61 protein-coding genes (2 of these 61 cut by a window edge) are annotated in these 54,117 nt (G+C 58.6%); 28 read left to right on the top strand and 33 right to left on the bottom strand.

The features are described from left to right. Both H035_RS0113250 and H035_RS0113245 read left to right on the top strand, forming a co-directional pair. Positions 1 to 1,108, top strand: the 3' portion of a protein-coding gene (locus H035_RS0113250) for a class II fumarate hydratase (protein WP_022949452.1). Its footprint begins 305 nt before the window's first position; 1,108 of the gene's 1,413 nt are visible here — the last part of the coding sequence; its start codon lies beyond the left edge, outside the window; its stop codon occupies positions 1,106 to 1,108. Continuing rightward, positions 1,105 to 1,911, top strand: coding sequence for an MOSC domain-containing protein (locus H035_RS0113245; RefSeq protein WP_022949451.1), 807 nt, complete (start codon positions 1,105 to 1,107; stop codon positions 1,909 to 1,911). Before H035_RS0113250 ends, H035_RS0113245 begins: the two co-directional genes overlap by 4 nt. A 13-nt stretch (positions 1,912 to 1,924) precedes the next feature. Here the strand turns inward: H035_RS0113245 and H035_RS0113240 are convergent, their stop codons facing one another. From H035_RS0113240 to H035_RS0113160, 16 genes are all read right to left on the bottom strand, one after another. After that, the gene (locus H035_RS0113240) at positions 1,925 to 3,238 is read right to left on the bottom strand and encodes a hypothetical protein (protein WP_022949450.1); all 1,314 of its coding nucleotides are present in this window, start codon (positions 3,236 to 3,238) and stop codon (positions 1,925 to 1,927) included. Positions 3,239 to 3,256: 18 nt separating this feature from the next. Next, the gene (locus H035_RS20890) at positions 3,257 to 3,844 is read right to left on the bottom strand and encodes an acyloxyacyl hydrolase (protein ID WP_022949449.1); all 588 of its coding nucleotides are present in this window, start codon (positions 3,842 to 3,844) and stop codon (positions 3,257 to 3,259) included. A 67-nt stretch (positions 3,845 to 3,911) separates the two neighbouring features. Further along, entirely contained in the window at positions 3,912 to 4,880 is a 969-nt protein-coding gene (gene flgL / locus H035_RS0113230) for a flagellar hook-associated protein FlgL (protein ID WP_022949448.1), read from the bottom strand. Positions 4,881 to 4,885: 5 nt separating this feature from the next. Further along, on the bottom strand, positions 4,886 to 6,526 hold the full coding sequence (flgK, locus tag H035_RS0113225; protein WP_022949447.1) for a flagellar hook-associated protein FlgK: 1,641 nt from the start codon (positions 6,524 to 6,526) through the stop codon (positions 4,886 to 4,888). An 18-nt stretch (positions 6,527 to 6,544) separates the two neighbouring features. Further along, complete coding sequence (flgJ, locus tag H035_RS0113220) at positions 6,545 to 7,570, bottom strand: flagellar assembly peptidoglycan hydrolase FlgJ (RefSeq protein ID WP_022949446.1); 1,026 nt, start codon at positions 7,568 to 7,570, stop codon at positions 6,545 to 6,547. A 4-nt stretch (positions 7,571 to 7,574) separates the two neighbouring features. Then, positions 7,575 to 8,678: a flagellar basal body P-ring protein FlgI gene (locus tag H035_RS0113215; RefSeq protein ID WP_022949445.1), complete on the bottom strand. Its 1,104-nt coding sequence runs from the start codon at positions 8,676 to 8,678 to the stop codon at positions 7,575 to 7,577. 22 nt (positions 8,679 to 8,700) lie between these two features. Further along, positions 8,701 to 9,378, bottom strand: a complete 678-nt coding sequence (flgH, locus tag H035_RS0113210) for a flagellar basal body L-ring protein FlgH (protein ID WP_022949444.1) — start codon at positions 9,376 to 9,378, stop codon at positions 8,701 to 8,703. Further along, complete coding sequence (flgG, locus tag H035_RS0113205; protein ID WP_022949443.1) at positions 9,378 to 10,166, bottom strand: flagellar basal-body rod protein FlgG; 789 nt, start codon at positions 10,164 to 10,166, stop codon at positions 9,378 to 9,380. The genes flgH and flgG overlap by 1 nt, the downstream gene beginning before the upstream one ends. A gap of 17 nt (positions 10,167 to 10,183) precedes the next feature. After that, positions 10,184 to 10,924: a flagellar basal-body rod protein FlgF gene (flgF, locus tag H035_RS0113200; RefSeq protein WP_022949442.1), complete on the bottom strand. Its 741-nt coding sequence runs from the start codon at positions 10,922 to 10,924 to the stop codon at positions 10,184 to 10,186. A gap of 12 nt (positions 10,925 to 10,936) precedes the next feature. Beyond that, positions 10,937 to 12,157 carry a flagellar hook protein FlgE gene (gene flgE, locus H035_RS0113195; RefSeq protein WP_022949441.1) on the bottom strand — a complete coding sequence of 407 codons (1,221 nt, stop codon included), beginning with the start codon at positions 12,155 to 12,157 and terminating at the stop codon, positions 10,937 to 10,939. Positions 12,158 to 12,170: 13 nt separating this feature from the next. Then, positions 12,171 to 12,833: a flagellar hook assembly protein FlgD gene (locus H035_RS0113190; protein WP_022949440.1), complete on the bottom strand. Its 663-nt coding sequence runs from the start codon at positions 12,831 to 12,833 to the stop codon at positions 12,171 to 12,173. A gap of 5 nt (positions 12,834 to 12,838) precedes the next feature. Next, the gene (gene flgC / locus H035_RS0113185; protein ID WP_022949439.1) at positions 12,839 to 13,258 is read right to left on the bottom strand and encodes a flagellar basal body rod protein FlgC; all 420 of its coding nucleotides are present in this window, start codon (positions 13,256 to 13,258) and stop codon (positions 12,839 to 12,841) included. Between the two features lie 3 nt (positions 13,259 to 13,261). Continuing rightward, complete coding sequence (gene flgB, locus H035_RS0113180) at positions 13,262 to 13,654, bottom strand: flagellar basal body rod protein FlgB (RefSeq protein ID WP_022949438.1); 393 nt, start codon at positions 13,652 to 13,654, stop codon at positions 13,262 to 13,264. A 403-nt stretch (positions 13,655 to 14,057) separates the two neighbouring features. Beyond that, positions 14,058 to 14,999, bottom strand: coding sequence for an IS110 family RNA-guided transposase (locus H035_RS0113170; protein ID WP_026596457.1), 942 nt, complete (start codon positions 14,997 to 14,999; stop codon positions 14,058 to 14,060). 253 nt (positions 15,000 to 15,252) lie between these two features. Beyond that, complete coding sequence (locus H035_RS19705) at positions 15,253 to 16,107, bottom strand: CheR family methyltransferase (RefSeq protein ID WP_022949437.1); 855 nt, start codon at positions 16,105 to 16,107, stop codon at positions 15,253 to 15,255. A 7-nt stretch (positions 16,108 to 16,114) separates the two neighbouring features. Continuing rightward, positions 16,115 to 17,050, bottom strand: coding sequence for a chemotaxis protein CheV (locus tag H035_RS0113160; protein WP_022949436.1), 936 nt, complete (start codon positions 17,048 to 17,050; stop codon positions 16,115 to 16,117). 372 nt (positions 17,051 to 17,422) lie between these two features. Here H035_RS0113160 and flgA point away from each other — a divergent pair, with 372 nt between their 5' ends. The 3 genes from flgA to H035_RS0113145 all read left to right on the top strand — a co-directional run bounded on the left by flgA (position 17,423) and on the right by H035_RS0113145 (position 18,959). After that, entirely contained in the window at positions 17,423 to 18,124 is a 702-nt protein-coding gene (flgA, locus tag H035_RS19700; RefSeq protein WP_084684918.1) for a flagellar basal body P-ring formation chaperone FlgA, read from the top strand. Between the two features lie 66 nt (positions 18,125 to 18,190). Then, positions 18,191 to 18,502, top strand: a complete 312-nt coding sequence (gene flgM / locus H035_RS19695) for a flagellar biosynthesis anti-sigma factor FlgM (protein WP_022949434.1) — start codon at positions 18,191 to 18,193, stop codon at positions 18,500 to 18,502. Further along, the gene (locus H035_RS0113145; RefSeq protein ID WP_022949433.1) at positions 18,495 to 18,959 is read left to right on the top strand and encodes a flagella synthesis protein FlgN; all 465 of its coding nucleotides are present in this window, start codon (positions 18,495 to 18,497) and stop codon (positions 18,957 to 18,959) included. The genes flgM and H035_RS0113145 overlap by 8 nt, the downstream gene beginning before the upstream one ends. Here H035_RS0113145 and pqqE read toward each other — a convergent pair. The 6 genes from pqqE to H035_RS0113120 form a co-directional block, all read right to left on the bottom strand. Then, positions 18,952 to 20,082 (bottom strand): pyrroloquinoline quinone biosynthesis protein PqqE, encoded by a 1,131-nt coding sequence (gene pqqE / locus H035_RS0113140; protein ID WP_022949432.1) that lies wholly within the window; start codon positions 20,080 to 20,082, stop codon positions 18,952 to 18,954. The genes H035_RS0113145 and pqqE overlap by 8 nt on opposite strands. Beyond that, positions 20,051 to 20,326: a pyrroloquinoline quinone biosynthesis peptide chaperone PqqD gene (pqqD, locus tag H035_RS0113135; protein WP_022949431.1), complete on the bottom strand. Its 276-nt coding sequence runs from the start codon at positions 20,324 to 20,326 to the stop codon at positions 20,051 to 20,053. Before pqqD ends, pqqE begins: the two co-directional genes overlap by 32 nt. Beyond that, positions 20,323 to 21,051, bottom strand: coding sequence for a pyrroloquinoline-quinone synthase PqqC (gene pqqC / locus H035_RS0113130; protein ID WP_022949430.1), 729 nt, complete (start codon positions 21,049 to 21,051; stop codon positions 20,323 to 20,325). Before pqqC ends, pqqD begins: the two co-directional genes overlap by 4 nt. Continuing rightward, positions 21,048 to 21,962 (bottom strand): pyrroloquinoline quinone biosynthesis protein PqqB, encoded by a 915-nt coding sequence (gene pqqB / locus H035_RS0113125; protein ID WP_026596610.1) that lies wholly within the window; start codon positions 21,960 to 21,962, stop codon positions 21,048 to 21,050. The genes pqqC and pqqB overlap by 4 nt, the downstream gene beginning before the upstream one ends. Before the next feature lie 85 nt (positions 21,963 to 22,047). Further along, positions 22,048 to 22,122: a pyrroloquinoline quinone precursor peptide PqqA gene (gene pqqA / locus H035_RS21440; RefSeq protein ID WP_084684962.1), complete on the bottom strand. Its 75-nt coding sequence runs from the start codon at positions 22,120 to 22,122 to the stop codon at positions 22,048 to 22,050. A gap of 126 nt (positions 22,123 to 22,248) precedes the next feature. Then, positions 22,249 to 22,992 carry a HesA/MoeB/ThiF family protein gene (locus H035_RS0113120; protein ID WP_022949428.1) on the bottom strand — a complete coding sequence of 248 codons (744 nt, stop codon included), beginning with the start codon at positions 22,990 to 22,992 and terminating at the stop codon, positions 22,249 to 22,251. Positions 22,993 to 23,133: 141 nt separating this feature from the next. Between H035_RS0113120 and groES the strand changes: the two genes are divergently transcribed. From groES to H035_RS0113105, 3 genes are all read left to right on the top strand, one after another. Next, complete coding sequence (groES, locus tag H035_RS0113115; RefSeq protein ID WP_022949427.1) at positions 23,134 to 23,424, top strand: co-chaperone GroES; 291 nt, start codon at positions 23,134 to 23,136, stop codon at positions 23,422 to 23,424. A gap of 52 nt (positions 23,425 to 23,476) precedes the next feature. Continuing rightward, the gene (groL, locus tag H035_RS0113110) at positions 23,477 to 25,126 is read left to right on the top strand and encodes a chaperonin GroEL (protein WP_022949426.1); all 1,650 of its coding nucleotides are present in this window, start codon (positions 23,477 to 23,479) and stop codon (positions 25,124 to 25,126) included. Between the two features lie 78 nt (positions 25,127 to 25,204). Beyond that, positions 25,205 to 25,480 (top strand): acylphosphatase, encoded by a 276-nt coding sequence (locus H035_RS0113105; RefSeq protein ID WP_022949425.1) that lies wholly within the window; start codon positions 25,205 to 25,207, stop codon positions 25,478 to 25,480. Positions 25,481 to 25,509: 29 nt separating this feature from the next. On the opposite strand, the gene H035_RS0113100 is transcribed toward H035_RS0113105, so the two are convergent. Continuing rightward, positions 25,510 to 25,824 (bottom strand): TRL-like family protein, encoded by a 315-nt coding sequence (locus H035_RS0113100; RefSeq protein ID WP_022949424.1) that lies wholly within the window; start codon positions 25,822 to 25,824, stop codon positions 25,510 to 25,512. 74 nt (positions 25,825 to 25,898) lie between these two features. Beyond that, positions 25,899 to 26,933 carry a phosphoribosylformylglycinamidine cyclo-ligase gene (gene purM, locus H035_RS0113095; RefSeq protein ID WP_022949423.1) on the bottom strand — a complete coding sequence of 345 codons (1,035 nt, stop codon included), beginning with the start codon at positions 26,931 to 26,933 and terminating at the stop codon, positions 25,899 to 25,901. A gap of 93 nt (positions 26,934 to 27,026) precedes the next feature. On the opposite strand from purM, the gene H035_RS0113090 reads away from it, so the two are divergent. Then, positions 27,027 to 27,599: a CDP-alcohol phosphatidyltransferase family protein gene (locus H035_RS0113090; RefSeq protein WP_022949422.1), complete on the top strand. Its 573-nt coding sequence runs from the start codon at positions 27,027 to 27,029 to the stop codon at positions 27,597 to 27,599. A 100-nt stretch (positions 27,600 to 27,699) separates the two neighbouring features. On the opposite strand, the gene H035_RS0113085 is transcribed toward H035_RS0113090, so the two are convergent. Then, on the bottom strand, positions 27,700 to 29,052 hold the full coding sequence (locus H035_RS0113085) for an IS701 family transposase (protein WP_026596441.1): 1,353 nt from the start codon (positions 29,050 to 29,052) through the stop codon (positions 27,700 to 27,702). Between the two features lie 506 nt (positions 29,053 to 29,558). Here H035_RS0113085 and bufA2 point away from each other — a divergent pair. The 4 genes from bufA2 (at position 29,559) to H035_RS0113065 (ending at position 33,009) form a co-directional block, all read left to right on the top strand. Next, entirely contained in the window at positions 29,559 to 29,975 is a 417-nt protein-coding gene (gene bufA2, locus H035_RS19690) for a BufA2 family periplasmic bufferin-type metallophore (protein WP_152486026.1), read from the top strand. Between the two features lie 4 nt (positions 29,976 to 29,979). Beyond that, positions 29,980 to 30,816: an MNIO family bufferin maturase gene (gene bufB, locus H035_RS0113075; protein ID WP_022949420.1), complete on the top strand. Its 837-nt coding sequence runs from the start codon at positions 29,980 to 29,982 to the stop codon at positions 30,814 to 30,816. Then, positions 30,813 to 31,583, top strand: a complete 771-nt coding sequence (locus H035_RS19685) for an HvfC/BufC N-terminal domain-containing protein (protein WP_022949419.1) — start codon at positions 30,813 to 30,815, stop codon at positions 31,581 to 31,583. Before bufB ends, H035_RS19685 begins: the two co-directional genes overlap by 4 nt. Positions 31,584 to 31,650: 67 nt before the next feature. Next, positions 31,651 to 33,009 carry a Na+/H+ antiporter NhaC family protein gene (locus H035_RS0113065; RefSeq protein ID WP_022949418.1) on the top strand — a complete coding sequence of 453 codons (1,359 nt, stop codon included), beginning with the start codon at positions 31,651 to 31,653 and terminating at the stop codon, positions 33,007 to 33,009. A 242-nt stretch (positions 33,010 to 33,251) separates the two neighbouring features. On the opposite strand, the gene H035_RS0113060 is transcribed toward H035_RS0113065, so the two are convergent. Continuing rightward, the gene (locus tag H035_RS0113060) at positions 33,252 to 34,289 is read right to left on the bottom strand and encodes an NADP(H)-dependent aldo-keto reductase (RefSeq protein WP_022949417.1); all 1,038 of its coding nucleotides are present in this window, start codon (positions 34,287 to 34,289) and stop codon (positions 33,252 to 33,254) included. A gap of 93 nt (positions 34,290 to 34,382) precedes the next feature. Between H035_RS0113060 and H035_RS0113055 the strand changes: the two genes are divergently transcribed. From H035_RS0113055 to H035_RS0113030, 6 genes are all read left to right on the top strand, one after another. Continuing rightward, positions 34,383 to 35,423 carry an AI-2E family transporter gene (locus H035_RS0113055; protein ID WP_022949416.1) on the top strand — a complete coding sequence of 347 codons (1,041 nt, stop codon included), beginning with the start codon at positions 34,383 to 34,385 and terminating at the stop codon, positions 35,421 to 35,423. 25 nt (positions 35,424 to 35,448) lie between these two features. After that, entirely contained in the window at positions 35,449 to 35,925 is a 477-nt protein-coding gene (locus H035_RS0113050) for an NfeD family protein (RefSeq protein ID WP_022949415.1), read from the top strand. A gap of 23 nt (positions 35,926 to 35,948) precedes the next feature. Continuing rightward, complete coding sequence (locus tag H035_RS0113045; protein WP_022949414.1) at positions 35,949 to 36,872, top strand: SPFH domain-containing protein; 924 nt, start codon at positions 35,949 to 35,951, stop codon at positions 36,870 to 36,872. Beyond that, positions 36,872 to 37,813, top strand: a complete 942-nt coding sequence (locus H035_RS0113040; RefSeq protein ID WP_022949413.1) for an SPFH domain-containing protein — start codon at positions 36,872 to 36,874, stop codon at positions 37,811 to 37,813. The genes H035_RS0113045 and H035_RS0113040 overlap by 1 nt, the downstream gene beginning before the upstream one ends. A 101-nt stretch (positions 37,814 to 37,914) precedes the next feature. Then, positions 37,915 to 39,192, top strand: coding sequence for an NfeD family protein (locus tag H035_RS19680; protein ID WP_022949412.1), 1,278 nt, complete (start codon positions 37,915 to 37,917; stop codon positions 39,190 to 39,192). A 43-nt stretch (positions 39,193 to 39,235) separates the two neighbouring features. Further along, entirely contained in the window at positions 39,236 to 40,840 is a 1,605-nt protein-coding gene (locus H035_RS0113030) for an ATP-binding protein (protein ID WP_235044584.1), read from the top strand. Between the two features lie 243 nt (positions 40,841 to 41,083). Here the strand turns inward: H035_RS0113030 and H035_RS0113025 are convergent, their stop codons facing one another. The 3 genes from H035_RS0113025 to H035_RS19675 all read right to left on the bottom strand — a co-directional run bounded on the left by H035_RS0113025 (position 41,084) and on the right by H035_RS19675 (position 44,277). Then, positions 41,084 to 41,653 carry a Uma2 family endonuclease gene (locus tag H035_RS0113025; RefSeq protein ID WP_022949410.1) on the bottom strand — a complete coding sequence of 190 codons (570 nt, stop codon included), beginning with the start codon at positions 41,651 to 41,653 and terminating at the stop codon, positions 41,084 to 41,086. A gap of 99 nt (positions 41,654 to 41,752) precedes the next feature. Then, positions 41,753 to 42,676 carry a hydroxylamine oxidation protein HaoB gene (locus tag H035_RS0113020; protein WP_022949409.1) on the bottom strand — a complete coding sequence of 308 codons (924 nt, stop codon included), beginning with the start codon at positions 42,674 to 42,676 and terminating at the stop codon, positions 41,753 to 41,755. After that, the gene (locus tag H035_RS19675; protein WP_022949408.1) at positions 42,676 to 44,277 is read right to left on the bottom strand and encodes a multiheme c-type cytochrome; all 1,602 of its coding nucleotides are present in this window, start codon (positions 44,275 to 44,277) and stop codon (positions 42,676 to 42,678) included. The genes H035_RS0113020 and H035_RS19675 overlap by 1 nt, the downstream gene beginning before the upstream one ends. A 142-nt stretch (positions 44,278 to 44,419) precedes the next feature. Here H035_RS19675 and H035_RS0113010 point away from each other — a divergent pair, with 142 nt between their 5' ends. The 3 genes from H035_RS0113010 (at position 44,420) to H035_RS19670 (ending at position 45,824) form a co-directional block, all read left to right on the top strand. Further along, positions 44,420 to 44,896, top strand: coding sequence for a cytochrome P460 family protein (locus H035_RS0113010; RefSeq protein ID WP_022949407.1), 477 nt, complete (start codon positions 44,420 to 44,422; stop codon positions 44,894 to 44,896). Positions 44,897 to 44,907: 11 nt separating this feature from the next. Continuing rightward, complete coding sequence (locus H035_RS0113005) at positions 44,908 to 45,477, top strand: c-type heme family protein (protein WP_022949406.1); 570 nt, start codon at positions 44,908 to 44,910, stop codon at positions 45,475 to 45,477. A gap of 71 nt (positions 45,478 to 45,548) precedes the next feature. Beyond that, positions 45,549 to 45,824: a hypothetical protein gene (locus H035_RS19670; protein WP_022949405.1), complete on the top strand. Its 276-nt coding sequence runs from the start codon at positions 45,549 to 45,551 to the stop codon at positions 45,822 to 45,824. Between the two features lie 184 nt (positions 45,825 to 46,008). Here the strand turns inward: H035_RS19670 and H035_RS0112995 are convergent, their stop codons facing one another. Beyond that, a complete protein-coding gene (locus H035_RS0112995) occupies positions 46,009 to 47,646 on the bottom strand; it encodes an alpha-D-glucose phosphate-specific phosphoglucomutase (RefSeq protein WP_022949404.1) in 1,638 nt (545 codons plus the stop codon). A gap of 80 nt (positions 47,647 to 47,726) precedes the next feature. On the opposite strand from H035_RS0112995, the gene H035_RS0112990 reads away from it, so the two are divergent. Together H035_RS0112990 and H035_RS0112985 are read left to right on the top strand one after the other, a co-directional pair. Next, a complete protein-coding gene (locus tag H035_RS0112990) occupies positions 47,727 to 48,287 on the top strand; it encodes a L,D-transpeptidase family protein (RefSeq protein ID WP_022949403.1) in 561 nt (186 codons plus the stop codon). Between the two features lie 84 nt (positions 48,288 to 48,371). Next, entirely contained in the window at positions 48,372 to 48,656 is a 285-nt protein-coding gene (locus H035_RS0112985; RefSeq protein ID WP_022949402.1) for an Lpp/OprI family alanine-zipper lipoprotein, read from the top strand. 64 nt (positions 48,657 to 48,720) lie between these two features. Here the strand turns inward: H035_RS0112985 and H035_RS0112980 are convergent, their stop codons facing one another. Further along, entirely contained in the window at positions 48,721 to 49,668 is a 948-nt protein-coding gene (locus H035_RS0112980; protein ID WP_040575029.1) for a L,D-transpeptidase family protein, read from the bottom strand. Positions 49,669 to 49,738: 70 nt separating this feature from the next. Between H035_RS0112980 and H035_RS0112975 the strand changes: the two genes are divergently transcribed. The 3 genes from H035_RS0112975 (at position 49,739) to H035_RS0112965 (ending at position 52,239) form a co-directional block, all read left to right on the top strand. Continuing rightward, positions 49,739 to 50,458, top strand: coding sequence for a BON domain-containing protein (locus H035_RS0112975; RefSeq protein ID WP_022949400.1), 720 nt, complete (start codon positions 49,739 to 49,741; stop codon positions 50,456 to 50,458). Then, a complete protein-coding gene (gene sfsA, locus H035_RS0112970) occupies positions 50,458 to 51,162 on the top strand; it encodes a DNA/RNA nuclease SfsA (RefSeq protein ID WP_022949399.1) in 705 nt (234 codons plus the stop codon). The genes H035_RS0112975 and sfsA overlap by 1 nt, the downstream gene beginning before the upstream one ends. A 102-nt stretch (positions 51,163 to 51,264) precedes the next feature. After that, complete coding sequence (locus H035_RS0112965) at positions 51,265 to 52,239, top strand: diguanylate cyclase (RefSeq protein WP_022949398.1); 975 nt, start codon at positions 51,265 to 51,267, stop codon at positions 52,237 to 52,239. On the opposite strand, the gene H035_RS0112960 is transcribed toward H035_RS0112965, so the two are convergent. Both H035_RS0112960 and H035_RS0112955 read right to left on the bottom strand, forming a co-directional pair. Beyond that, on the bottom strand, positions 52,223 to 52,576 hold the full coding sequence (locus H035_RS0112960; RefSeq protein ID WP_022949397.1) for a HopJ type III effector protein: 354 nt from the start codon (positions 52,574 to 52,576) through the stop codon (positions 52,223 to 52,225). The genes H035_RS0112965 and H035_RS0112960 overlap by 17 nt on opposite strands. 3 nt (positions 52,577 to 52,579) lie before the next feature. Then, on the bottom strand, positions 52,580 to 53,146 hold the full coding sequence (locus tag H035_RS0112955; RefSeq protein WP_022949396.1) for an isochorismatase family protein: 567 nt from the start codon (positions 53,144 to 53,146) through the stop codon (positions 52,580 to 52,582). A 133-nt stretch (positions 53,147 to 53,279) separates the two neighbouring features. On the opposite strand from H035_RS0112955, the gene H035_RS19665 reads away from it, so the two are divergent. Continuing rightward, on the top strand, positions 53,280 to 54,117 hold the 5' portion of the coding sequence (locus tag H035_RS19665; RefSeq protein ID WP_200861549.1) for an IS701 family transposase. 479 nt of this gene lie beyond the right edge of the window; 838 of the gene's 1,317 nt are visible here — the first part of the coding sequence; the start codon lies at positions 53,280 to 53,282; its stop codon lies beyond the right edge, outside the window.

Here is a 54,117-nt window from a genome sequence, read left to right as displayed (position 1 = left end):
GTTTCAAACCGGCTCCGGCACCAGCACCAATATGAACGTGAACGAGGTGATCGCCGCCTTGGCGGAACAAGCCGGCGGCAAGGACGTCAGTCCCAACGATCACGTCAACATGAGCCAGAGCAGCAACGACACCATTCCCACCGCGGTGCACGTGAGCGCGGCGCTGGCAATCCATAACCAACTGAAATCCTCCCTGAGCCATTTGGCCGAAGTGATCGAGCAGCGCGCCCGAGAGCTGGCCGGAGCGGTGAAGACCGGCCGCACGCACTTGATGGATGCCATGCCGGTCCGGGTGGATCAGGAACTTTCCGGCTGGGCGGCGCAGATCCGCTTTGGTCTGGAGCGAATCGAGGCCACTCTGCCGCGCCTGTATCGAATCGCCCAAGGGGGAACGGCGGTGGGTACCGGCATCAACGCCCATCCGGAATTCTCCCGCCGCTTCGCCGATCGCCTCGGCGAGGTGACCCAGCTGCCGTTCAAGCCCAACGATTCCTTTTTCGAATCCTTGAGCTGCCAGGACACGGCGGTGGAGCTGTCGGGTCAACTGAAAACCCTTGCCTGCGGTTTGATGAAGATCGCCAACGATTTGCGCTGGATGAATTCGGGCCCCCTGGCGGGGCTGGGAGAGATCGAACTGCCGGCGCTGCAGCCGGGCAGCTCGATTATGCCGGGCAAGGTCAATCCGGTGATACCCGAGGCGGTGTGCATGGTGGCGGCGCAGGTGATCGGCAACGACGCCGCCATTACCGTGGCCGGCCAGTCCGGCAATTTCCAGCTCAACGTCATGCTGCCGGTGGTCGCCTACAACCTGCTCCAGAGCATCGAAATTTTGGCCAACGCCGCGCGCGTATTGGCGGACAAGGCGGTGGCCGGTTTTCAGATTAAATCCGACAATCTGGAAGCGCCGCTGGCGAAAAATCCCATCCTGGTGACCGCGCTGAATCCCGTGGTGGGCTATCTGAAGGCCGCCGAGATCGCCAAGCGCGCTTACCGGGAGGGGCGGCCGATCATCGAGGTGGCGGCGGAAGAAACCGATCTGCCGAGAGACGAGTTGGCGCGTTTGCTCGATCCCGGGCATTTGACCGAGGGCGGGATCGGCCAGTCGTGACCGGTCCGGTGTTGAGCGCCATTTATCTGTATCCGGTCAAGTCCTTGGGCGGGATTCAGGTGCGCGCCCGGGATCTGGACCGTTTCGGGCTGCATTGCGATCGGCGTTGGATGGTGGTGACGCCCGAGGGACGTTTTATGACCCAAAGGGAATTTCCGCAGATGGCGGTGGTGCAATCCGAACTTCTGTCCGGCGATCGTTTGAAGTTGCACCATCCGGACTGCGGCGAGTTCCCGGTGCCTGCCGTGGACTTTGAGCCAAACCGGATGGACGTCGCGGTTTGGAACGATCGGGTCGATGCGGTGCCGGTGGGAAAAGAAGCCGATCAATGGCTGAGTGAGGCCATCGGCGTTTCCTGCCGGCTGGTCTGGTTCCCCGACGACGCTTTGCGCCCGGTGGATTCCGCCTATGCCGGGGAAGGACGATACACCGCCTTCTCCGACGGTTTTCCGCTGCTTCTCATCGGGCAAAGTTCCTTGGACGATCTCAATCGCCGTCTGCCCGAGCCCTTGCCCATGCGCCGCTTCCGCCCCAATCTGGTGGTAACCGGGGCGCCGCCTTATGCCGAGGATGGTTGGCGACAGATCGCCGTCGGCGGGATTTTCATGCGCGTGGCCAAACCCTGTTCCCGCTGCGGCATTACCACCGTAGATCCGGCAACGGGCAGAATTGCCGGGAAAGAACCCTTAGCCACACTGGCCACCTATCGCAAACGTAACCATAAAGTCTACTTCGGGCAAAACGTCATTCCCGAAGAGAGGGGAACGTTGCGAGTCGGATCGCCGGTTAATTTGCTTGATTAAAGCAAATGCGATTTCAGTTGCGGCCTCTATAAGCCGGCAGGCGTTCGATGCGCGTGTCGATTTCCTTCACCATGGTCCGGTAGGCGGGACTTTCCAAACTCTGGAAACGTTGTGTGAAAGCCTCTTTTGTGAATCCTTCCGGCAAGCCTGTGATGTCGGGAAAAAACCGGTTTTCATCCGCATGACCGGCGAGCAGTTTCTGCATCCGCTGCGCTCCGCCCGCCGGATCGGTGGCCGCTTGGGCAAACCGAATGCCTGCTCGGTCGGCCGCCAAATCGGCAAAGCTGTAACCGCTTCCTCCCGAAGAGGTATCCAATAATTCCTTAAGCTCGCCGACCGCCATCGCCATGCCCCGGTCGGTAATGATCTTGATGGCAGCCGATAGAATAAAGTGCAGCATGAGATCACGGCGCTTGGCTAGCTGAACCCCCCGCCTCCGGGGCCGGTGGAATAAGAGCTTCCCCGTCCGCACGGGACCGAGAATCCGCTCCAGGCGCGTGTCGCCGAAATAAAGGGCAAGGGCCAAAATCGCCGCCTGATTCTCCGCAGCCGCTTCTTCGCCGGTTTGGGCGCGTTTTTGGGCAAGCTGAAACAATGGACTTATGTATCTTGCCAGCGAAGCGGGGCGTTGGAGCGATTCCCGCTGCCGGATTTCCGCCAAGCGGGCGTAATGGGCCCGGATCGTTTCGGGATCTCCCAGCGGGGAAAAGCGGGTATGGATTTGATCCAAGCGCGTCGATAATTGGGCCAATCCGCTTCGCACTCGGGGCATGGACGCAATCGCCACGATTACTTTGTTTCGGGTCAGGTAGACGGCCTCGATGGTATTGATCAGCGTACTCCCCTGGCGATCCCCGAGGAGGAGATCCGTTCCATGGCGGAGTATCCACAGGGTCATCTTTCCGGGAAGTTTCAATCGGCCCAGGGTCAGGGGCATCAGCTGCACCCCCTCATGAGAGGGCATCAGGCCGGCGCGGAGGTTGAGATATCGACCGACGGGGTTGGCCGGCAAGACCAGGGTCAAGGCGATATCCAGTTTAAGAGGCGTGACGACGACCCGTCCCGACAGCGGAGGGATGCCCCGGGCGAGCCATGCCATCAGGCTATGTAATTCTTGTTCGTCGATACGTATCCGCGCCGCCCCGGGGGCCGCTAAAGCACGCTTCAGGCGGCGCGCCAAAGCCTGAATATGATCGGCATCGGCGACTGCGGGCGCGGGCTTTCGGTCCACAAGCGCTTGCCGCTCCAGGATGAGAAAGGGCAGGCTCAGCAAAAAGAGCAGGAGGGCTAGAACTATCAGCCCGAAAAAATGCCTTAGCCGCCGCATTACCAACCCTGATGGTCTTCAGTTCCATGTGTAGGAGAAGCCCAGCAAAAATACATTGGCGTCGATGCCGCTGTTGGGTTGCTCCCTGCCGGCATTGGACATGTGATGGTAACGCCAACCTGCATTCAAGTTGAGTCGCCTCGAGATGGCATAATTCAGACCGGCGCCGAATTGCGGGTAAAAAATTAGGCCGTCGGCTTGGTCGCGCAGGTCGAAATCCAAATAGCCCACCCCGAAGCCAATCTCCAAATAAGGGGACAGGCGCGGCCAGGGCCTGAAATTATGCCTGAGAAGGATCGCGCCGCCGGCCGAATCTCCCGTCTGCGGTTCCAGAGAGGAAAAATATTCGGCTTCGAACAAAAGATCCAGGTTGCCCCCGTACCACCGCCCCGTTCCCACCATGCCGGAGATGTCGAAACCGAGGTGGGGAAAGACGGCGATGTATTCCACCTGGCGGGTATCGCCATGGCCGGAAAAGCCTTTACCCCAGCCCGCCTGAAAACCGAGATAGCTTGCTCCGGGCTGCCAATAGGGCGGCTCGGCTACCGCGATGACAGGCGAGATGAGCGCCAGGCAAAACAGGAATGTCGTCAGACGCATGCGCATGCTTGTTACCCCCAAGCTCAGACCCATGGTGAAAGCAAAATAGAATCGCCCTGCTTGAGGGAACAGACTAACCCAAGAAATTGAAAAGCGATAGCCCCTGAACTCTGACGAACGCCTGTTGCGCCGCCTGAAGCGCCGTTTGCTGAAGATTGAAACGGCTGATGGCCCCGGCATAGTCGAGATCCTGTATCTCGGATAAATTGCCTTGCATTTCCACGACGAAGTGTTCGTTGACTCGCTGTTGCTCGTCGACGGCGTTCAGTCTGGCCCCCACGCCGGCGCGAACCGTGTTGATCCGCTCCAGGGCGTTGTCCAGATTGCTCAGGGTGTCGTTGATAATGTCCTCGGCGGCTGGAATCCCGGTGGACGGATCGTTGTCGTTATCGGGGGGATTGTCTTCCAGGGCGAGGGCGAAGTGGTGAACGATATTGAATAAGTTGGTGTCGGCGAACCCTCCCTCGACGGGAATATTTTCGAATACGGCGGCGCCGGAATCGCCGTCGGCGATACGGCGGGTGGGGCCGATCTGAATCTGGCGCTGGTTGGCGTCTCCCTGATAGACGAAAAAGTCCGGTGCCGGGTCGGGTGTGTCCGAATAGGGTTGGGTATGGGAGCGGGTGCCGGCAAACAGGTATTCGCCGTTGGCGTTCTTGGTGTTGGCCAGTCCCACCATCTCATCCAGAAGTTGCCGGGCTTCATGGGCGATCGCCTGCTCGTCCTCGGGCTTCAAAGTGGCTTGATTGTTCGCCTGAACCGCCAACTCCCGGACCCGGTGAAGCATATTGCCCAGCGAGGAGAGGGTGGACTCTTCCAGCGACAAGCGGTTGGTGGCGGCGTCAATATTGTCCTGATATTGTTCGTGTTTCCGGATTTCCTCCTGCAGATTCAGACCGCGGGCGGCGGCGATGGGATCGTCGGCGGGCGTCAGATGGGTTTTTCCGGTGGCCAGCTGCAATTGGGTCTTGTTGAGCTTGCTCTGTTGGTCGAGGATGGCGTTGACGCCCAACTGCTGCATCAGGGAGGTGGAAAGGCGCATGATAATTAGCTCCTGACGGCGTTGATCAAGGTATCGAAGGTCTGGCTGGCGACGCTGACCACTTCCGCGGCGGCTTGATAAGCCTGCTGAAACCTGACCAAATTGGCCGCTTCCTCGTCCAGATTGACTCCCGAGACCTCCGCGCGGGCCTGGGTGGCTTGCTGTTTGAGCGCTTCCTGGGCGCCGCGGCTGATTTCGGCCGAGCGGGTCAGGGTACCCACTTCCGCCACCATCTGGCTGTAGGCATCCTGGAAGGTGGCGGTCCCTCCCAGCATACCCTTGGCGGAATCCAGCGCCGCCAATTGGAGCGCGTTGCCGTTGTTCCCCATCGCGCCGATCGCATCGGCGGCGGCCACCTGGCGGGGATCGCCGAGGGCAACCTCGAGTTTGCCCGCCGCATCGGCAGTGGGGCGAATCAGAAAAGTGGAAGGGCCGGTGGGAGCGCTGGGAACGTCGATCTGAATGCCGTCGACCGTCGCCGGGAAATCGGAAGCCGTGAAGTTGAACTGGGTTTGATCGCTGAGGCGGGTGAGGGTGAAATTACCGCTTTCGTAATGGAGTCGATAATCGCTGGCCCGGAGGTCGGAGGGGTCGGCGTAAGAGACGGCGACCGTGCCGGTTCCGGTGCTGTCCCGGGTGACCGGAATTTCGGGGCTCTGGAAGTTGAAGAATTTTGCTCCCGGGTTACTGTCCAGATCGTAGCCGCTCTCATGGAGTTGATTGAATTCCACCGCAAGACCGACGGCCAGGCGACCGAGCTTGTTTTGCGTGGGCGCCAGGACTTCCTCGCGAAAGCGCAGCAGACCGCCGACTTCCCCGCCCGAGAGGGCGCCGGTGACGGTGGTGGCGGCGTCGCCGGTGGTCAGAATGATTTCCTGGACCTTCGGGTCCAAGTTATTGGGTTTCAGGTCCAGCCGGCTGGCGCGGGCATCGTTGACCAGGCTTTGACCGTTGCCGATCATGACGCTGACGGCCCCGTTATCCTGAGCCACGGTGGTGACGTCGATTTTTTCCGCCAGTTGCTGGATTCTCAGCGCCCGTTGATCGAGCAGATCGTTGGGCGGCTTGCCCTGGGAGCGACCCGTTTCGAACACGATCTTCTCGTTGAGATCGGCGATCTCCTCGGCCAAGACGTTGATTTCACCGATATGGTTGCGCAGATCGTGCTGGGTTTGGCTGTCGAGCTGTTTAAACCGCGCATCCAGGGTGTTGAAACGGTCGGCGAGGGTTTCCGCCTCGCTGAGTAGGGTTTGGCGGGCCGGAATGGAAGTGGGATCGCTGGCCACATCGTGAGCGGCGTTGAAAAAATGCTCCATCGCCGAAGCGACGCCGATATCCGGGTCGGCGACGATGTTGTCGATTTGCGCGGTCAAGCGGTGATATTGGTCGATTTCGGCAAAGCCGCTGGTGGTGTTGCGGAGGCGGGTGGTGAGGAAGTCGTCATAGGCGCGTTTGATGGCGGTGGTTTCGACCCCGGTGCCGAGATATCCCGCCCCGGAAAAGCGTGGCTGACGGGTGGCCACTTCCACCCGCTGGCGGTTGTAGCCCTCGGTGTTGACGTTGGCGATGTTGTGACCGGTGGTGTCGAGGGCGCGCTGATTGACCCGGAGTGCGGAGGTGGCAATGTCTAGAAGGTTGCTGCCCATGTTTTATCCTCTTCCGCCTCACAGCGAGGCCGAATATTCGCGTTGATAGATGGATAGAATCTTGTCCGCATAATGGGGATCGGTCGCGTAACCGGCGCGTTGCAATGCGTTCAAGTAGTGCCGCGGATCGTCGGTGTGCTGTAACGCTTCGGCGTAGCGCGGGCGTCGGAGCAGATCCAGATAATCCTCGAAGCTTTGGCGGTAGTCGGGATAGGCGCGGAAGGCCGCCCGCTTTTTCACCGCCACGCCGTCCAAATATTCCAAGGTATCGACCTGAACTTTTTCTCCGGGCCAACGGCGGCCGGCCTTGATATTGAACAGGTTATGGCTGCTGCGGCCGTCGGAATGATGGATCACCTTTTGTCCCCAACCGGTTTCCAGGGCCGCCTGCGCCAGAAGCAGCTTGGGATCGAGCCCGATTTTATCCGCCACTTCCTTCGCTTCGGGGTAAAGGGTTCGGAGGAACTGTTGTGGCGATTCGAAGCGGTTGGGTGGCGTGCTTCTAATTTCCTTGCCTGCCTCAGATCGATTTTCCGAAAAAGCAGACAGAGGATTGGAGGAGTCGGGGATATCCCAGTCGGATGTGTTGACGCCCCCCCTCCCTGGCCCTCCCCCCGCTGGGGGGAGGGTTGAGTGGGGGGATCTCTCGAAGAGGCGTTCACGGCGTCCTTCTTCCACCCCCAAGACTTGTTCCGAGGAAATCGCCTCGGCACGGTAGTCTTCCAGCGATTGGGGACTTGCGCCGGGTGTCCGCCGATCGCCCAATTGCCGAACGATCATGTCGGCGATGCCGAGGTTGCCCCGGTCGGAGAGGTGCAAGGCGAGTTGTTGATCGTGCATGTCCCGATAAAACTGGCTGCGGTTGCTGTCGAAGATCGGGTCTCCGGGGCTGGCCTGGCGCATCTGCTTGAGCATCATCTGTACAAAGACCGCTTCGAATTGTTTGGCCACCTCCTTGAGCGCGGCGTTTTTGTCCTGCTTGGACTGCCGTTTCAAGTCGGCGAGCTGCGAGAAGTCGGTATAGATATCGGCGGAAGTGCGCATAACTTTAGATCACAATCATTTCTGCCTGCAGAGCGCCGGCGCTTTTGAGCGCCTCCAGGATGGCCACCAGGTCGGAAGGGGCGGCTCCCACCTGGTTGACCGCGCGAACCAGTTCGTTCAGGGAGACGCCGGGATCGAAGACGAACATATGTTTTCCCTCCTCTTCGATCTGGACATCCGATCGCGGAACCACTTGGGTGGTTCCGCCCCGGGAAAAGGGTTCCGGCTGGCTAACCTCGGGATTTTCCCGAATGGTAACCACCAGGTTCCCATGGGACACCGCGGCCGGCTGGACGCGGACGTGCCGGCTGATCACCACCGTTCCGGTGCGCGAGTTGACGATCACCTTGGCCGAAGCCTCGCCGGGTTCCACGGACAGATTTTCAATCATCGACAGGAAGCTCACTTTCTGGCCCGGGTCCTGGGGGGCGCTCACCCGAACCGAGGCGGAGTCCAAGGGGTTGGCGGTATTCGGTCCCAGTACTCGATTGATGGCGCCGGCGATGTGCTGGGCGGTGGTGAAATCGGGTTGGTGCAGGTTCAAGGTCAGATATTTGGCGTCGCCGAAGGGTGTGGGAACCGTTTGTTCCACCGTGGCCCCGGCCGGAATCCGCCCGGCGCTGGGGACGTTGACGGTAATCCGCGATCCGTCCCGTCCCGACGCGCTCAGGCCGCCCACCAGCAGGTCCCCTTGGGCGATGGCGTATACCTGGCCGTCCACGCCCTTGAGGGGCGTCATCAGCAGCGAGCCGCCGCGCAGGCTGTCGGCGTCGCCGAGGGAGGAGACCGTCACGTCGATGGTCTGGCCGGGTTTGGCGAAAGGGGGCAACACTGCGTGAACGGAAACCGCGGCGACGTTCTTGGTTCGCAAATTGATGCCGGGAGGTAGGTTGACCCCCAGTCGCGTCAGCATGTTGCGCAGACTTTGGCCGGTGAATTTGATATTGGTGGTGTTATCGCCGGTGCCGTTGAGACCCACCACCAAGCCGTAGCCGATCAGCTGGTTGTTCCGAACGCCGGCGATCGCGGCCAGATCCTTGATTCGCTCGGCTCGGGCGGCAAGGGTGAAACACAAGCACAACCAGGCCGCGATCCATATCCATCTCATGGGCTATACCTCTAGCTCGGTATCAGAAGGGGAAGAACAAGCTGTTGAAGAAGCGCGTCATCCAACCCACTTCCTTGACGTCCGCCATCGCTCCCTCGCCGGTGTACATGATGGTGGCGTCGGCCACCTTGGTGGAGGGCACGGCGTTGTCCACGTCGATGTCCACCGGGCGCACGACGCCGGCCAGACGGACGTATTCGTGGCCGTCGTTGATGGTCAGGCGCTTTTCCCCCTGGACCCGAAGGTTCCCGTTGGGAAGGACTTCCACCACGGTGACGGTCACGGTGCCGGTGAGTTGATTGCTTTGGCTGGATTGCCCTTCGCCGTTGTAGTTCTTATCCGTGGTGACCTCGCTTTCCCACTCCACCCCCATTATTTTGGATTGACCGAACAAAATGGGCGCGGAGGCGCCGATATTATTGCCTTTTTGGATTTGCAGCTCGCTGTCCTTGGAAGCGTCGGTTTCTTCCACCAAGCGAATGGTGAGGATATCGCCCACGCGGCGTGCGGTCAGGTTCTCGAACAGACGCATGTCCGAATGGGCCTGATAAATGCTGCCGGTGGGCTGGAGCGGCCGGGAAGCATAACGCGGCGGGGCCGGGGCGAAAGCCGGGTTATGCCGCGGCATGGATTCCGGCAGGGTGTTGCAGCCCGCCGATAGAACGGCGATTCCCAGGACGATGAGTCTGACCATGGTCATCACAAGTTGTTGGTGACGAACGCCAGCATTTGATCGGTGGTGGAGATGGCCTTGGAGGTCATTTCGTAGGCGCGCTGGGTTTCGATCATGTTGACCATCTCTTCCACCACGTTGACGTTGGAGGTTTCCAGGCTGTGTTGCACCAACGCGCCGCGTTCGTCCTCGCTCGGGTTGCCGATGGTGGGCGTACCGCTGGCCATGGATTCTCTGAACAGGTTTTCGCCCACCGGTTCGAGGCCGGTGGGATTGACGAAGCTGGCCAATTGCAGTTGCCCCAATTGCTGGGGCGCCGCGGTTCCGGGGAGCGAGGCGGAGACGATGCCGTCCCGGCCGATGGTGAGGCTGGTGGCGTTGGACGGCACGGTGATGGCCGGCTCGAGAAAATACCCGTTGGCGGTCACCAGTTGCCCCTCGGCGTTCATTTTGAACGATCCGTTGCGGGTGTAGGCGAGGTCGCCGTTGGGCATCAATACCTGAAAGAATCCCCGTCCCTCGATGGCGACATCCAGGGGGTTGCCGGTTTCGACGATATTGCCCTGGGTATGGAGTTTTTCCGTGGCGACCACCTTCACGCCCGTCCCCAGCTGAAGCCCGGAGGGTAGTTCGGTATTCTGGCTGGACTGGGCCCCCACCTGGCGCACGTTCTGGTAGAGAAGATCCTCGAACAGGGCGCGGCTTTTTTTGAAGCCGGTGGTGTTGACGTTGGCCAGGTTGTTGGAGGTTACCGCCATGCGGGTTTGTTGGGCGTCGAGGCCGGTTTTGGCCACCCAAAGGGCTCGATCGGTCATGTTTCAATCTCCTCTGGTTATCCCGTGCGTAACAATTGGGCGGTCGCGTCGGCGTCTTCTTCGACGGTCTTCATCATTTTGACCTGGAGTTCGAACCGGCGCGCCAACTCGATCATATCCACCAGCGCGTCGACGGAATTGACATTGCTGCCCTCCAGGGCGCCCTGGGTCAGCTTGACGCGAGCGACGGCGTCCGCGGTTCCTCCTTCTTTAAGACGGATCAGGCCGTCCTCCCCCTTCTCGAGTCGATCGAGGGGGGGATCGACCAGTTTGACCCGGTCGACCACCGCCAGCACGTCCGGGTCTTCACCCAGAGGGACGACGCTGAGGGTGCCGTCCTGGGCGATTTCCACCTTTTGTGCCGGCGGGACGGCCACCGGGCCGTTTTGTCCCATGACCAAAAGACCGTTGCCGGTTTGCAGCAACCCTTCCGGTGAGATTCGAAGATCCCCGCGGCGGGTATAGGCCTCGGAGCCGTCGACCGCCTGCACCGCCAGCCAGCCTTCTCCCTGGATCGCCACGTCCAGGTCTCGACCGGTGGTTTGGATCGGGCCCGGATTGAAGTCGGCGGCGGGGCGCTCGTGCATGGCGTAGACCCGGGAGGGATGTCCCGAGCCGAACACCGGCATGCTGCGAAACTGTTCCAGATCCGCCTTGAAACCGGTGGTGTTGACGTTGGCCAGGTTGTTGCTGACCGCGGTTTGCGCCTGAAGGGTTTCCCGGGCACCGCTCATGGCGACAAATAAGCTACGATCCATGATTTAGCTCCCTTAACGGAGGTTCAAAAGGGTCTGAATCACTTGGTTCTCGGTGGAAATGGTCTCCGCGTTGGCCTGATAGCTTTGCTGGGCGGTAATCAGTTGCACCAGTTGCTTGGAAAGATCCACGTTGGAGGATTCCAGCGCGCCCGATTGAATCGTGCCCAAATTGTTTTCTCCCGGTACGCCCATGAGCCTTTCTCCGGAGAGGCTGCTTTCTCCCCACATGGTATTGCCGAGCTTGCTCAGACCTTGTTCGTTCTGGAAGCGGGCGAGGGCGATCTGCCCCAATTTCTCCGCATTGCCGTTACTGAAGCGGGCGAACAGGACCCCTTTGTCGTTGATTTCAAGCCCGGTGAAATCGCCGGCGGCAAAGCCGTTTTGAGAGACGCTGTTGACGCTGAAATCGCTGTTGAACTGAGTGGAGCCGGCGAAATTGTAGGTAATTGCCAAATCTTCGGCGCCGTCGATGGCGTAGGGAGCGTAATTCACCTCGGTCGTCGTGGTGTCGCCGTCGACGCTGACCAATGTGCCGTTGGTATCGTATGCCAAGGTAGTGCTTCCCAGAGTGTCGGTAGTGCCGTCGATGTATTGATGGACATCCCAGGAATTGGCGGTCGTGGGGTTTTGCGAAACGAAATACGAGGTAATGGTATGGGGATTGCCCAGGGAGTCGTAGACCGTGACCGAGGAGGCCTGATTGTAGGTGGTCGGGTCGGTGGGATCGAAAGCATTGATCGGGGTGGTATCCGCGGCGTTGAGGTTGACGTTTAGTTTTACGTCATCGGATGCCTGCGGTTGTCCCTTGGCGGTTTCGACTTGGAGCGCGCCCTGGGAAAAGTCCTTGCGAAAACCGAACAGGTATTTGCCCTGATCGTTCACGATGCGTCCTTCCTTGTCCAGCTGAAAGGCGCCGTTGCGGCTGAAGGCGGTCGGTTGCCCGTCCGGATTGTCGGTCAGGGCGAAGAAGCCCCGGCCGCTGATGGCCAAATCCAAGGCGTTTTCGGTGAAGTCCAAATTGCCCTGGGAGAAGTTCTGGGCCACTTCGGTGACCCGGACCCCGCTGCCCGGCGTGGCTTTGCCGGAACCGAACACATTATTGGCGAACACTTCGGCGAATTCGGTGCGGGATTTTTTAAAGCCCACCGTATTGGCGTTGGCGATGTTGTTGCCGGTGGTTTGAAGGTCCAGAGAAGCGGCGTTGAGGCCGCTTAAGGCGGTATTGAATGGCATCGGATGTCTCCTTTTACAGTATTTGACGAATGTCTTTGAAATCCACGTTGCCGACTCCGGGTACTTCCACGGCCAGCCCGAAGCCATCCGCCTTGGTGGAAACGCTTTCCACGGTGGCGTTGATCAGCGTGGCGAGGGCTTGGTTTTCCCCGTCGACCGTGCCTTCGGCCTGGAGGCGATAAAGTCCCGGGTCGGCCACCGTCCCGTCGTCTTTGAGACCGTCCCAGCTGAAGGCGGCTTCGCCGGCATCCTGGGCGCCCAGATCCAGGGTGCGGACGGGGACGCCTCGATTATCGAGGATCTTGACGGTGACGTGGGTGGTGGGCTTAGTCAGTTCGACTGCTCCCTGAATGTCGCCGTCGGCGGCCAAAAGCGCCTGCTTGCTAGGTACCACCACCTGGCGTCCGACCAGGTTGGCCGCTTGCAGAGTTTGATCGGAACCGATGGCATTGGCGAAATCGGTGAAGGATTTTTGCAGCCCTTGAATTCCCGAGACCGTCCCGAATTGGGCCATTTGAGTGAGAAACTGGGTGTTTTCCATCGGCTTGAGCGGGTTCTGATGAGTCATTTGGGTGGTCATCAGCTTTAGAAAATCCTCCTGTCCCAGGTCGTTGGTCTGTTTCTGCGCCGATTTGGGCTTAATCAGGCCCAGCTCCTGAAGACGATCGACATTCATCTTTTTTAGCCTCCCATCCTCAAGGTTTGCAGCATCAGTTCCTTGGTGGTGTTGAGCATCTCGATGTTGTTTTGATAGGAACGCGAGGCGGCGATCATGTTGGTCATCTCTTCCACGGGGTTGACGTTGGGCTTGAAAATATAGCCGTCTTCATTGGCCCTGGGGTGATGAGGCGCGTATTCCATTTGCAGGGGCGCCGGGCTTTCCACAATCCCTTTCACTTCGACGCCCGCTACAGTGTTCGAATGGCCCGCCGTGGTGTTTTGGAGCTGGGCCGCGAACACCGGTTGACGGGATTTGTAAGTTTGTTCGATGCTGCTGCTGACGCTATCGGCGTTGGCCAAGTTGCTGGCAGTCAGGTTGAGGCGCAGCATCTGCGCGCTCATTCCGGAACCGGCGATGTTGAAAATGTCGAAACCGCTCATCGATTATTCTCCTTTCAATGCCGTCATCAGGCCGGAGATTCTGCCGTTGATGAATCTCAGGCTGGCCTGGTAGCGTAGGGTGTTTTCGGCGAATTTGGCCTGTTCGATGTGTTCCTCGACGGTATTGCCGTCGAGTGAGGGTTGATGGGGGACGCGATACCACAAATTTTCCATGACGGCCCCCGTATCCGGGGCAATATGCTTGGCGTGGGTGACACGCAGCGGTGCCGGGGAGGCGTTGGTTTCGCGCAGCAGCCGTTCCATGTCGAAATCCCGGGCTTTGTAGCCGGGGGTATCGGCGTTGGCCATGTTGGAGGCGAGGACTTCCATGCGGCGGGCGCGCAGCTGGAGCGCTTGGTGGTGAAGCCCCAGGGCATTATCGAAGCTGATGGACATAGGGTTTCTCCTTAAAAACTTTTGAAATACTCCTAAGCACATGCTGTGCCAGTAAGTATTTATCTATTGTTTCAAGGGTTTATCTGCTTCGGTTGTGGGGTAAGTAGAGGAAGTGGCAATTTTTTGCCGCTTTGGGTAGGAAAAATCTATCTTAGAGTCTGTTTCAAAACTCGATACATCGTATAAGCCTACGAGGCACGACTTCACCTTAATTCCCTCACCGTCTGGGAAAAATGTTCCCTTCTCCCGCTGGCGAGGACGTCGTAATCGTATGGGTCCCTTCTCTCTCGAGGAGGGAGAAGGTTAGGAAGAGGGTGGATCTAATTGGAATGAAATACATTTTTATTTAAACCACCCTCACCCCGACCCTCTCCCGCTAGCGGGAGAGCAACCGTGTTTAAAGTCAAGTGTTTTGTGACTGCCAAGGGGTATTATTTTTCAACATGGCATTCATGATGGTGAGCAACTTCCTCATGCAGGCGACGATGACGACCTTGGGCGGTTTGCCGGCGTTTTTGAGGCGTTCTGCAAAGGCGCGGATGACCGCATTACAGCGTATCGCCGAGATCGTGGCCATGTATAGCACGGCGCGAACCTCGGAGCGACCACCCCAGATGAAGCGCTTGCCGCGATACTGGCCACTGTCGTTGGCCATCGGCGCCACGCCGACCAGCGCGGCAATCTCGCGCCGGTTGAGGGTGCCCAGCTCCGGGCATTTTGCCAGCAACGTGACAATGGTCACCGAACCGACGCCGGGAATGCTCTTGAGCAGATCGTCCTTGGCCCGCCAGGCGTCCGACTCGCGCAACCGCCGGGTCAGGTCCCGGTCGTTCTGGTCAATCTGCTTGTCCAGCCAGGCGATATGCTTTTTCAGACTGGTTTGCAGCGGTTTCGTCGTGGCTCCCTTCAATCGGAGGACCTCTTGAACCCGGATGCCGATCAACTGCCGCCGCCGGTCCACCAGATCGTCCAACGCGCGGGTGTCCGCATCCTTGAGCGGACGCGCCTGGGGACGGATGGCCCGGGCAAACGCCGCCAGCACCCCGGCATCCACCCGATCGGTCTTGGCCAGCCGGCCACTGGCCTTGGCAAAGTCGCGCACCTGGCGCGGATTGACCACCGCCACCGGCAATTCCTTACCCGCCAAGGCAGACGCAATCTGGGTTTCCAAACCGCCGGTGGCCTCGATGACGATCAAGGTCGGCCCGATCTCTTGCAACTGCAAAACCAGCTGATCGATCCCCTTGGCATCGTAGGCCACCTGCCATACCTGACCTTGAGGCTCGACCGCCCCATCCAGCGTCGCTTTCGACACGTCAATACCAACAAACTGTTCTGCATTCATTTCGTTCATGATTCCCAACCTTGCAAAAATACGGGCTTATCTGCCCAAGCAACCGTCCGGGGTATCCATGAAAACCGGTGCGACGCTCATCGCTCTCCCACGGGCTTGGTGTCCCAAGGGAGTTTCGAACTGCCGCACCGGGCCAGACATAAACCTACTCAAACAACCACTGTCCAGCAACACAAAACATACAAGGGAGATAATGGCATTCGCGATTTCCCTGAAACACACATGAGTTTTGAAACAAGCTCTCTTAGGACTGGGTGCGAATATAGTGACGCACACCGGCGGTGAGGGCCGGGGTGAGGTGCTTGATGCCGTAAGGGAGCGATTCGGTGCCGCTTAAAAACAAATAGCCGTCGGGATTGAGGGCTTCGGCCATGCGCTTGAGAATATCGAGTTTGTTTTGAGGGGAAAAGTAAATCAAGACGTTGCGACAGAAGATACAGTCGAACTTTCCCAAGGTGACGAAGGGTTTAAGTAAATTCAATTGTTGAAATCTGACCGGGCGGGTGACTTCCGGTTTCAGCCGCCAGCCGTTCGGGTGGGGTTGAAAATAGCGCGACTTCAAATCCGCCGGCAATCCTCGGGTTACCGTCATATCCGAGTAAACGCCACTGCGCGCGGTTTTCAAGACCTCATCGACCAGGTCGGTGCCGACGATTTCCACATTCGTGCGGGGCAACCGGCCGGCCCGCATCGCCTCTTGAACGCAGAGGCTGATGGAATAAGGTTCCTGGCCGGTGGAACAGGCGGCTGACCAAATCCTTAAGGGCCGAGTGTTGCGTCGACTCAATTCCGGCAAAATTCGATTTTGGAGGAGCTCGAATTGCTGCCCGTCGCGAAACCAGAAGGTTTCGTTGGTCGTCATGGCGTTGATTAGCCGGTCCCGGATTTGATGGGGCAAGGTGCCTTGATTCAGGCGGCGAATGAGCTCGCCGAGGGTGGCTACCCCGATTTCCGGCAAGAGGTTGCCCAGCCGGCTTTGGATCAGATAGCATTTGCTGTCCGCCAGTTCGATGCCGCTTTGTTCCGCAAGAAATTTTTGGAAGATACGGAAGTCTTCCAGGCTGAGCTTGTGGCGCTCTAAAGCCGGCGCGGTTTTCATCACGTGCTTAGGCAGCTTCCCGCTGGGCGTGGGATTGGACTTGCGCCTGCACGATTTTCGCCAATTCGTTGGGAGAGAATTTGGCTAAAAAACGATTGGCGCCGACTTTTTCCACCATGGCCTGATTAAATATGCCGCTCAAGGACGTGTGAAGGAGGATATACAGGTTTTTCATGTTGGGGTGTTGGCGAATTTTAGTGGTCAAGGTGTAACCGTCCATCTTCGGCATTTCGATATCCGAGACGACCATGGTCAAAAAGCGCGATAGATCCTTGCCTTCATCCGCCCAGCCGGAGAGAACCCGGTAAGCCTCATCTCCGTCGCGAGTCAGGATGCAATTCACGCCCAGTTGATCGAGCACCCGCTTGACTTGATTGCGGGCCACCATTGAGTCGTCGACAACCAAAATTTGCTGCCCCTGGGCCGCCAATTCCGATTCGATCATCTCGTCTGAGATGGCTTCACCGCCACCGATGGCTTCCTGCATGATTTTTTCCACGTCGATCACCTCGATCATTTCCCCTTCGAACTCGGTGATTGCGGTCAAGTAACTGTTCTTGCCCGCACCTTTGGGGGGCGGTTGGATTTCATGCCAGCCCATGTTGATGATCCGGTCCACGCTGTTGACCAGAAAACCCTGCATGGATCGATTGTATTCGGTAACGATGACATATCCGGAGCCATCCCGCGGGGATGGGTTGTATCCGATACTCATGGAAAGATCCAGTATCGGCATGGTACGGCCGCGCAGATTAGCGGCGCCGCACATGATCGGGGACATGTCCGGAATGCGGGTCAAGGGGGGGCAGGCAATCACTTCTTGGACTTTGAAAACATTGATACCGAAACGTTGTCCGCCGCCCAAGCGGAAAAGAAGCAGTTCAAGACGGTTGTGGCCGGCCAGGCGGGTGCGTTGATCGACGCCGGCGAGAATGCTGGACATGGGAACCCCTCCGCTTTGATTGTTTGTTTGGGTTATCGGCCATAAATTAGCAAGCTTTAAAAAAAATGAATTGGCATCACATTTGCAAAATGGAACTGTATCCGGAGTTGTGCCGGCGATGGGGTGTAGCGACTCTCGGCCTCCGGCTAGATGGAATGTCATCGCAATGGGCTTGCGGTGGTAGAGGAAAATCCCGGACAAACCGGGCAGGACAGCCTGTTTGGACGCACGCAGTGCGCCCGCAGGGTTCGGAGCCAGGGAAGGCGGACATCACAAACGGGCAGGACAGGCCGTTTGGACGCATGCAGTGCGCCCGCAGGGTGCGGAGCCAGGGAAGGCGGAGCATCAAAAGAAGCTTTCTGAGGCCATATTATGACAGTGCGATGGATTCTAATGGTGTGTTTATTGAGTTTAGCCGTTTCCCTCAAGGCCGAGGATCGAAACAAGCAATCATTGGAAAGTATCCGGCAGGCGGTCGCTTCCCATCTCGAGTCAATTATTCGACAGGAGCATCGAGATTTTGACATAAAAGTGAATTCGTTGGATCCGCGTCTACGTCTCACTCGTTGCGACCAACCCTTGGCTATTTCCCTCCTGCGGGACAAAACACCCGTCGGAGCCGTTTCAGTGGGGGTGGCGTGTCGAGGAAGTCATCCCTGGACGATCTATGTCAGGGCCAACGTGCGGCTATTTCAAAAAGTGGCGGTATTGGCCCGATCATTGGCGAAAGGCACCGTTTTGGATGAGGCAATGGTGATTCTGAAAAGAACGAATATTGCCGATTTGCGCGGCGGCTATTTTTCCACTACCGAATCCGCCTTGGGAAAGCGGTTGACCCGCTCGTTACCCGCGGGAGCTGTTTTGACCAGCCGGGAGCTGACATCATTAAAAATAGTACATAAAGGAGATGCGGTTATGATCCGGGCCCGCGGTGGCGGTTTGGATGTGAGGATGGGCGGGCATGCGCTTATGGACGGCGGATTGGGGGAGCGAATCCGCGTGCGAAATGACCGTTCGCAGCGGGTGGTGGAAGGCGTTGTGCGTGGCCCGAATGAAGTCCGAGTGGTTTTTTAAGCTAAACTTACGAGATGAACGGCCGACTTATTACCGTAGAGATGAGAATTAAGCGAGGATCAAAGTATGCCCATCGACCTGCGTCCGATAATCGGTAAGGCGATCGATCCGGCGACGGATAAGTCGACGGTGTCGCGTAAACACGCTCCGCAGAATACCGATAATCGCTCGAGGGAATTGGATTCGGTGGCGTTGACCGATACCGCGGCCCGGCTCAAGCAAGCGATGGCCAGCGGGGCGGTGATCAATACCGCCTTGATCGAGCGGGTAGCCGGCCAACTGGAGGCGGGTACGTATGAAATCGATGCCGAGCATATTGCTGAAAAGATGATTGAGATGGAGCGGCGCTTGTCTGTGGAGGAGCAGGGAGATGAATGAACTTCACCCGGCTTCCGTGGAGGCGTTGCAGGAGTTGGAAGCCGAAACGCGCCACTTGTATGCGGTTTTAATCCGGGAGCGAGCGGTGCTCCGGGACCGGCAGTGGGAGAAGGTTCTCGAATCGACCGCGGAAAAGACGGCCAGTCTCGCTCGGGTTGACGACTTATGGGAGCGTTTGACCGGACTGCCGGCCAGCAAGGATATTATTCCGGACTGGTTGGCGGATTTGACGTCCACCGGTCCAGCCGAAATCCAGGCGGTTTGGGCAGAGATCCGTCATCTCGCCCGGCGTTGCCGGGAGTTGAATGAATCCAACGGCGCCACCATCGCCTTGTTGCAAGAGTACAACCGCAAGTCTCTGGAGCTGGTTTTCGGACAGCGGCGGCAACGGGTCGGTTACGGAGCCGACGGACAGGTTCAGGCGGAGGTGGGCGACCGGCTGTTGGGCGCTACTTGATGAATCGACGGCGCGAATTTTTCGAGTTGCGGAAAACCAGCGGTTGTTCCGAAAGCGATTCCGCTTCGGCGATCGCCCGTTCGACCACGCTGTGGCGCGGGGACTTGCTGCACACCGGATCGGTGGCGTTCATGTCTCCGGTGAGTAGATAGGCCTGACAGCGGCAGCCGCCGTAATCCTTGGTTTTTTCGTCGCAGGAGCGGCAGGGTTCGGGCATCCAGTCGAAACCTCGGAAGCGGTTGAAAATTTGCGATTCCTCCCAGATCTCCTGGATGCTGTACTCGCGCACGTTGGGGAATTGATCCTCGTCGATGGGCAATTCCCGCGCCGCGTGACAAGGCAGGGCGGCACCGTCCGGCGCGATGGTCAAAAAGGTGGTCCCCCAGCCGTTCATGCACGCCTTGGGTCGGTCTTCGTAGAAATCCGGAATTACGTAGTAGATCTTCATTCGGCCCTTGAGCCTTTCCCGGTAGCGGCGGGCGACGGCCTCGGCGCGCTCGAATTGAGCCCGGGAAGGCATCAATTGGGGGCGGTTCAAGTGGGCCCAGCCGTAATACTGGGTATTGGCCAACTCCAGGTAATCGGCGCCCAATTCCACGGCCATGTTCAAGATGTCTTCCATTTGATCGATGTTGTGGCGATGAATCACCACGCATAGCACCATGGGGTAGCCGTGCTTCTTGACCAGATGGGCGACCTCTTTCTTGTGCTCGTAGCTTTCGGTGCCGGCGATGAAATCGCTCAAATCCTTTTCCGAGGCCTGGATGCTGACTTGAATGTGATCGAGGCCGGCTTCCTTGAGCTGAACGATCTTGGCTTCGGTCAAGCCGTAGCCGGAAGTGATCAGGTTGGAGTAATAGCCCAGCCCCCGGGCGTGGGCCACGAGCTCGGGCAGGTCTGGTCGGGTGAGCGGCTCGCCGCCGGAAAATCCCAATTGAACCGCGCCCATCCGGCGGGCTTGCGTGAGCACCCGGAGCCAATCCGCCGTGTCCAGTTCATTGTTATAACGGGCGAAATCGACCGGATTGGAACAATAAGGGCATTGCAGGGGGCAGGCGTAGGTGAGTTCCGCCAGCAGCCAGCGGGGCGGACTAATGGGGGGTTTGGATCCAACCGTTTTCAAGGGCAATCTCCAGAAATTCGCGAATGTCGTCCATTAGACCATCGGTCTGGTAGGTTTGCTCCAATTCGGCGACGATGGTGTTCAAGGTGTGTTCGCCGTCGCACAGTTTCAGGATTTCCGCCGATGTCGCGTTGAGTTCCACCAGCCCTTCCGGATAGAGGATCACGTATCGTTGCTGGGCTTCTTCCCACTGCAGGCGATGCAGCGGGGAGAAGCGCAAGCGGCTATCGGGATGGAGGGTCATTGGATATTGAAGTAGGGCGGTTTACGGTCGATGTAGGCCAAATGCATGGCGTCGAGCATGGTCCAGAGGACGTCGAGTTTGAATTGGAGAATCTCCAGGGCGCGTTCTTGCAGATTTCGGGTTTGCCCGAAATAGTCCAAGGTGAACGCCAAGCCGTGCTCCACGTCGCGGCGTGCCTGGCTGACCCGTTTTTGGAAATAGGTCAATCCTTCCGGCTTGATCCAGGGATATAATTCCGGCCAACCCGCCAGGCGCTGCTTGTGAATGGTGGGCGCGAACAGTTCGGTCAGCGACGAGCAGACCGCTTCTTGCCAAGGTGCGGTGCGGGCGAAGTTGAAATAAGCCTCCACCGCGAACCGGACGCCGGGCAGGACATGCTCGAGGGAGGTGATCGCTTCCCGGCTGAGGCCGCAGGCCACGCCCAGTTGAATCCAGGCCTCGATGCCGCCGGGATCGTCGCCGTATCCCTCGTGATCGAGAATCCGCTGCATCCATTCGCGGCGGATTTCCCGCTCCGGGCAGTTGGCGAGAATGGCGGCGTCTTTGCGGGGGATCATCACTTGATAGTAGAACCGGTTCAGTACCCAGCCGCGAATCTGTGCTTGATCCAACTTTCCTTCGGCCATGAGGACGTGATAAGGATGCTGGATATGGTAATACTTGCCCTTTTCCCGCAAGCGGGCTTCGAATTCCTCCCGCGGCCAAGGTTGCTGCGAATTACTCATAGCTCAATCTCCATGCTGTCATAGGCCACTTCGATGCCCGCATCAATGAGTCGCCGGCGCTGCGGGGAATCTTCGTCCAGAATCGGATTGGTATTGTTGATATGGATCAAAATTTTGCGGGTTTTTTCCGGAACCCGGTCGAGTACCTCGATCATTCCGCCGGTGTCCGACTGCGGCAGGTGACCGATCTCGCGCGCTTTTTTGGGGCTTCCCACCTGGGCCATCTCATCGTCGGTCCAGAACGTCCCGTCCACCAGCAGGCAATCGACCTGCTGCATGGCCTCGAACACATGGGGTTCGATTTCTCCCAGGCCGGGGGCGTAGTAGAGCTTCCGGCCGGTGGAGATTTCCTCCACCACGACGCCGATATTGTCGCCCGGATAGGGGTCATTGCGATGGGGGGAATAGGGTGGCGCCTTGCTTTTGAGCGCATGGCCGGAAAACTGGAGATCCGGGAAGCCCGGAATCCGGAAAGCCCTTCCGTCCAAGGGGACGGGATGGCGATTGACGCCGCAGTAGTGCTCGAGCATGGTGAGGACCGGAAAACCGGAAGTCAGATCCTCGTAAACCGGATCGGCGCAATACAGCTCCAGCGGTCGGTTGCTTTCCCGCAAAATGAGCAGGCCGGTGGTATGGTCGATTTGGGCGTCGATCAGGACAACGGCGCCGATGCCGGTATCGCGCACCCCCTCCTTGGGTTGAAGCGGGGGGTTGGCTTCCAATTGAAAACGGATGTCCGGCGAGGCGTTGAACAACACCCATTTCGTGCCGTCGCTGCTGACGGCAATGGAGGATTGGGTACGGGGTTGGGCGTTGATTTCTCCGCGGCGGAGGCGCCGGCAGTTGCCGCAATTACAGTTCCATTGGGGGAATCCGCCGCCGGCGCCGGATCCCAAAACTCGAATCAACATAAGCGATGCGTTGCTGTCTTTCAGGCCCGGAAACAACAAGGGGTTTCCCGAAGAAACCCCCTGCGTTCATTCTAAAGCGAATGGCTTAACGGTTGTAGATGTACATGGTGACTTCAAAACCGAAGCGCAAATCGTTGTAAGTGGGTTTTTCCCATTTCATATTGCGTACCTCCTGACACGATTCTCGTTTACCGAGATTGGCAGTATACACCGCCTGTAAGGGAAGGCAAATAGGAAGATGTCCTGGTAGGGGGCGACCGGCGTAGGGGCGACCGGCCGGTCGCCCCTACTGGCCGCAGGTGGGGCAGTCCGGATGGCGGGCGAGGGTGAGGCAGTTCCATTCCATGGTCAGCCCGTCCAGCAGCAGCAGGCGACCGGTGAGGGAGCGCCCGATCTCCAGGAGGACCTTGATCGCTTCCAGGGCTTGAATGCTGCCGACGATGCCGGTCAAAGGAGCGATCACCCCGGCTTCGGTGCAGCGCTCGGCCAATTCGCCCCGATCCGGATAGAGGCAGTTATAACAGGGGCTATCGGCGCGGCGCGGGTCGAAAATCGCCACCTGTCCTTCGAAGCGGATCGCGGCGCCGGAAATCAGCGGCGTGCGGGCGGTCACGCAGGCCCGATTGACCTCGAAACGGGTGGCGAAGTTGTCGCTGCAATCCAAAACCAGATCGGCTTGGTCCACTTGCGCTTGGAGTTTTTCTCCTTGCAGCCGCTCGCAAATCGCGTCTACCCGGGTATGGGGGTTGAGGGCGAGCAGGGTTTCGCGGGCCGAGGTCGCTTTCGGCTTGCCGATGTCGCCGGTGTGATGGGCGATCTGACGCTGCAGATTGGAGAGTTCGACTTGGTCGTGATCGGCAATGGTCAGGTGGCCGACGCCGGCGGCGGCCAAATACATCGCGGCGGGACATCCCAGGCCGCCCGCCCCGACGATGAGCGCCCGGGCTTGAATTAATCTTTCCTGCCCCCATATGTCGATCTGAGGAAGAAGGATTTGGCGGCTGTAGCGTAAAAGCAGTTCGTCGTTCATGCGTCTTTAGAAAACCACGGATTTTCAACAAAAATGGCTTGACAGCAGTAAAAATGCCACTATTATTAGCACTCGAGTTCTTTGAGTGCTAACAGAGCAGTCGTATTAACGAGCTTTAACCCAACGTTAAGGAGAAAGCCCATGAAACTACGTCCCTTGCACGATCGTGTCATCGTCAAGCGTCTGGAAGAAGAAAAAACTTCGCCCGGCGGTATTGTAATTCCCGACACCGCGAAGGAGAAACCGATCGAGGGTGAAGTGCTGGCCGTGGGGAACGGCAAAATACTGGAAAACGGTGATGTGCGCTCCCTGGATGTAAAGGTGGGGGACAAAGTGTTGTTCGGCAAGTATGCCGGCACGGAAGTGACCGTCGACGACGAGGAGCTTCTGGTCATGCGCGAAGACGACATCATGGCCGTTCTCGAAGGCTGAAACGTCGAGTCAGGCATTCTTGAAAATTTGCTAAAGAACGAGGGATATAGAAATGGCAGCGAAAGAAATCAAATTCGGTGATGACGCTCGTCACAAGATGGTCCATGGAGTCAATCTGCTGGCCAAGGCGGTTAAAGTGACTTTGGGCCCCAAAGGCCGCAACGTGGTTCTGGAAAAAAGCTTCGGCGCACCTACCGTCACCAAGGACGGCGTGTCCGTGGCCAAGGAAATCGAACTGAGCGACAAGTTCGAAAACATGGGCGCCCAGATGGTCAAGGAAGTCGCGTCCCAGACTTCCGATACCGCCGGCGACGGCACCACCACCGCGACCGTTCTCGCCCAGGCCATTCTCAACGAAGGCTTGAAAGGAGTTGCCGCCGGCATGAACCCGATGGATCTGAAGCGCGGCATCGACAAAGCCGTGCAGGCAGCGGTGGATGAACTGCAAACCCTGTCCGTGCCCTGCACCGACAGCAAATCCATCGCCCAGGTGGGCACCATTTCCGCCAATAGCGACGAAGAAATCGGCAAGATCATCGCCGATGCGATGGAAAAAGTGGGCAAGGAAGGCGTGATCACGGTCGAGGAAGGTTCCGGTCTGCGCAATGAGTTGGATGTCGTGGAAGGGATGCAGTTCGATCGCGGCTATCTGTCGGCTTACTTCACCACCAATCAGGAAAACATGAGTGCGGAAATGGAAAATCCGCTCATCCTCATCCACGACAAAAAGATTTCCAACATCCGTGAACTGTTGCCCGTGTTGGAGCAAGCGGCGAAAGCCAGCCGTCCGTTGCTGATCATCGCCGAGGACGTGGAAGGCGAAGCTTTGGCCACCCTGGTGGTGAACAACATGCGCGGCATCCTCAAGGCTTGTGCGGTGAAGGCGCCCGGCTTCGGCGACCGCCGCAAGGCGATGCTGGAAGATATCGCCGTTCTCACCGGCGGTACCGTCATCTCCGAAGAACTGGGCATGAGCTTGGAAAAAGCCACCTTGGATCAATTGGGATCCGCCAAGAAAGTGGCGGTGACCAAGGAAGATACCACCATTATCGACGGGGCCGGCGGCAAGGAAGACATCGAAGCCCGGATCAAGCAAATCCGCGGTCAGGTGGAAGACGCCACTTCCGACTACGATCGTGAAAAGCTGCAGGAACGCTTGGCCAAGCTGGCCGGCGGCGTGGCGGTGATCAAGGTCGGCGCGGCCACCGAAGTGGAAATGAAGGAAAAGAAGGCGCGCGTCGAAGACGCCCTGCATGCCACCCGTGCGGCGGTGGAAGAAGGCATCGTTTCCGGCGGCGGCGTGGCCCTGGTCCGGGTGCAGCAGAAGATCAAGGGACTGAAGGGCGACAACCACGATCAGGACGTAGGCATCAACATTGCCTTGACAGCAATGGAGGCGCCGCTGCGCCAGATCGTCGAAAACGCCGGCGAAGAAGGCTCGGTCGTTTATCACAAAGTCGCGGAAGGGGACGGTAACTTCGGTTACAATGCCTCGACCGGTGAGTACGGAGACATGATCGAGCTGGGGATTATCGACCCTGCCAAGGTGACTCGGACCGCGTTGCAGAACGCTTCTTCCGTGGCGGGCTTGATGATCACCACCGAAGCCATGGTGGCGGAAGAGCCCAAGGATGAATCCGCTGGTCCGGCCATGCCGGGCGGAGACATGGGCGGCATGGGCGGCATGGGCGGCATGATGTAATCATCGCTCCCAATCCGCTAAGTACGCAAAGGCCCCGCTCGATCGAGCGGGGCCTTTTTGCTTTCGAGGAGACGAAAAATGCGCAAACGTTTGGAAATTCGCATATCGGGCCGAGTCCAAGGCGTGTTCTATCGTGCCGCCACGGTGGAGGTTGCCGAACGGCTGGGCGTGACCGGTTGGGTCCGAAACCTGCCCGACGGCCGGGTGGAGGTCATGGCCGAAGGAGAAGAGGCGGCTTTGCAGCCATTACTCGACTGGTGCCGGCAGGGGCCGCCGGCGGCTAAGGTTACCGATGTGAAATCGACCGAAGCGCCGGCGACCGGGGAATTTAAGGATTTTTCAATGCGGCGGTAAGCAGGGCTGTTGGTCTGACAACGAGAGGCTTATTCGCCGTAGACCATCACCTTGTACTTGCCGTAAATCCCCAAGATATTGTGGGCATCCCAATCCACGTGATGGACTTTAGTGATATCGCCGTTGAGTTTAGCCGCCTCGATACTGCAGTCGCCCGTGGCGACCAAGCTCAGGATGCTGGTGCATTCTGCAACCCCGGTTTTGTGTGGCCGATCGCCGAGGGAAGTGGCGTGAATCGGCAGTTTGGTGTCGGTGAAAGCGACGCCCGTGGGGTAGGGGGTGGCACAGCCGCCCAGCAACCCCAGGCCGGCGATCGTTGCGATTCCAATAATTTTTCCGAACATGGCGCTAATCCTCCTCGGGATGGTGAAAGTCGATTGCAGTATGATCCATCCTTCAGGGCGGCGCAAGTTTGCCGTTAAGATGATCGGCTAGGAATATATCGGACCCGTGCTTCGCCGGCCAGTCGTTCCACCTTGCCCAGGGTAGCGGCCTCCATCGGCGCGAGCTGATCGAGCGCCTTCTTCTCCTGATGGGAGGGCACGCATACGATCATTCCGATACCGCAGTTGAAAGTGCGCAGCATTTCTTCTTGGGTGATGTTTCCCTGTTGCTGTAGCCAGGAGAAAATTGGCGGTAACGTCCACGCATCCAGGTCGATCGCAGCGGCCAGGCCCTCCGGCAATGCCCGCGGCAGGTTTTCGCTGATGCCGCCGCCGGTGATATGGGCCAAGGCGTGAACCTCGCATTCCGTCATGAGTTCCAGAAGGGGCTTGACGTAGATGCGGGTGGGTTCCATCAACCAGTCGGCGAGCGGTCTGCCGGCCAAGGATTGGGTCAGGTCGGTTTGCTTGGCTTCCAGAATTTTTCGAATCAGGGAAAAACCGTTGGCGTGCGGGCCCGATGAAGCCAGGCCGATCAAGACGTCCCCGGGGCGGACTCGGCTGCCGTCGATCAAACGGTCTTTTTCCACAATCCCCACGCTGAAACCGGCCAAATCGTATTCACTCCCGGCATAAAAACCGGGCATCTCCGCCGTCTCGCCGCCGATCAAGGCGCAGCCGGCTTGTTCGCAGCCCGCGGCGATGCCTTCGATGACCTTTGCGGCGATAGCCACCTCCAGGTGACCGGTGGCGAAATAGTCCAGAAAAAACAAAGGCTCCGCCCCTTGCACCACGATATCGTTGACGCACATGGCGACCAGATCGATGCCGATGGCGTCGTGGCGGTTCAATTGCATGGCCAATTTGAGTTTGGTGCCCACCCCGTCGGTGCCGGCCACCAATACCGGTTGCCGGTAGCGCTCCCAGGGTAGCTCGAACAGCGCGCCGAATCCGCCCAGGCCGGTCAGCACTTCAGAGCGGAAGGTTTTCTTGACCACCGGTTTGATTTTTTCCACCAGGGCGTTGCCGGCGTCGATATCTACGCCGGCACTTTTGTAATTGAGTGACATAGGTTTATCCGTTGGAAATCGCTTGATTCAATTTGCATGGTAGATCCAAGCTGATATTGTACGAGATCCGATAAAGAGGTGAATGAATTTACGATGAACTGGCTTTCCGTAAGGCAGATCCCCAACCTGATTACGGTGATGCGAATTTTTTTGGTGGGGCCGACGGTATGGTTGATTTTGGAACGCCGGTTCGACTGGGCCTTGGGGCTGTTCTTTGTGGCCGGGGTTTCGGATGCGTTGGACGGTTATCTGGCCAAGCACTTCGGCTGGTTCAGCCGCTTGGGTTCCTTGTTGGATCCGATCGCGGACAAGCTGCTGATCGTCGCCTGTTATGTGGCCGGAGCTTGGATCGGATTGCTGCCCGGCTGGTTGGCCGAGCTCGTGGTGGCGCGCGATTTGGTCATTCTGCTGGGCGGTGTGGTGTATTATTTGTTTCTGCATCCCTTTGAAGGGCAGCCAAGCTGGATAAGTAAATTCAACACCTTGTGTCAAATTGTCTTGTTGTTGGTATTATTTTGGCAACACGGTTTCCGTCCCCTTCCCACGGGGTGGTCGACCGGATTGATCTATTTGGTCAGCGTCACGACCGTGGTCAGCGGTATCCAGTATGTTCATTTATGGGGGAGTTATTTTTCGTCCGAAGTGGGAAAACGCCGGCATTCGTAGGCATCTTGGGATACCGGGCGGTTAAGCGCTGGTTTACAAATCCGAATGGCCGATACCCCCACTGCAATTTGTAAACAAGCTCTAAGCTCGACTTTCCCCATTATGCGGCATAGCACATTATCTCGATACAGCGGGTCAGTAATGGGTTGGGATTTTTTTCCACGTCGGTGGCTGGCGGCGACCTGGAAAAAAGGTGTGCACTCCACAGGTGACGGCGTACCAAGGCCAACGCATCGATAAAGGTCGGGTGAGTTTTGCGATACCAGGCAGCGGTACGCACCGGCATCGCCTGGTTGGCGACCAGCCGATCGGCCATGAGGGTGACCAGGGAGAACAAGCCGAGCAGGATGGGCGTGGTCCGGGCGATCGCCCGCCTTGACCATTGGCGCTGCGTTTCCAGTCCCAAGTGGGCACGGGTTTCTTCGAAGGTGACCTCGACCTGCCAACGGCGGATAAACCACTGGACGATCTCTGTCGGCGCGGCCTTCGGATCCGTGCACAACAGCGCTTGGGCCTGGAAGCGCTGGAGCGGATCGCGGATCAGCACCCAACGGAGCGGTACGGGCGGTTTGCCCGCGTGGTACCACACCGCCGTGCCCGAGGCGATTTCCACCGGGCGGTCGGATTCGCCATACCACCGCGCAACGGTCAAGCGTTGCCAACGGGTCGCCGGGTCGGCGGCCACTTGCGCCAGCGTGGAGAGCCGTTTCCCCTTTTTGCGCGGTCGTCCAGAGCGGCCCGGTCGCGGCGGCGGGGCCGGTTCGTACAACGCCGCATCCAACCGCAGCCGGGTCACGACACTGAACCGGTCCCCAGTGACGGCCGCCAAAAGATCCAAGGCCGCAAAGCTCTGATCGGCGACCACCACGATCGAGCGGGTGGGCAACCAGCGCCGGACCATCCGCAAGAGCTGCCGGGCCCGCTCGGTCAAGGATCGATGCGCACGCCGATAGCGCCGATAGTAGCGCTCCGAGGGGCATAGCGAGGTCAGAAAAGGAAGCGCCCAAACCCGATGGGCCCAAGGGATCGGCACCAACAGCATCAGGCTCAACCAGCGCAGGCCGCTGGCTTTCACAAAATGCCCCCGGCTGGAGCGGACCGGGTCCCGGTAGATCCCCCGAGCACCAATCTTGCGCCCCCACCGTCGCTCAATCGTGTCATCCAATCCCATCACCAAGGGTCCCTGCCAGGCAAACGCCTGGATTAACAGCCCCAACAACAGGCGACTGCTGGCCAGCCCAGACCACCGCGCCCGGCTGAGCACCCGATGGTAGTTCTTGAACCGTCGCTCCTCGCCGAGCCCCATCACCCGAAGCACTGCCGCCACCGTGCGTCGACCAGGCGTGAGGATCGCACCTATCAGTAACACTTGCGCCCGTTGCCATACCCTTTTGCTGAACAGCGGTGCAAACACCTTTATAATCGACAAGACGTCGGGAGGTAATCCGCCCATCTGAAGAACCTCTTTTTGGTCGAAGATGATTCTTCATAGGTGGTTATCTCCCGGCCCTTATACAACCCCTCAAATGGGGAAAGTCGAGCTAAGAAGCTGTTTACAAAGCTTATCTCAAAGCGGGGTAGGGTCCGGCGGCTTGACCTCCGGGACGCCGTGAACCCATCCCTGGGGGCTCGAATCGCGACCGTCCAGGTCCCGAACGCCCTCCGGTCAAGCCGCCGGACCCTGCTTCAGATCAGCTCGGGTCAACTTTGTAAACAGCCTCTAAGCTCTGTTGATATTTGGAGACGGCCTCTGGGTTTCGTCCGGAAGAGTTTTTTATGCTCGTTTGGGAAGGAGCTGGTATGATTTTTTTCAGGCAAGGGGTTCGAAAATAGGAGCGGTTTTCCAGGTCATGGCCGATCCGGTGGGCGCTGCTCTTGATCTTAAACTGAAAAAGTCGTGGGTGCCCGAGAGCGGGAGAACCCCGGCGTAGGCGAGTCATTCTTGGGAGATAAATGCATATGAGGACAAATTCATCCAGTAGGGGAATTGTGTTGGCGACCGCGGCGGCCGCTATTTTCAGCGCCGGTTGTACCCGCAGCGAATCCGAGGAGCCGGCGGTCGAGTCGATGGAGCAATCGGTTCAACCGCTCAAGGAAGGCGTAGAGCAGGATGCGGCTACGATGGGGCAGGAAGCCCGGGAAAAGATGGAGGCAATGAAACGGAAAATGGAAGGGATGGGTTCCGATGCAATGGACGGCGCCACCGAAGTGAAAGTGGCGTGTTTCGGGATCAACGCTTGCAAGGGGCAATCCGATTGCGCAACGCCCAATAACGCCTGCATGGGGATGAACAGCTGCAAGGGACAGGGTTTCAAGTACGTCAGTCTGAAGGAATGCGAGGCTCAGGGCGGCAAAGTGATTACCCCCAGCATGTAGCTTGATGCCCCGGACCGAGTGCCCGTTTCTGGGATTCGGGTTGGGACTGCGCAAGGAGCATTATGCCGCCATTGTGGCGGATAAGCCGCCTGTGGACTGGTTCGAAATCCTGACCGAAAACTACCTGGTCGAAGGAGGCAAGCCGCTTTATTACCTGGATAAAATCCGTGCCGATTATCCTCTGTCCATGCACGGCGTCTCCTTGTCCATCGGCGGTACCGACCCGCTGGATTTTCATTATCTGGACCGGCTCAAGTCCCTGATCGAACGGGTCGAGCCGATGTGGGTTTCCGATCATTTGTGTTGGACCGGAGTCGACGGCGTCAATTTGCACGATCTTTTGCCCTTGCCCTACACCGAGGAAGCGCTCCGCCACGTCGTGAAGCGGGTGAGTCAAGTTCAGGAATTTTTGGGCCGCCGCCTCCTTTTGGAAAACGTTTCCAGTTACCTGACCTATGCCCATTCGCAAATGAGCGAATGGGCATTTCTGCGCGAGGTGGCCGAACGGGCCGATTGCCTGATCTTGCTGGATATCAACAATATCTACGTCAGCGCCCGCAATCACGACTTCGATCCGTTGACCTACCTTCGCGGCATTCCGCCGGAAAGAGTGGGGCAGTTTCATCTGGCCGGCCATACCGACCTGGGACACTGCGTCCTCGACACCCACGACCATCCGGTGTGCGCCGAGGTGTGGGATTTGTTCCGGGAAGCGGTGCGAAGATTCGGGCCGGTTTCGGTGACGATCGAACGGGACGATCGAATCCCACCCTTGGCGGAGTTGCTGGACGAGCTGGACGGGGCTCGTCAAATCGCTCGCGCTTATTGGGAGGCGGCATGACCACTTCCGACCTGGCCACTGTGCAGCGCCGTCTCCAGAATGCCGTGATGAGTCGGGAGGATAAGCCGCCTTTTCTGACCGGAGCCGGTGCGGACGAGAGGCTCGCCGTTTACCGCAACGCTTACCGTGTGCGCCTGACCGAGGCCTTGGCCGTCGATTATCCCATGCTGGCCCGCTGGTTGGGGGAGGCGCGGTTTGCGCAACTGGCCGAGGACTATATAGCGAACTATCCCTCCGATGTGCGCTCCATTCGCTGGGTCGGTCGCCATTTGGCGAAATTTTTGCGAGTCGCCGAGCCTTGGCGGGAACGCCCCGAACTTGCTGAGATGGCCGCCTTCGAATGGGCGCTGGGGCTGGCGTTCGATTGTGCCGACGCAGATCCTTTGGCCCCCGAAGCACTGGTCCGAATACCTCCGGAGCAATGGCCGCGGTTGCGTTTTCAGCTGCACCCCAGCGTTCAATCGTTGCAATTGGCATATCCCGTGCCTTCCATTTGGAAAGCCTTGCAGGCGGAGAGCGAACCCCCTCCCTATCGACCGAATAAGGTGAGTTGGTTGATTTGGCGGCGGGGGTTGCGGCAATTTTTCCGTTCCTTGGCCGAACCCGAAGCGCACGCTCTCCGAGCGATACAGACCGGCCGTTCCTTGGCCGAAATCTGCGAGGAATTGGCCCGCTGGGATTGCAGCCCCGATGCCGCTCAAGCGGCGGCGAGACTGCTTCGGCAATGGTTGGCGGAGGGGGTCATCGTCGCCCTGAAGGTGACATAACCCTGGACCTGATTGCCGGGTCCGTCGAAAATAGGCCGCTTTCAATAGCAACAAGGATGAGGAAATCATGTCGACCTGGTTATCTTTGCTTCCCGCCCTGATCGCCATTCCGGTGGCGTTTTTAACCCATCGCGTTTTGCTGGCATTGGGCGCTTACGTTTTTATCGGTGCTTTGATTCTAGAGCACGGTTGGTTGCCCGATGCCTCGGGCCGGTTCCTGAAAATTATCTGGCAGGTGGTCACGGACCGGGATAGCGTGATGATCATCGTATTCAGCCTGATGATCGGGGGGTTGATCGGCCTCATCCAAAAAGCCGGCGGAATCGAGGGATTCGTGCGATGGGCCGAAGAGCGACGCTTGATCGGTACGCCGCGCCGGGTGGCCGTGTTGGCTTTCGCCACCAGCCTGGCATTGTTCGTCGAAACCAATTTCGGCGTCCTCGTCGCCGGATTGATCGCCCTGCCGCTATTCGACCGCTATCGTCTGTCGAGACTGAGGCTGAGCTATCTGCTCGATACCACCTGTGCGCCCAAGTGCATGGTCCTTCCCCTCAATGCGTGGGGCGCCTATGTGATCAGCTTGTTGGCGGATCAGGGGGTGGAACAGCCCGTGGGTTTGTTGATGCAGTCGGTGGGATTCATTTTCTACGGCTGGATCGCGCTCTTGTTGGCGGGCATCGTCGCCGCCTTCGGTTGGGAAATTCCTTGGCGCCTGCCCTTGTCCGATCGGGTAATCGGCGAGCTGCCGCATTTCGGCGAGGTGATCACCCCCCATGCGGAGGCCCCGGGACGCGCCCGTCATCTATGGGGGCCGATCGGTTTGTTGATCGTGAGCGTGTTGTTGCTGCTGGCGATCACAGGCGACGCGCCCCTGGCGATTTTCCTGGCGGTCACCTTGGTGCTGGTGGGCACGGGCGTCTATTTCCGCCATGAACAGATTTTGTCATGGAAGGAGATGTTGCTTCCCGTCTGGCAAGGAACCCGGATCATCATGCCATTGATGTATCTATTGATATTCGCTTTTTCCGTGGGGGTGACCACGCAGGCGCTGGGTACCGGATTCTTTCTGGCAAGCTCGCTGCACGGCCAACTGGATCCGGTATGGCTGCCGTTTTTGGTATTCGGCATCGGCTGCTTGATCTCGTTTTCCACCGGCAGTTCCTGGGGCACCTTCGCCATTTTGATTCCCATCGTCGTGCCCTTGGCCGATGTCTTTCAGGTTTCGCCCGCCTTGTTGTTGGGAGCGGCCCTCAGCGGGGGGTTGTTCGGCGACCACTGTTCGCCGGTTTCCGATACCACCATGATCGCTTCCTTGGCGGGCGGAGTGAAGCCGGTCGAGCATATTCGCCATCAGTTTCCCTATGCGGTATTGGGCGGCCTATCGGCGTTGGTGCTGTACGGCGTGGCCGGTGCGTTGATGCTCTGAAAACCACTGCCGGTAACCTTTGAGAGCTGGTTTACAAATTGCTGTGGGGGTATCGGCCATTCGACCTCGGGGACGCTGCAAGTCCGTCCTCGGGCGCTCGGGACTCGGCCATCCCGGCCGAGTACGCCCTCTGGACGAACGCCCGATACCCGCTTTTTCGGATTTGTAAACAAGCGCTTACGTCTAGGTTCTGTTGACATTTGCAATCCATGAACGCTGGGTTTATATAAATGTCACCGAACCTAGGGCGCCACGTTCGGGCACTGCCGATGAATTTCCTCGATTTCGGCGATGATTTCCGCAGGCAGTTCCAATTCGAGGCTGTCCAGATTGTCCGTCAACTGCTCCAGGGTGGTGGCGCCGATGATGTTGGCGGTCAAGAAGGGTCTTGAATTGACGTAGGCCAACGCCATTTGCGCGGGGTTCAGTTCGTGTCGGCGAGCCAGTTCCACGTAGCGGCGGACCACCGGTTCCACATGAGGCTTGCTGTAGCGGCTATAGCCGGAAAACAGGCTCAGCCGGGCGCCTTCCGGTCGCTTGCCATCCAGATACTTGCCGCTCAAGACGCCGAAAGCGAGGGGAGAGTAGGCCAATAGTCCCACCTTTTCCCGCTGGGCGATTTCCGCCAGACCGATTTCGAAGGTGCGGTTGAGCAGATTGTAGGGGTTCTGAATGCTGACGATCCTCGGTCCCCCTTGTCGCTCGGCCAGGCGAAGGTAGGCCATCACCCCCCACGGTGTTTCGTTGGAAACGCCGATGGTTCGCACCTTGCCTTCTTCCACCAACTTGGCCAGGGCGGTCAGGGTTTCCTCGATGGGAACGCCGTCCTGTTCCGGTTGATGCTCGTATCCCAATCGGCCGAAAAAGTTCGTCCGCCGCTCGGGCCAGTGGAGCTGATAAAGATCCACATAGTCGGTGCGCAGGCGCTGCAGACTGCCGTGCAGCGCCTCGCGAATATGCCGCTCGTTCAGACGCGGTCCGCCGCGGATATGGGCCATCCAATCGCCGGGTCCGGTCGCCTTGGTGGCGAGGACGATCTGATCGCGCCGGCCGTTCCGGGCGAGCCAGTTGCCGATGTGGGTCTCGGTGCGGCCCTGGGTTTCGGCGCGGGGCGGGATCGGATACATTTCCGCGGTATCGAAAAAATTGACGCCCCGTTCGAAAGCCATATCCATCTGCGCGTGCGCCTGACTCTCATCGTTTTGCTCGCCGAAAGTCATGGTGCCCAGGCAGATTCGGCTGACTTGAATGGAACTGGTTCCCAGTGGATTGTATTGCATAAGTCTTCGTGGATCTTGCCGTGCGTTCGTCGAAAGAACAAAGTATTTTATAGACTTTCCCAAAGTCAAACAGACGTCGGGGTGGTGACTTGAATGGATGACGGTAACCGTTGGCTGATCACGATAGCGGCGTTGGTGGTGGTGATCGCGGGGCTGCAAGCGGCGGCCGATATTTTGGTGCCCATGCTGTTGTCCGTGTTCATCGCCATTATCTGCTGGCCGATGGTGGATTGGCTGTATCGGCACAAGGTTCCGGCATGGCTGGCGATTCTGATCGTGGTGATGGGCTTGTTGGTGCTGATGACGCTGGTGGGTGTATTCGTGGGCAAATCCATCGACAACTTCGTCGGCAATCTGCCTTATTACCAAACGCGGCTGCAAGCCAATACCGCCGGATTGTTGGTTTGGTTGACCGAAATCGGGTTCGAGTTTTCCCGGGAACAGGTGGGCGCCTATCTGAATGCCGGCCGCTTGATGCAGTTGGCCGGCACCATGTTGACCGCCCTTACCGGGGCGTTTGCCAATACCGCATTGATCCTGTTTTATGTCACCTTCATGTTCCTGGAAGCTTTCATTCTGCCGGCGAAGCTGCAGGGGATCATCGGCGATTCGAGCATGGCGGTTCGTTTCGAAGGATTTTTCGTCAACCTGCGCCGCTATTTGCGACTGAAAACCCTCATCAGCTTGGGAACCGGTGTGACAGTGGCATTGTGGCTGCTTATTTTGGGGGTGGATTATCCGATCCTGTGGGGGGCGGTGGCCTTCGTGCTGAATTTCATTCCCAACATCGGGTCGTTTATCGCCGGTATTCCCGCGGTATTGCTCGCCTTGGTCCAGCTCGGATTGGGCGGAGCGGTTTACACGGCTCTCGGTTACGTAGGGATCAATACCGTGATCGGCGGTCTCATCGATCCCCGGGTGGTGGGGAAAGGATTGGGGCTGTCCACTTTGGTGGTGTTTGTGTCGTTGATTTTCTGGGGTTGGGTGCTGGGGCCGGTGGGGATGTTCCTGTCGGTTCCGATTACGGTCATCTGCAAGATGTTTTTGGAAGACAATCCCCGGACTTTCTGGATTGCGATCCTCTTGGGTCCCGCCCGGGAAATCGATCCGCCTGCTCGGAAGCGGGAAGAATAAAACGAATGGCGATGGGGGGTGATTGATGTCGAACACCGACCTTTTTCTCATTTGGCTCATCGGCGGCGCGGTGCTGATGTTGTTGGAGTTTATCTTGCCTGGAGGTATCGTTTTTTTCTTGGGCCTCGGGGCGACGCTGGTTTCCGTGTTGTTGTACACGGGGCTGATCGAAGGGTGGCTAGAGGCGTTCACCACCTGGTTCATCGGTTCCCTGGCCTTGCTGTTCGGGCTGAGAGGCGTCGTCCAGAAGTTTATCCCGGCCCAAGTGAGCAAGGCGAAAACCGATGAAGACCTGGACGCCTATAATCAAATTGTCGAAGTCTGTGAGCGGATTCCCGCTCAAGGCGAAGGCCGCATCGCTTTCCGGGGGAGCACCTGGACGGCTCGCAATTATCACCAAGATGGAGACCTGGAGGCGGGAACGCCGGTTCGGATCATCTATCGCGACAACCTGGTTTGGTATGTGGAAGCGAACGATGAAGAACCTGCTAACCTTAAATAAGGAATAATAAAGGGGAGAATCTTATGTTGACCGCATTGACCGTGTTCATTTTATTGGCCGGCATCATCCTCTATAAGTTGATGGTGATCGTTCCCATGCGCCAGCAATGTGTGCTCGAGCGCTTCGGCAACTTCAAGGCGGTGCTGGAACCGGGTTTTCACATCGTGGTGCCCTTTTTGGATAAGGTGGCTTATCGGCACGAAATGCGCGAGCAGGTATTGGATATTCCCGCGCAAATGTGCATTACCAAAGACAATATTCAGGTCGCCGTGGACGGTTTGATTTACCTCAAGGTGATGGACGCCAAGCGGGCCAGTTACGGGATCGGCGATTATCGCGTCGCCAGCGTCAATCTGGCTCAGACCACCATGCGTTCGGAGATCGGCAAGCTGACCTTGGGAGACACCTTTTACGAACGGGATAAATTGAACGAATCGATCGTGCGGGAGATCGACAAGGCCTCCGACCCCTGGGGGATCAAGGTGCTCCGCTACGAACTCAAAAACATCACTCCTTCCCCCGAAGTCGTGCATACCCTGGAAAAGCAAATGGAAGCCGAGCGGGCCAAGCGGGCGGAAATCACTCTGGCCAAGGCCGAGCGGGAGTCCAAGATTTTGATTTCGGAAGGCCATCGCCAGGAGGCGATCAACATCTCCGAAGGGGAAAAACAAAAGCGCATCAACGAATCCATCGGCCGCGCTCGGGAGATTGAGATTCTGGCGGCGGCCTCGGCGGAGGGCCTGACGAAGGTGGCCCGAGCCATTCAAAAGCCGGGCGGGGAAGCGGCCGTGAAAATGCGCTTGGTGGAAGAATTCCTGGAGAAAATGGGCAAAGTGATGCAGGAGGCCGACGTGTCCGTTCTGCCCGCCGATCTGGCCAATCTCAAAGGGATTCTTGCCTCGATCAATCAAAACGTCTCATCCACCACTTTGCGGGGAGAAGGCTAATGTCCGGTATCAATCTGATCGACCTGTTCAACTTTGCGGTCTGGGGGATTCTTTTCCTCGCCATCGTGGTGCAGCTGTTCCGTTCCATCCGGATCGTGTCCACTCGAACCGCCTTGATCGTCGAGCGGCTAGGTAAATACCAGGCCACCCTGGGGCCCGGATTTCATGTATTGATGCCGTTTATCGACGTGGTCACGGCGACTCAGGACTTGCGCGAAGAGACCATCGACGTGCCGCCGCAAGAGTGCTTTTCCAAGGATGAGGTCAAGGTCGAAGTGGACGGCGTGATCTATATGTCCGTGTCCGATCCCGTCAAGGCGACCTATGGGGTGACCGACTATCGGTTCGCAGCCATGCAGCTCGCACAAACCACCACCCGCTCGGTCATCGGCACCTTGGATTTGGATAAAACCTTCGAAGAGCGCGACATGATCAGCCAGGCGGTGGTGGATACCCTCAATCGAGCCGGTCAAGGTTGGGGGGTTCATGTGCATCGTTACGAAATCAAAAACATCAAGCCCCCGGCCACCGTCCAAGACGCCATGGAAAAACAAGTCAACGCCGAACGCGAAAAGCGCGCCATCCTGGCCGGCGCCGAGGGGGACAAGCAAAGCCGCATCAGCACTTCGGAAGGGACGATGCGGGAATTGATTAACTTATCCGAGGGCGAACGCCAGCGGCTGATCAACGAGGCCGAAGGGCGGGCGGCCGAAATTCTGGCGCTGGCCGGCGCCACCGCCGCATCGATCGAGAAAATCGGCGGCGCGCTGGTGCAGGAGGGGGGCGAACAGGCCATCAAGCTCAAGCTTTCGGAAAAGCTGATCGGCAATATCGAGCATCTGGCCGACCGGGATACCTCGGTCATTTTCCCGGCGAATTTGACCGATATGGATCAGTTGTTGCAGGCCTTGGGGCTTCGCATCGAGGAAAAATCGACTTGATGAGAGTCTCGTCGGCTAGCCGGCTATTGAAATGCTCGGCTGCTGCTGTAGCGATGCCATGCAAACCCTATTCAGGCGTGCGGCGATGGCGCTTGCTTCGGATGAGCGCCTGCTTGTTTCTGTTTTTGATCGGAGGCGAGGGCATCGTTTCCGGGGCGACCGCAAATGGAGAAAATACCGGCGAAGTTTACCTGGTGACCATCGACTCCACCATCAATCCGGGTACCCTCGGCTTGCTGGAGCATGCCATCGAAACCGCCGAGACCCATCGGGCCGGCGCTCTGATCGTGCAAATCGATACCCCGGGGGGATTGCTGAGCGCCACCCGGGATATGGTTAGCGCCATTTCCGAATCCGAAGTGCCGGTGATCGGTTATGTCGCTCCGGCCGGTGCAAGCGCCACCTCGGCAGGCGCCTTCATCTTGCTGGCCACCCACGTCGCGGCGATGCATACGGGCACCAATGTGGGGGCCTCCTCGCCGGTGGCTGGCGACGGCAGCGATGTCGGCGGCACCTTGGGCAAGAAAATCATGAACGACACCCGCGCTTTCATGCGCAGCATCGCCGCCAAACAAGGACGCAACGCCGACGTCGCCGAACGCTTCGTCTCCGAAGCACTCAGCCTATCCGCTTCGGAGGCCAAGCAGGACAAGATCGTCGATTTGATCGCCGACAGTATTCCGGATTTGCTCGCTCAGGCGGAGGGGCGCGAGGTGCGCGTGAACGGAAAAAAATACGTGCTGGCCTTATCCGGCACGACAGTTCATCCGGTGGCCCCCCGCCTCATCGATCGCCTGTTGATCCATATCGCCCACCCTCAAGTGGCGCATTTGCTGATCTCCTTGGGGACTTTGGGGGTTTACATCGAGATCTTGAGCCCCGGTTTGGGTTTTCCCGGCGTGTTCGGCGCGGTTGCCGTGATTCTGGGGCTGGTGGGCGTGCAAACCTTGCCGGTCAATATGGGATTTTTGATCCTACTATTTTTGGGGATCGCCTTCATGGTCGCCGAGTATTTCGTCGCCGGTTTCGGGGTACTGGGAATCGGCGGGGCGATCGCTTTTATCCTCGGCAGCCTGAACTTATTCGATGTGCCGTCATCGGCGGATTATCAACGCGAAATTCTGTCCCTCAGCATCGCCGTGGCCGCCGCGATCTTGCTGACCACTTGGTTGGTCTCGCGGAGTTTGACCGGAGCTCCCCGTACCCGGCAGATGGCGGGCAAAACCGGAGAAGCGATGGTGAGTTTCGATCAACGGGGCCATGTGCTGATCGAAGATGAGCGCTGGCCCGCCGAGACATTAGAGCCTTTGCACCGGGGCGACAGAATTGTCGTCGTGGAACGGAAAGGCGATGGATACTTGACCGTAAAAAAACGATAGGCCTTGGTTTTTCGATTTTAATCAGCATATGGGAACAGCCGCCGTGTCAGATCAACCTGCCCGCCTCACCCAAGTGAAAGCCAGCCGTTTCGAGGCTCTGATCGAGGGGGCCGAGCCGAATTCGCCGACAGTCGAAGCCGACAATCTTTGCCAATTGGGCCATTATGTGCTGATCGAGCAATCCGATCTTCGCATTTTGGCGTCGGTCCACCGAAGTTCCGTCTCCGACGACGGCATTCATCTGGGATTGATTCCCCTGGGAGAGGTGGACGCCGAGGGAACTTTCCAGCGCGGCGTCCGCAACTATCCCACCCCCGGGGCCGGTGTCCGGCGCGTCGATGCCGACTATCTGCGGCAGGTGTTCGCCAAATACCGTGAATTGGGGTTTGAACTGGGGCAAGTGTCGAATCGCTCCGAGCAACTTGCCTATCTCAACCCCAGCGCCTTGTTCGGTCGCAGTTTCACGATTTTGGGGCAATCCGGTTCGGGTAAATCCTGGACCGTCGCCAGCGTGATTCAGCAAGCGGTCGAGGCGATGCCCCGGGCCCACATCATCCTTTTGGATCTGCACGGAGAATACTGCTGGCGGGGCGTGCAGGGGCAAATCCATTCGTCCTTCCGGGAAGGGACCTACCGATACGTCGACGCCCGGGCCTTGGAAATCCCCTATTGGCTGATGACCTACGGCGAGTTGATCGATCTCTTGGTCGACCGGTCCGACAGTTCCGCTTCCATTCAAACGGCCTTTCTTCGGGAAACGCTGTACAGTTTGAAGAAGAAGGAAGCCGAGCGTCTGGAGATCGGTTTTGTCTCCATCGACGCGCCCATCTATTTTTCCTTGGAGTCGCTGTACCAGGAGTTCAAGGCCGCCAACGAGATGCGTACCGATTTCGGCAAGACCAAGGGGCCGTTGTTCGGACAATTCGACGAGTTTCTGGTGAAGCTCCAGAGCCGCCTCAACGATGTGCGCTACGATTTTTTGCTCAAACCCCGGCGGCGCGACAATTCCGAGGCATTGCCGAAGCTGTTGCGCGATTTCGTGGGATTGGGCGAGCCTCGTTGCCAGGTGACCGTCATCGACCTGAGCGGCGTGCCTTTCGACGTGCGTCCGGCGGTGTCGGCCCAAATTGGACGGTTGGCTTTCGAATTCAATTACTGGAACCCGCGGCGACGCGAATTCCCCTTGCTTTTGTTGTGCGAAGAAGCCCACGCTTATATTCCCCGCGAGGGTGGTACTCGCTATGAAGGTACCCGGCGGTCGATGGAACGGATCGCCAAGGAGGGACGTAAATATGGAGTCGGGTTGGGGGTAGTCAGCCAACGTCCCCACGAGCTCTCCGAAACCGTCCTGTCTCAATGCGGTACGTTCATCTGCCTGCGCCTGACCAACCCCGACGATCAAACCTATGTGCGCGATCTGGTGCCCGATGCCGAAAGCGATTTGGTGGACGTGTTGCCGGTATTGGGGCGGGGTGAGGCCATGGTGATGGGGGAAGCGGTACCTTTACCCACCCGGCTTCGGGTTCGGCGCCCCGATCCCGCGCCCCACAGCCAGGACGTCGATTATCACACCGCTTGGCGCGACGGCCCCGAGGATTTGGATGTGGAGGCCATCGCCGACCGCTGGCGGCGCCAGGGCCGGCGTTGACAAGGTGGTTCCGGTGGTGGGGCCAGCCCCCGCTGCCGCTCATGGAGGCGGTTTACAAAGCTTATCTCCAGGGAAGGGGCAGAGAGGGTCCGGGACTCGCAGCAGGTCTTCATAGGTGGCGCGGCGTCTGGCAGGTGCGGCCATGGTCTGTCTTCCCGGGTTGGGATCGATCATAAGGGGTGGATTTGCAAATCCTACTACGCGAGGACGTTGTTGGGTAGAAAGTATATAATCCGGACCCGGCTATAAAATCGCCGCTGTCTCGATCTCGACCTCCGGGCAAAGCAGCGGCCGGATTGTTTCCTCGCGCCCATGGCGCCTGACATCCCGGTAACCGTCGGGCGAAGGGTCCCGGTAAACCTCGACGACTTTCCCCGAAAGATCGATCAACCAGGCTTCCGGGATACCGTGCCGGGCGTAAAGGGGGATTTTGACGGTCCGGTCATAGTCGCGGGAGGTGTCGGCTATTTCCACGACGAGCAGCGTATCGGTTGCGGTCGCAGCAGCGCCCCGGTAATCGTCTGCGCGCGGTTTCAGTAAGGCCAGATCCGGCTGGGGTTCGGATTGTTCGGACAAACGGAGCGGGTTTTGAACCGAGACCACGGCCCGGCCGTCTGCCGCCATTACCAGCAAACGGTTCAAGCGGTTCACGAGGCCGGCGTGTTGATGTCCGATCGGCGTCATGTCGATAATTTCCCCCTCGATAAGCTCCACCCGGTCGTCTTCGGTGAAAATCCCGGCCTCTCCCATGCGGCGATATTCCTCGACGGAGATCCGGTGGCGCCGGGGGAACGCGGCGGCGTTAGCTGTCATCACAGCGACTCCCGATAGGATGGACAGTGAGGAAAGTACATCACCCCGGCTTGGGTTTTTCAAGTCCGAATAAACCGCCAAAAGTCGGGCCGGATTCTGCTAACGGCGTCGGTAGAGGGTCAAATAACCATCCGAAGATTGGTGGACCCTTTCCAAGCCGGATAAGGGGTTTTCCAGCGAGGTGGTGAAGGGCAGCAGCCGTACCAGGAGCGGCACGCTGTCTTCGTCGGTATTCTCCGGGGCCCGGGCGATCCGCCAGGCGGCGATGCCTCCGGGGACTTTCTGGGGCAAATACCCGGCGCCTTTTTCCCCGGCCCAGCGCTGTACCGAGGCGATTTGGCCGTGGAGGTTTTCGGTGGCGGGAAAGATCCTGACCTCGAGCGGCAGCTTTTTCCCCGCCAGGCGTTCGATTTCGTTCACGTGAGACAGGTTGCCGTTTGCGACCAGCAGATAAAGAGGGGCGTCCGGCGCCAGTCGGGCGATTGCCTCAAGCGCCTGCTCGGAATCTTGAGCGAACCATCGGGCGAGCTGCGCCAGTTTGCCTTCGGCATCGCCGAAATCGCCGCTCAAGCGGCGCCAAAGATCGCGTTCGGCGGACGAAAATGCTTCCGCTGGTGGTTGTAATACCCAGACGCGGCGGCCGCTGAAAAAGTCGATCCTTTGGCCGTCGTCCCACCAGGCGAGCACCAAGGCGTTCGATTCCACCTTGGAGCGCAAGAATTCGCCCAGTTCCATCCAGCTTTGCCATTGGCGCGATTCGGGGTCGGGCAGCAAGACCTGCCGGGGCGTACCCGCCTCATCCCGATAACGGGCCACATGCAGGGTCAAGCGCTTGCCGGTGTCGGATTGGTGAAGCTCCCAGCGTTCGAACTCGGTGGGGGAGTAATGGCCGGAAAGGCTTTCGGGAATGCTGAGCGAGACCCGCTTTTCCTCCCACGATTCCGATAGCGGCCAGAGGGTGGATAAAAGCAGGGCGGCGCCTGCCAGAAGCAAGGCGCCGCCTACCAGATAACGGCGTTTCATCAGGATTTACGCCGTCCGATGACTACCAGTCCGCCGACCATCAAGGCGGTCCCCAAGGGTATCCGCAGTTTTTCCAGGGAAAGATCGGAAATTGCGGATAGATGAAGGATGCCGTCCACGTTGGCGGTTTGGCCGTGGGCTTCGCGCAGACGAGTATTCTCGTCCATGATTTCGGTGTAGTCGTGCATCAGCGGCGACCAGCCCTCGGTATAGGTGAAACCGCCCGGATTGGCGTGAACCAGGCCCTTGTAGAGCTTGATCAAGTCGTGCTCCCACATGTCGGCGTAGATCCTTTCCACGCGCGAGGGATTGTTGCCCTTGGCCCAGAACAGCTGGAAGAAGCCGCCCGGGGCGTCCTCGGCGGGTGCCGGCGGAGTGGGGCGGTTGCTTTGCTGACCCACCAGCAGACCGTCGTCGTACAGCGCCTGGACAACTTGCTTGGCTTCCTGTTCCACCTTGAGGCCGGAGAGGATGCCCTTGTCCGCGGTTTCCAGATAGGTGCGGGCGAAACGGGGGGAGTGACACTGATTGCAGGTGCCGACCCAGGCTTCCTTGCGCTCTTCGAACCAGGGGTGGTCCAGATTATCCGCGATCGCCGGGGTGGGGTTGAAGCCCCAGCGCACTTTGCGCACCAGGTTGTGGGAAAACTCGCCTTCATATTCGAAGTGACACAACTGACAAGTGGGGGCGGTATAGCCGCCTTTGGTCAGAGCGTCCTTCAAAGGCGCTTCGAAGTTCCATTGATTCTTATGAGTTTGATAAACGGTACCGTGCTTGGAAAGCAGGTAGTTTTCAAATTCGTTGTGATCGACGCCGTTGTGGCAAGTGGCGCATGCTTCCGGCTGACGCGCCTCGGCGGCGGAGAAGCTGTGGCGGGTATGGCAGCCGTCGCACTTGTTTTGCTGATAGTGGCACATGTCGCAACCTTGCGCGATCTCGCGCTCGGCCATGCCGGCCCAGATGGCGTTCTCCACGTTGGCCTTCCAGTCCACCGCGTGGGAGGGGTGCCCTTTGGGCCATTGATCCTGGGGCCAGGTTTGTTCCTTTTCCGATTCGGCCTGGGCGAATTGCTCCACGTGACAGGTACCGCACGCGGTTCGATCCGGCATGCGGAGATCCTGATCGTGGCGGATTTTTTGTTTGCCCACCCCGCCGTGGCAGTCGATGCAGCCGACTTCTTTCAGCGGCTCGCCTTCCTTCAGCAGCCCCTGGCGCACCAGGTTTTTTTCAACTTCCGCCAGTTTTTCCTTTTTGTAGGCACGAACGTCGTGTTTGGGCAGGGTCCGGATGCGATCCAAGTGGGCGTGGGTGCTGTCCTTCCAGGCGTGATAGAAGCCCGGGGTGACGCTTTGGTGGCAGGCGATACACTGCTCCCGGGTGACCTCGCCGGCGATGGTGTCGGGGGGCTGATAAAAGTCCTTCGGATTCCAGTAGCGCTGGATGGGGATCGGATCCCAATGCTGGCCGAACTTGCCTTTACCCGGATGTTCCTGGCGGTATTGCTCGATCAACTGTTGGGGGTCGGTATTCACCTTGGCCATGGCGGGCGGGACCGCTATGGCCAATGCTAGGACGAGTCCTGAAAAAAGCTGCAATAACATCGCTTCCTCCACAAAATGAGTATAGGAGTTGTAGTTTTTAGTCGCTATCATAGCATCACCGGGTGATCTGAAAAACTTGACGATCGTCGGGGATGCAACCTATAGTTTCGCATCGAAACCAAAAAAACGGAAGGAGGCCAAGATGAAAATACGAAGTCTGTTCCTGTTGGGTTTGGTTCTATTGACTGGATCGGTAACCGCTGCGGGAACTTCAGTTGAATATCCCGAAGGTTTTCGCACTTGGTACCACGTCAAATCGATGGTGATCCAGCCGGGTCATCCCTTGGAGGACCCTTTCGGAGGCATTCATCACATCTATGCCAATTACAAGGCATTGCAGGGGTTGAAAAGCGGCGATTACCCTGATGGTGCGGTGTTGGTTTTCGATTTGCTCGATTATCAAAGTTCCAATAATGCGCTGGTGGAAGGAAAGCGCAAGCTGATCGGCGTCATGGAGCGGGATGCCGAACGTTTCGCCGCGACCGGTGGCTGGGGCTTTGAAGGCTTCGGGGGCGGCGATCCAAGCAAGCGCCTGGTGACCGACGGCGGTCAAGGGTGCTACGGCTGTCATACTTCGCAGAAAGACAGTCAATTTGTATTTTCAAAACTGAGAGACTGAGGAGGAGAACTATGAAAAACAAGATTGGAGTCGGCATCGGCGCCGCCCTGTTGGGCATGTTCATCGGCGGGGCCGGCGTGAGCACGGCCTGGTCGATACAACTCAAAGGAGGCGCCAAGACCCCGGCGCCGCAGGCGACCCAAAGCGGCACCGACGACGCGGTAGCGCGTACCGAAAAAGTGGTGCAGATGCTCGACGATCTATACAAGACCGCTATCGTTGCGATCACCAAGCATTACGTCAACTCGCCCGCCGATCTGTCGGCGGCGACTGCGTCCAAGGTGCTGTTCCAAGCCTTGGAGGACAAAGGACATATGGAAACCCGTTTGCTGGGATTCACCGATGTGTTGATCAATGGAGAAAATGCCCCCCGGGACGCTTTCGAGGAGAAAGCCAGGGACCAACTCCTGGCGGGTGCGCCCAGCTATCAGGAAGTCGCCGAGGAAGACGGGAAGCGCTATCTGCGGGTGGCGACCACGGTTCCGGTGGTGATGGAGAAGTGCGTGATGTGTCACGCCAATTTCCGCGATAAGGAAGGTGCCATCGGCGCACTGGCCTACAAGATGCCCGTTTTGGAGTGATTGTTTTTCCTTCCTCGTTTGGACCGCGCCTTTTATATTAAAGGGCGCGGTTTTTTTTGGGGAGGATCGCCATGCAGAAAATATCGCTTCTGGAGCGGAATGTCCGGCGCTTCCTTTGGGAATGGCCGGGGCTGAATGTGTTTTGCACCCAAAACGGATGGATCGACAACGACACCTTGTGGTTCGAGATTCAGAGCCGGCGCAATAACGAAGTGACCGTGGCGGTCAAATTCATCGAGATCCTCATGGAAGGGTCCGGTTGTGTGGCCGATCGGCGCGAATGTTTCGGCAAGCTCCGCTTGCGACTGGACGAGAACGACGAGATCGTCGGGGTCGAGGTGATTTAAACGAAACCTTGCGGTAGGACAGGGATGCGCGCTGCCGTGCTTTAAGAGGCTGTTTGCAAAGCTTCTTTCAAAGAAGGGCAAGGGTCCCGGCGGCTTGTCCTCCGGGACGCCGTGAACCCATCCCTGGGTTCCCCCCACCCAACCCTCCCCCCACGCCGAAGCTACGTGCCTATCGTGATGGATTCTAAGTGATGACAGAAGGTTCCGAGCGTCCGCTGCGGGCTTTGACCTCGCTCAAATCCTCGGCCAGTTCGATCAAGTCCGCCAGGCCTTCCTGGGGGTCCGAATCCTGGCGGGTGGGGTCGGACTCGAAGCGCTCGATATAGACGCGCAGGGTGGCGCCCTCCGTCCCCGTTCCCGACAAGCGATAGACCAATCGCGCCTCCGGTTCCAGCAAGATGCGCAGTCCTTGGCCGGTGGTGACGCTGTGGTCCACCGGGTCGGAATAGCTGAAGTCGTCGGCTTGCCTGACGGTGTAGATACCGAGTTTTCGCCCGACCAGGCTGTCCAATTGGCCGCGCAAGTGATTCATGATCCCTTGGGCGACGGTGCTGTCGAGGGCTTCGTAATCGTGGCGGCTATAGTAATGGCGACCGAATCGGCGCCAGTGGTCCCTTACCAGGGTGGCGACCGGTTGTTCGCTGGCCACGATAATGTTGAGCCAGAACAGAACCGCCCACAGGCCATCTTTCTCGCGCACGTGATCGGAACCGGTGCCGAAGCTTTCCTCGCCGCACAGGGTGATCTTGCCGGCATCCAGCAGATTGCCGAAGAATTTCCAGCCGGTGGGGGTCTCGTAGCAGGGAATGCCGAAGGCTTCCGCCACTTGATCCACCGCGCGACTGGTGGGCATGGAGCGGGCCACTCCCCGGAGGCCGTTGCGATAGCCCGGAATCCGGTGCGCGTTGGCCGCCAATACCGCCAGACTGTCGCTGGGGGTGACGAAGAACTTTTGCCCCAGAATCATGTTGCGGTCGCCGTCTCCGTCGGAAGCCGCCCCCAAGGTGGGGGCGTCGGGGCCGTACATCTTTTTTACCAATGCTTCAGCGTAGGCGAGGTTGGGGTCCGGATGACCGCCACCGAAGTCCTCTTTCGGTTCGGCGTTGATCACCGACCCGGGCCCGGCGCCCAGTTCCTCCTCCAGAATGCGTTTGGCGTAGGGGCCGGTGACCGCGTGCATGGCGTCGAAGCAGACGCTCGCCACGCCGGTGGTCAGTGCGTTGCGCATCCGGTCGAAATCGAATAATTGGGTCATTAATTCGACATAATCGGCGACCGGATCGATGACCCGAATGGTGGTGTTCCCGAAGCGGTGCTCGTCGAGCCGATCCAGGTCTATGTCCGGTATTTGCGCGATCCGGTATTCGCCGATCTCTCGGCTGCGCTGATAAATCGCGTTGGTATAGCTTTCCGGAGCGGGGCCGCCGTTGTCGATATTGTATTTAATCCCGAAGTCTCCGTCCCGGCCGCCGGGATTATGGCTGGCGGATAGGACGATGCCGCCCAGGGCGCGGTTTTTGCGGATCAGATGGGAGGCGGCGGGGGTGGAAAGCAGGCCTTTTTGGGCGACGAGTAGGGTGCCGAACTCATTGGCGACGGCTATTTTGATGATCGTCTGGAGGGCTGGGCGGTTGAAATAACGTCCGTCTCCCCCCAGGACCAAGGTTTTGCCCTTTCGATCCGGCAAGCAGTCGAAAATGGACTGGACGAAATTTTCCAGGTAGTGGGGCGTCTCCAAAAACACCCGGGTTTTCTTGCGGAGACCGGAAGTACCGGGCTTTTGGTCGGGGAAAGGGGTGGTGGGGCGAGTTTCGATTTGCATGGCTTTCGTACCGACGTCGATTTTTCGTATATCATTTTTTGGACGGAATCAAAGTTTATCACTGTGGAGGTGTGTGGTACATGAAAGGGCGGCGTCGATTCTGGGTGCTTGGGAGCCTGATCTTGTTATGGCTTGGGGGCGGTATCGCCCAAGGCCGGGAGGAGATCTGGGTGCTGGTGGACACCGAGGCGTTGCAATTACAGGTAATGCGGGGCGAGAAGCCGGTCGAGGTCTTCGCGCACATTGCCATCGGCCGCGCCGGGACCGCCCGGGAAAAAGTGCGCGGCGACAATAAAACGCCTTTGGGTTCGTTTCGCATCGGCTGGATCAAGGAGAACAGCCGCTATCACCGCTTTTTCGGTCTCAATTATCCCACCCTGCCTTACGCCAAGGTGGGATGGAATCATGGCGTGCTCGATGATTCCACCTTCCGTTCCTTGATCCGGGCCCATTTCGAGGAGAGCGTCCCTCCCCAGAACACGCCGTTGGGCGGCTTTATCGGCATCCACGGTTTGGGGCGGGCCGATCCCAAAATCCATGAGATGTTTAATTGGACCCGCGGCTGCATTGCCTTGACCGACGCCCAGATCGACCGGCTCAGTCATTGGATCGGGGTGGGCACCGCCGTGATCATCCGCTAGGCAACGATTTTTTGACTTGGCGTTACTTGTTGTGTGATGATTCCATCCTGTCAAAATCAACAATCCAAAAGGGGGGATGTCGTCATGTTGAAGACGTTGGTAAAAATCTCCGCAGTGGCTGTCGCCATGGGTGTCATGACCGGTTGTGCCAACAATTCGAAGCACATGCAGGAAATGCATGACCGCTTCGCGGCGATCGAATCGCGTCTGTCTGACGTGGAAAGCGCCGCCGATGCGGCCATGAAAGAAGCCCGCAGCGCCCATGAGCACGCTTATCAGGCCGAGGAGATGGCGCAGAAATGCCATGAGGAATGCAAAGCCCATGGCGCCAAAATGGACAAGCTGTTCCAAAAATCCATGATGAAATAAGCTTGCCTCCAGACGAGTTTTTGCAATGGGCTCCGTCTCGACGGGGCCCGTTTTTTGTGCGCCGCTAGAGGTCTGCCGCTAGAGTGACCGCGGCAGTGCGGGAAATTTTCACGGGAATTCCCGTTTGTTCCTCGAGCGCTTTTCTGAAGGCCGAACCGTGCAGCCGGATGGAAGCGTCGCCTTGGGTTTTTTCTTCGATCAAAGTGAGCGCTCGCTCCAACATTTTCTCGTAGTCGATATCGGCTTCCTCCAGAGGCGGGTGAACTTCAAGATACAGCTCGCCGGCGAACCATCCCGTTTTGATCGGCTGATTGACCAGCGTGACCGGTGTTCCCACCGGGATTTCCGGAAACAGCCTTTCGATGTCTTCCGGGTACATGCGCACGCAGCCGTGGGTGACGCGCATGCCGATTCCGAATGGCTTGTTGGTACTGTGAATCAAATAGCCCGGGATTCCCAAACGGAGGGCATATTTTCCCAACGGATTGTCGGGGCCCGATGGCACCACCTTCGGCAACGGATCGCCTTGCTCGGCATGTTCTTTGCGAATGGATTCGGGCGGACGCCAGACCGGATCCTGGGTCTTGGCCACCACCCGGGTCGTTCCCAAGGGGGTGGACCAATCCATGCGGCCGATACTGACCGGGTGGGTAATGACTTGGGGAGGCGCATCGCCCCGGGACGGCGGAAAGTAATAGAGGCGCATTTCCGGGATATTGAGCACGATTCCGTGGCGCTCGGCTTCCGGCAGGATGAATCGCTTGGGGAGCACGACTTTTGCTCCCGCCGACGGGATCCACCGATCCAAACGAGGGTTGGCCAAAAGAATTTCATTTTGGCCGATATCGAAGCGGCGCGCGATATCCAGGAGGGTATCGCCTTTCTGAACCCGTGCGGCTTCCACCCGGCCGACCACGTCCACGTCCGACGGTGGCAAAACGTAAGTATCGGCGGATACGCTACTTGCTAACAGCAAGCCGCCGAACAGAATCGATTTGAATTTCCCGCCCATGGCTACCACAAGTTTGATAACAAGCATAGAATACCATTGAATCTTATCCACGAGACATCCGGGAGGCGACATGGCCCAAATTGAGTTGGTCAAGGCAGTGCGTGCAGCGCTGGAACGGGATCGTTGGGTGAGTCCTCAGCGGAATCGCATCGAGATCCAATCCGAGGCCGGAGTGGTTGTGCTGACCGGCGTGGTGGCGGAGATCGCCGCCAAGCGTCGTGCTCATTGCATCGCTTCGGAGGTTTCCGGTGTGACCGCCGTGGACGACCGCTTGCAAGTCGAGCCGGCGGAAGCCATGGGGGATGACGAAATTCTCGCCCATCTGGTCAAGCTGCTCGAGGAAGATCCGGTGTATAAGCATTACGGGATCACCGCCGTCGACCGGAAAGGGGAGCGGGAAGTCAGGCGCCAACTGGACGATCAGGCGGGATGGTTCCTCCTCCACGTGGAAGACGGGATCGTGTATCTGGAAGGTAAGGTGAGGTCCCTATGCGATCGGCGTTTGGCCGGGGCCATGGCTTGGTGGGTGCCGGGCAGCCTTGACGTGACCAACGATCTCGAAGTCGATCCGCCCGAGGAAGACAACGACGAACAGCTTAAAGAAGCGCTTGCTTTGGTGTTGGATGTGGATCCCTTTATCGACCATCAGCAGATTGCCGCCCAGTGCCTTCAAGGAGAGGTGGTGCTGACCGGGGTCGTACCGGTGGCCGAGCAGATCCAACTGGCGGAACACGATTGCTGGTATGTGGACGGGGTGCGAAAAGTCGACAATCGCCTGACGCTGACCTGATGCAAGTCCCGGGTCCCTGGTTGCCGGGTCGCTTGCGGCGGCGATATAAACGGTTCCTGGCGGATGTCGAATTGGAGGATGGCAGCCTGGTGACCGCCCATACCCCCAATACCGGCTCGCTGAAGGGATGCGCCGAGCCGGGGATGCGCGTCTGGCTGCGCGATACCCGGGATAGTAAGCGAAAATATCCCTATTCCTGGGAGTTGGTGGAGGCTCGGCCGGGAACTTGGGTGGGTATCCATACCGGCTTGAGCAATCATTTGGTCCGCGAGGGCATCGAGACCGGATTGATTGGCCCCCTTCAGGCGTACGAACGTATCCGCAGCGAAGTTCCCTACGGCCATCGCAGCCGGATCGATTTGCTTTTGGAGGCGCCGGACAAACCGCCTTGTTATGTGGAAGTCAAAAACGTTACCTTAGCGGCGCACGGAGTGGCCCGTTTTCCGGACGCGGTCAGTGTCCGGGCAAGCAAACATCTGAACGAGTTGGTCGAAGTGGTGGCCCGGGGCGGACGGGCGATGATGTTTTTTTGCGTTCAGCGTGCCGATGTGACCGCATTCACGCCTGCCGACGATATCGATCCAGACTACGGAAAAAACTTGCGCCGAGCATTGGCGGCCGGGGTCGAGGCGTTGGCCTTCCGTGCTCGAGTCGGTCCGGGGGCAATTTGCCTGGATCGGCCGATACCGATTATCTGTCACTAGAAGGTGAACGGGTCGACAAAACTTTGCCGATTTCCTGGTTTACACTGAACTAATACCAGTAAGGGCCGTCTCCAGACTTATGCGACCTGTAGAGAGCAACACATGGCTATTTTGATCGTTGACGATGATCCCCAGCTGGGCAGGCTGGTCGGCATTCGGCTGGCCGCTGCAGGCTATCGTACCTTGACGGCGCGTTCCGCCAGTCAGGCGCTGGCGTGCCTGGGAATTGAAGGGGAAGAAAAGGCCGATCCCGAAATCGACCTGGTGATGCTGGATATCTTCCTGCCGGATGCTTGGGGGATCGATCTCTGTCGTAGAATCAAGGAAAACCCCGGCACTTGCGACATTCCCGTGATCATGATTACCGGAAGCACCGATGAAGAGGATCTTCAGCGGGCTTTCGACGTCGGCGCGATGGATTATATTGAAAAACCTTTCAAAGGCGTGGAGTTATTGGCTCGTCTTCGTTCCGCGCTGCGCCTCAAGGCGGAAATCGAGCAACGCAAGCGTCAGGCCCAGGAACTGATCGCCGTGGCCGATCAGCTGAAACAGGCGAATGAACAATTACGCCAGCTGTCCTTTCACGATGGTTTGACGGGGCTTCACAACCGCCGGCACTTCGACGAGTTTCTGGAGCGGGAATTCAAGCGCGCTCAGCGTACGGGCAGCTCCCTGGCGCTGATTATGATCGATATCGATCATTTCAAGACCTATAACGACCGCTTCGGTCATCAGGCCGGAGATGAGTGTCTTCGCCGCATCTCCGCCAGTTTTTATCAAGTGGTGAATCGCGCCAATGATCTGATCGCTCGCTACGGAGGGGAAGAATTTTCCGTGATCCTGCCGGATACCGATCAAGCGGGGGCGCTTTCCGTGGCTGAAAATTTACGCCGGGCGGTGGAGGCCTTGTGCATCGTTCACCCCGACTCCCCCTTCGGGATCGTGACCATCAGCGAGGGAATCGCCGCCCATCGCCCGAAGCCGAAAGAGCGCTTGGACGCCTTGATCGAAGCGGCCGACAGCGCTTTGTACCACTCCAAGCGCTCCGGCCGCAATCGGGTCAGCGTCGCGGCTTGAGCGGTTCTCCGAGAAACTCGATCCCTTCCCAGCCGTGGCGGCTGAAAGTCCGAATGTTTAGGTGGTCTGTGCCGTCCGGGGTTGCCAGGACGTGGCGATAATGTTCGCCGAACAGAGTCAGGGTTTGAGACTCGTCCAGGCCGTGGCGGCGGGCAAAAGCGAAAATTTTACAAGAACCTTCGTTTTGTCCCGCCTGGTTGAGGTGCCTATCCTCTCCCTTACCGTTGGCGAATGGGGTGGGGGTGTAATCGTAATGCGCTTCGATGAGCGCCAGGGTTTCGCTGAAGTCCACCGCTTGTTCGGCGCGGACTCGAGTGAGAAAGGTGTCCAAGTCCATGGTTTAACGAATCAGACGGGCCAGGGGTTTGAAATGGGGATGGCGGGCGTCGCGCAGCCATTCGAAGAGGACCGATTCCGCGCAGAGGACGACCACGCCTGCTTGGCGCATCCGCTCCAGCGCATAAATCTTGTGTTCCGGGTTGCGTGAGCAGACCGCGTCCTCGACCACGAACACCTCGAGTCCCCGACTGAGCAAGGCGAAGGCGGTTTGCAGCACGCAGACGTGGGTTTCCTGGCCGGTGAGAATGATTTGGGTTCGGTCGCTGGCGTCGAGCATGCGGTCGAAGCCTTCCGCGCAATTGCAGGCGAAGCCGGTCTTGGGCAACGGGGTCACGCCGGCCGGCAGATGCTTCGAAATTTCGGGAGTGGTGTGTCCCAATCCTTCTGGGTATTGCTCGGTAATCAACACCGGCACGTCGAGGGTACCGGCGGCCTCCAGCAGCATGTTGCTGTGATCGATCATGCGCTGGCGTTCATGCTCGGGCATGGCCTCGGCCAGACGGGGTTGGATGTCGGTCAATACCAGAATGCTTCGTTCCGCGTCGCAAAGTAGAGGTGGGTGGGCCATGGATTCTCCTGAATGGTCAGCCTCAGTTTGATTTCAGCCTTTTAGCTCGACTTTCCCCATTTGAGGGGTTGTATAAGGGCCGGGAGATAACCACCTATGAAGAATCATCTTCGACCAAAAAGAGGTTCTTCAGATGGGCGGATTACCTCCCGACGTCTTGTCGATTATAAAGGTGTTTGCACCGCTGTTCAGCAAAAGGGTATGGCAACGGGCGCAAGTGTTACTGATAGGTGCGATCCTCACGCCTGGTCGACGCACGGTGGCGGCAGTGCTTCGGGTGATGGGGCTCGGCGAGGAGCGACGGTTCAAGAACTACCATCGGGTGCTCAGCCGGGCGCGGTGGTCTGGGCTGGCCAGCAGTCGCCTGTTGTTGGGGCTGTTAATCCAGGCGTTTGCCTGGCAGGGACCCTTGGTGATGGGATTGGATGACACGATTGAGCGACGGTGGGGGCGCAAGATTGGTGCTCGGGGGATCTACCGGGACCCGGTCCGCTCCAGCCGGGGGCATTTTGTGAAAGCCAGCGGCCTGCGCTGGTTGAGCCTGATGCTGTTGGTGCCGATCCCTTGGGCCCATCGGGTTTGGGCGCTTCCTTTTCTGACCTCGCTATGCCCCTCGGAGCGCTACTATCGGCGCTATCGGCGTGCGCATCGATCCTTGACCGAGCGGGCCCGGCAGCTCTTGCGGATGGTCCGGCGCTGGTTGCCCACCCGCTCGATCGTGGTGGTCGCCGATCAGAGCTTTGCGGCCTTGGATCTTTTGGCGGCCGTCACTGGGGACCGGTTCAGTGTCGTGACCCGGCTGCGGTTGGATGCGGCGTTGTACGAACCGGCCCCGCCGCCGCGACCGGGCCGCTCTGGACGACCGCGCAAAAAGGGGAAACGGCTCCCCACGCTGGCGCAAGTGGCCGCCGACCCGGCGACCCGTTGGCAACGCTTGACCGTTGCGCGGTGGTATGGCGAATCCGACCGCC

This window comes from Methylohalobius crimeensis 10Ki (assembly GCF_000421465.1).
Taxonomy (GTDB): Bacteria; Pseudomonadota; Gammaproteobacteria; order Methylococcales; family Methylothermaceae; genus Methylohalobius; species Methylohalobius crimeensis.
The sequence above is the reverse complement of the archived record's forward strand: the minus strand, read 5'-3'. Positions and strand labels throughout refer to the sequence as shown.

Bases quoted from the DNA above. Each gene is read 5' to 3' on its own strand.
- H035_RS0112980 (WP_040575029.1), bottom strand. From the start codon at position 49,668: ATGGGCGGGAAATTCAAATCGATTCTGTTCGGCGGCTTGCTGTTAGCA.
- flgB (WP_022949438.1), bottom strand. From the start codon at position 13,654: ATGTCCATCAGCTTCGATAATGCCCTGGGGCTTCACCACCAAGCGCTC.
- groL (WP_022949426.1), top strand. From the start codon at position 23,477: ATGGCAGCGAAAGAAATCAAATTCGGTGATGACGCTCGTCACAAGATG.
- H035_RS20890 (WP_022949449.1), bottom strand. From the start codon at position 3,844: ATGCGCATGCGTCTGACGACATTCCTGTTTTGCCTGGCGCTCATCTCG.
- H035_RS0113085 (WP_026596441.1), bottom strand. From the start codon at position 29,052: ATGGGCGGATTACCTCCCGACGTCTTGTCGATTATAAAGGTGTTTGCA.
- sfsA (WP_022949399.1), top strand. From the start codon at position 50,458: ATGCAAGTCCCGGGTCCCTGGTTGCCGGGTCGCTTGCGGCGGCGATAT.
- H035_RS19705 (WP_022949437.1), bottom strand. From the start codon at position 16,107: ATGAAAACCGCGCCGGCTTTAGAGCGCCACAAGCTCAGCCTGGAAGAC.
- H035_RS0113055 (WP_022949416.1), top strand. From the start codon at position 34,383: ATGGATGACGGTAACCGTTGGCTGATCACGATAGCGGCGTTGGTGGTG.
- H035_RS0113145 (WP_022949433.1), top strand. From the start codon at position 18,495: ATGAATGAACTTCACCCGGCTTCCGTGGAGGCGTTGCAGGAGTTGGAA.
- H035_RS0113060 (WP_022949417.1), bottom strand. From the start codon at position 34,289: ATGCAATACAATCCACTGGGAACCAGTTCCATTCAAGTCAGCCGAATC.
- H035_RS0113090 (WP_022949422.1), top strand. From the start codon at position 27,027: ATGAACTGGCTTTCCGTAAGGCAGATCCCCAACCTGATTACGGTGATG.
- flgC (WP_022949439.1), bottom strand. From the start codon at position 13,258: ATGAGCGGTTTCGACATTTTCAACATCGCCGGTTCCGGAATGAGCGCG.
- pqqB (WP_026596610.1), bottom strand. From the start codon at position 21,962: ATGTTGATTCGAGTTTTGGGATCCGGCGCCGGCGGCGGATTCCCCCAA.
- purM (WP_022949423.1), bottom strand. From the start codon at position 26,933: ATGTCACTCAATTACAAAAGTGCCGGCGTAGATATCGACGCCGGCAAC.
- flgK (WP_022949447.1), bottom strand. From the start codon at position 6,526: ATGGGCAGCAACCTTCTAGACATTGCCACCTCCGCACTCCGGGTCAAT.
- H035_RS0112990 (WP_022949403.1), top strand. From the start codon at position 47,727: ATGAAAGGGCGGCGTCGATTCTGGGTGCTTGGGAGCCTGATCTTGTTA.
- H035_RS0113005 (WP_022949406.1), top strand. From the start codon at position 44,908: ATGAAAAACAAGATTGGAGTCGGCATCGGCGCCGCCCTGTTGGGCATG.
- H035_RS0113120 (WP_022949428.1), bottom strand. From the start codon at position 22,992: ATGAACGACGAACTGCTTTTACGCTACAGCCGCCAAATCCTTCTTCCT.
- H035_RS0113020 (WP_022949409.1), bottom strand. From the start codon at position 42,676: ATGAAACGCCGTTATCTGGTAGGCGGCGCCTTGCTTCTGGCAGGCGCC.
- H035_RS19675 (WP_022949408.1), bottom strand. From the start codon at position 44,277: ATGTTATTGCAGCTTTTTTCAGGACTCGTCCTAGCATTGGCCATAGCG.
- H035_RS19670 (WP_022949405.1), top strand. From the start codon at position 45,549: ATGCAGAAAATATCGCTTCTGGAGCGGAATGTCCGGCGCTTCCTTTGG.
- flgM (WP_022949434.1), top strand. From the start codon at position 18,191: ATGCCCATCGACCTGCGTCCGATAATCGGTAAGGCGATCGATCCGGCG.
- H035_RS0113240 (WP_022949450.1), bottom strand. From the start codon at position 3,238: ATGCGGCGGCTAAGGCATTTTTTCGGGCTGATAGTTCTAGCCCTCCTG.
- H035_RS0113105 (WP_022949425.1), top strand. From the start codon at position 25,205: ATGCGCAAACGTTTGGAAATTCGCATATCGGGCCGAGTCCAAGGCGTG.
- H035_RS0113170 (WP_026596457.1), bottom strand. From the start codon at position 14,999: ATGAATGCAGAACAGTTTGTTGGTATTGACGTGTCGAAAGCGACGCTG.
- H035_RS0113215 (WP_022949445.1), bottom strand. From the start codon at position 8,678: ATGAGATGGATATGGATCGCGGCCTGGTTGTGCTTGTGTTTCACCCTT.
- H035_RS0113040 (WP_022949413.1), top strand. From the start codon at position 36,872: ATGTCCGGTATCAATCTGATCGACCTGTTCAACTTTGCGGTCTGGGGG.
- H035_RS0112965 (WP_022949398.1), top strand. From the start codon at position 51,265: ATGGCTATTTTGATCGTTGACGATGATCCCCAGCTGGGCAGGCTGGTC.
- flgG (WP_022949443.1), bottom strand. From the start codon at position 10,166: ATGACCGATCGAGCCCTTTGGGTGGCCAAAACCGGCCTCGACGCCCAA.
- flgE (WP_022949441.1), bottom strand. From the start codon at position 12,157: ATGCCATTCAATACCGCCTTAAGCGGCCTCAACGCCGCTTCTCTGGAC.
- H035_RS0112955 (WP_022949396.1), bottom strand. From the start codon at position 53,146: ATGGCCCACCCACCTCTACTTTGCGACGCGGAACGAAGCATTCTGGTA.
- H035_RS19680 (WP_022949412.1), top strand. From the start codon at position 37,915: ATGAGCGCCTGCTTGTTTCTGTTTTTGATCGGAGGCGAGGGCATCGTT.
- H035_RS0113190 (WP_022949440.1), bottom strand. From the start codon at position 12,833: ATGAATGTCGATCGTCTTCAGGAGCTGGGCCTGATTAAGCCCAAATCG.
- bufB (WP_022949420.1), top strand. From the start codon at position 29,980: ATGCCCCGGACCGAGTGCCCGTTTCTGGGATTCGGGTTGGGACTGCGC.
- H035_RS0113025 (WP_022949410.1), bottom strand. From the start codon at position 41,653: ATGACAGCTAACGCCGCCGCGTTCCCCCGGCGCCACCGGATCTCCGTC.
- H035_RS0113045 (WP_022949414.1), top strand. From the start codon at position 35,949: ATGTTGACCGCATTGACCGTGTTCATTTTATTGGCCGGCATCATCCTC.
- flgJ (WP_022949446.1), bottom strand. From the start codon at position 7,570: ATGCGCACTTCCGCCGATATCTATACCGACTTCTCGCAGCTCGCCGAC.
- H035_RS0113050 (WP_022949415.1), top strand. From the start codon at position 35,449: ATGTCGAACACCGACCTTTTTCTCATTTGGCTCATCGGCGGCGCGGTG.
- pqqD (WP_022949431.1), bottom strand. From the start codon at position 20,326: ATGACCCTCCATCCCGATAGCCGCTTGCGCTTCTCCCCGCTGCATCGC.
- flgA (WP_084684918.1), top strand. From the start codon at position 17,423: ATGACAGTGCGATGGATTCTAATGGTGTGTTTATTGAGTTTAGCCGTT.
- flgF (WP_022949442.1), bottom strand. From the start codon at position 10,924: ATGGATCGTAGCTTATTTGTCGCCATGAGCGGTGCCCGGGAAACCCTT.
- H035_RS0113010 (WP_022949407.1), top strand. From the start codon at position 44,420: ATGAAAATACGAAGTCTGTTCCTGTTGGGTTTGGTTCTATTGACTGGA.
- H035_RS0112975 (WP_022949400.1), top strand. From the start codon at position 49,739: ATGGCCCAAATTGAGTTGGTCAAGGCAGTGCGTGCAGCGCTGGAACGG.
- H035_RS0112960 (WP_022949397.1), bottom strand. From the start codon at position 52,576: ATGGACTTGGACACCTTTCTCACTCGAGTCCGCGCCGAACAAGCGGTG.
- H035_RS0113100 (WP_022949424.1), bottom strand. From the start codon at position 25,824: ATGTTCGGAAAAATTATTGGAATCGCAACGATCGCCGGCCTGGGGTTG.
- H035_RS0112985 (WP_022949402.1), top strand. From the start codon at position 48,372: ATGTTGAAGACGTTGGTAAAAATCTCCGCAGTGGCTGTCGCCATGGGT.
- flgH (WP_022949444.1), bottom strand. From the start codon at position 9,378: ATGACCATGGTCAGACTCATCGTCCTGGGAATCGCCGTTCTATCGGCG.
- pqqC (WP_022949430.1), bottom strand. From the start codon at position 21,051: ATGAGTAATTCGCAGCAACCTTGGCCGCGGGAGGAATTCGAAGCCCGC.
- groES (WP_022949427.1), top strand. From the start codon at position 23,134: ATGAAACTACGTCCCTTGCACGATCGTGTCATCGTCAAGCGTCTGGAA.
- H035_RS0113160 (WP_022949436.1), bottom strand. From the start codon at position 17,050: ATGTCCAGCATTCTCGCCGGCGTCGATCAACGCACCCGCCTGGCCGGC.
- H035_RS0113065 (WP_022949418.1), top strand. From the start codon at position 31,651: ATGTCGACCTGGTTATCTTTGCTTCCCGCCCTGATCGCCATTCCGGTG.
- flgL (WP_022949448.1), bottom strand. From the start codon at position 4,880: ATGCGCCTTTCCACCTCCCTGATGCAGCAGTTGGGCGTCAACGCCATC.
- H035_RS0112995 (WP_022949404.1), bottom strand. From the start codon at position 47,646: ATGCAAATCGAAACTCGCCCCACCACCCCTTTCCCCGACCAAAAGCCC.
- H035_RS19685 (WP_022949419.1), top strand. From the start codon at position 30,813: ATGACCACTTCCGACCTGGCCACTGTGCAGCGCCGTCTCCAGAATGCC.
- bufA2 (WP_152486026.1), top strand. From the start codon at position 29,559: ATGAGGACAAATTCATCCAGTAGGGGAATTGTGTTGGCGACCGCGGCG.